The organism is Pseudomonas sp. BJP69, assembly GCF_007633355.1.
Taxonomy (GTDB): domain Bacteria; phylum Pseudomonadota; class Gammaproteobacteria; order Pseudomonadales; family Pseudomonadaceae; genus Aquipseudomonas; species Aquipseudomonas juntendi.
In genome coordinates this window covers 2286412-2342832 of the sequence record NZ_CP041933.1, presented here as the reverse complement: position 1 = coordinate 2342832, position 56421 = coordinate 2286412, and the positions used below count along the sequence as shown (strand labels likewise).

Annotated in this window: 52 protein-coding genes and 1 pseudogene (2 of these 53 cut by a window edge); 33 read left to right on the top strand and 20 right to left on the bottom strand. The window is 64.4% G+C overall.

Annotated elements, in window-relative coordinates; translation table 11 throughout:
* From sodC to pobA, 4 genes are all read right to left on the bottom strand, one after another.
* Positions 1-62, bottom strand: partial view of a superoxide dismutase family protein gene (gene sodC, locus FPB55_RS10795; protein ID WP_009686686.1) — the beginning only. It extends 454 nt beyond the left edge of the window; 62 of the gene's 516 nt are visible here — the first part of the coding sequence; it begins with the start codon at positions 60-62; its stop codon lies off the left edge, out of view.
* 113 nt (positions 63-175) lie between these two features.
* Positions 176-1057 (bottom strand): LysR substrate-binding domain-containing protein, encoded by an 882-nt coding sequence (locus FPB55_RS10790; RefSeq protein WP_009686685.1) that lies wholly within the window; start codon positions 1055-1057, stop codon positions 176-178.
* A gap of 69 nt (positions 1058-1126) precedes the next feature.
* A complete protein-coding gene (gene ggt / locus FPB55_RS10785; protein WP_144188136.1) occupies positions 1127-2917 on the bottom strand; it encodes a gamma-glutamyltransferase in 1791 nt (596 codons plus the stop codon).
* A gap of 115 nt (positions 2918-3032) precedes the next feature.
* On the bottom strand, positions 3033-4220 hold the full coding sequence (gene pobA, locus FPB55_RS10780) for a 4-hydroxybenzoate 3-monooxygenase (RefSeq protein WP_054912693.1): 1188 nt from the start codon (positions 4218-4220) through the stop codon (positions 3033-3035).
* A 172-nt stretch (positions 4221-4392) separates the two neighbouring features.
* On the opposite strand from pobA, the gene FPB55_RS10775 reads away from it, so the two are divergent.
* From FPB55_RS10775 to FPB55_RS10765, 3 genes are all read left to right on the top strand, one after another.
* Positions 4393-5271, top strand: a complete 879-nt coding sequence (locus tag FPB55_RS10775; RefSeq protein ID WP_029886491.1) for a helix-turn-helix domain-containing protein — start codon at positions 4393-4395, stop codon at positions 5269-5271.
* 108 nt (positions 5272-5379) lie between these two features.
* On the top strand, positions 5380-5778 hold the full coding sequence (locus FPB55_RS10770; protein ID WP_009686680.1) for a MerR family DNA-binding transcriptional regulator: 399 nt from the start codon (positions 5380-5382) through the stop codon (positions 5776-5778).
* A gap of 19 nt (positions 5779-5797) precedes the next feature.
* On the top strand, positions 5798-6697 hold the full coding sequence (locus FPB55_RS10765; RefSeq protein WP_029886492.1) for a hydroxymethylglutaryl-CoA lyase: 900 nt from the start codon (positions 5798-5800) through the stop codon (positions 6695-6697).
* A gap of 530 nt (positions 6698-7227) precedes the next feature.
* On the opposite strand, the gene FPB55_RS10760 is transcribed toward FPB55_RS10765, so the two are convergent.
* Positions 7228-7746: an MgtC/SapB family protein gene (locus FPB55_RS10760; protein ID WP_009686678.1), complete on the bottom strand. Its 519-nt coding sequence runs from the start codon at positions 7744-7746 to the stop codon at positions 7228-7230.
* 187 nt (positions 7747-7933) lie between these two features.
* Here FPB55_RS10760 and FPB55_RS10755 point away from each other — a divergent pair, with 187 nt between their 5' ends.
* The 4 genes from FPB55_RS10755 to FPB55_RS10740 all read left to right on the top strand — a co-directional run bounded on the left by FPB55_RS10755 (position 7934) and on the right by FPB55_RS10740 (position 13267).
* Positions 7934-8173 carry a DUF3203 family protein gene (locus FPB55_RS10755; RefSeq protein ID WP_009686677.1) on the top strand — a complete coding sequence of 80 codons (240 nt, stop codon included), beginning with the start codon at positions 7934-7936 and terminating at the stop codon, positions 8171-8173.
* 120 nt (positions 8174-8293) lie between these two features.
* Positions 8294-9697: a cytochrome c oxidase accessory protein CcoG gene (ccoG, locus tag FPB55_RS10750; RefSeq protein WP_144188134.1), complete on the top strand. Its 1404-nt coding sequence runs from the start codon at positions 8294-8296 to the stop codon at positions 9695-9697.
* Positions 9698-9747: 50 nt separating this feature from the next.
* The gene (gene mapR / locus FPB55_RS10745) at positions 9748-11157 is read left to right on the top strand and encodes a GntR family transcriptional regulator MpaR (RefSeq protein ID WP_009686675.1); all 1410 of its coding nucleotides are present in this window, start codon (positions 9748-9750) and stop codon (positions 11155-11157) included.
* 58 nt (positions 11158-11215) lie between these two features.
* Positions 11216-13267, top strand: a complete 2052-nt coding sequence (locus FPB55_RS10740; RefSeq protein WP_115294022.1) for a PAS domain-containing sensor histidine kinase — start codon at positions 11216-11218, stop codon at positions 13265-13267.
* Positions 13268-13371: 104 nt separating this feature from the next.
* Here FPB55_RS10740 and FPB55_RS10735 read toward each other — a convergent pair whose 3' ends face one another.
* From FPB55_RS10735 to FPB55_RS10715, 5 genes are all read right to left on the bottom strand, one after another.
* Entirely contained in the window at positions 13372-14907 is a 1536-nt protein-coding gene (locus FPB55_RS10735) for a DHA2 family efflux MFS transporter permease subunit (RefSeq protein WP_009686671.1), read from the bottom strand.
* A complete protein-coding gene (locus FPB55_RS10730) occupies positions 14904-16097 on the bottom strand; it encodes an HlyD family efflux transporter periplasmic adaptor subunit (protein ID WP_009686670.1) in 1194 nt (397 codons plus the stop codon). Before FPB55_RS10730 ends, FPB55_RS10735 begins: the two co-directional genes overlap by 4 nt.
* Before the next feature lie 29 nt (positions 16098-16126).
* Positions 16127-16600 carry a MarR family transcriptional regulator gene (locus FPB55_RS10725; RefSeq protein WP_009686669.1) on the bottom strand — a complete coding sequence of 158 codons (474 nt, stop codon included), beginning with the start codon at positions 16598-16600 and terminating at the stop codon, positions 16127-16129.
* Between the two features lie 161 nt (positions 16601-16761).
* Positions 16762-17394, bottom strand: a complete 633-nt coding sequence (locus FPB55_RS10720) for a response regulator (protein WP_009686668.1) — start codon at positions 17392-17394, stop codon at positions 16762-16764.
* Between the two features lie 11 nt (positions 17395-17405).
* Complete coding sequence (locus tag FPB55_RS10715) at positions 17406-18782, bottom strand: PAS domain S-box protein (RefSeq protein ID WP_115295280.1); 1377 nt, start codon at positions 18780-18782, stop codon at positions 17406-17408.
* Positions 18783-19007: 225 nt separating this feature from the next.
* Here FPB55_RS10715 and FPB55_RS10710 point away from each other — a divergent pair, with 225 nt between their 5' ends.
* The 3 genes from FPB55_RS10710 to FPB55_RS10700 all read left to right on the top strand — a co-directional run bounded on the left by FPB55_RS10710 (position 19008) and on the right by FPB55_RS10700 (position 23654).
* Positions 19008-20630: an acyl-CoA synthetase gene (locus FPB55_RS10710; protein ID WP_144188133.1), complete on the top strand. Its 1623-nt coding sequence runs from the start codon at positions 19008-19010 to the stop codon at positions 20628-20630.
* A 105-nt stretch (positions 20631-20735) separates the two neighbouring features.
* Entirely contained in the window at positions 20736-22505 is a 1770-nt protein-coding gene (locus tag FPB55_RS10705) for an acyl-CoA dehydrogenase C-terminal domain-containing protein (protein ID WP_125854689.1), read from the top strand.
* A 141-nt stretch (positions 22506-22646) separates the two neighbouring features.
* Positions 22647-23654, top strand: a complete 1008-nt coding sequence (locus FPB55_RS10700; RefSeq protein WP_125854690.1) for a FecR family protein — start codon at positions 22647-22649, stop codon at positions 23652-23654.
* Positions 23655-23667: 13 nt separating this feature from the next.
* Here the strand turns inward: FPB55_RS10700 and FPB55_RS10695 are convergent, their stop codons facing one another.
* A complete protein-coding gene (locus FPB55_RS10695; RefSeq protein WP_054904446.1) occupies positions 23668-24987 on the bottom strand; it encodes a Na+/H+ antiporter NhaC family protein in 1320 nt (439 codons plus the stop codon).
* A gap of 237 nt (positions 24988-25224) precedes the next feature.
* Here FPB55_RS10695 and FPB55_RS10690 point away from each other — a divergent pair, with 237 nt between their 5' ends.
* The 3 genes from FPB55_RS10690 to FPB55_RS10680 all read left to right on the top strand — a co-directional run bounded on the left by FPB55_RS10690 (position 25225) and on the right by FPB55_RS10680 (position 29311).
* On the top strand, positions 25225-27369 hold the full coding sequence (locus FPB55_RS10690; protein WP_115294018.1) for a methyl-accepting chemotaxis protein: 2145 nt from the start codon (positions 25225-25227) through the stop codon (positions 27367-27369).
* A gap of 80 nt (positions 27370-27449) precedes the next feature.
* Complete coding sequence (locus tag FPB55_RS10685) at positions 27450-28466, top strand: ABC transporter substrate-binding protein (protein ID WP_115294017.1); 1017 nt, start codon at positions 27450-27452, stop codon at positions 28464-28466.
* Complete coding sequence (locus tag FPB55_RS10680; protein WP_110679824.1) at positions 28463-29311, top strand: proline/glycine betaine ABC transporter permease; 849 nt, start codon at positions 28463-28465, stop codon at positions 29309-29311. The genes FPB55_RS10685 and FPB55_RS10680 overlap by 4 nt, the downstream gene beginning before the upstream one ends.
* Before the next feature lie 44 nt (positions 29312-29355).
* Here FPB55_RS10680 and ilvA read toward each other — a convergent pair whose 3' ends face one another.
* The 4 genes from ilvA to FPB55_RS10660 form a co-directional block, all read right to left on the bottom strand.
* Entirely contained in the window at positions 29356-30915 is a 1560-nt protein-coding gene (ilvA, locus tag FPB55_RS10675) for a threonine ammonia-lyase, biosynthetic (protein WP_115294016.1), read from the bottom strand.
* A 180-nt stretch (positions 30916-31095) separates the two neighbouring features.
* Positions 31096-31527 carry a PACE efflux transporter gene (locus FPB55_RS10670; RefSeq protein WP_009686655.1) on the bottom strand — a complete coding sequence of 144 codons (432 nt, stop codon included), beginning with the start codon at positions 31525-31527 and terminating at the stop codon, positions 31096-31098.
* 79 nt (positions 31528-31606) lie between these two features.
* Positions 31607-32905 carry an ATP-binding protein gene (locus FPB55_RS10665; RefSeq protein WP_125854691.1) on the bottom strand — a complete coding sequence of 433 codons (1299 nt, stop codon included), beginning with the start codon at positions 32903-32905 and terminating at the stop codon, positions 31607-31609.
* Between the two features lie 6 nt (positions 32906-32911).
* Positions 32912-33613: a response regulator transcription factor gene (locus FPB55_RS10660; RefSeq protein WP_009686653.1), complete on the bottom strand. Its 702-nt coding sequence runs from the start codon at positions 33611-33613 to the stop codon at positions 32912-32914.
* A 271-nt stretch (positions 33614-33884) separates the two neighbouring features.
* On the opposite strand from FPB55_RS10660, the gene FPB55_RS10655 reads away from it, so the two are divergent.
* Together FPB55_RS10655 and FPB55_RS10650 are read left to right on the top strand one after the other, a co-directional pair.
* Entirely contained in the window at positions 33885-35060 is a 1176-nt protein-coding gene (locus FPB55_RS10655; RefSeq protein ID WP_125854692.1) for an efflux RND transporter periplasmic adaptor subunit, read from the top strand.
* Positions 35061-35071: 11 nt separating this feature from the next.
* Entirely contained in the window at positions 35072-38197 is a 3126-nt protein-coding gene (locus FPB55_RS10650) for an efflux RND transporter permease subunit (RefSeq protein ID WP_144188131.1), read from the top strand.
* A gap of 27 nt (positions 38198-38224) precedes the next feature.
* Here FPB55_RS10650 and FPB55_RS10645 read toward each other — a convergent pair whose 3' ends face one another.
* Complete coding sequence (locus FPB55_RS10645) at positions 38225-38536, bottom strand: HU family DNA-binding protein (protein WP_115294013.1); 312 nt, start codon at positions 38534-38536, stop codon at positions 38225-38227.
* Positions 38537-38722: 186 nt separating this feature from the next.
* Between FPB55_RS10645 and mobA the strand changes: the two genes are divergently transcribed.
* The 12 genes and pseudogenes from mobA to FPB55_RS10585 all read left to right on the top strand — a co-directional run.
* Positions 38723-39313 (top strand): molybdenum cofactor guanylyltransferase MobA, encoded by a 591-nt coding sequence (gene mobA, locus FPB55_RS10640; protein WP_054912370.1) that lies wholly within the window; start codon positions 38723-38725, stop codon positions 39311-39313.
* 122 nt (positions 39314-39435) lie between these two features.
* A complete protein-coding gene (locus FPB55_RS10635) occupies positions 39436-39744 on the top strand; it encodes a hypothetical protein (protein WP_029884859.1) in 309 nt (102 codons plus the stop codon).
* 569 nt (positions 39745-40313) lie between these two features.
* Positions 40314-41375, top strand: coding sequence for a 3-deoxy-7-phosphoheptulonate synthase (locus FPB55_RS10630; RefSeq protein WP_009686646.1), 1062 nt, complete (start codon positions 40314-40316; stop codon positions 41373-41375).
* An 80-nt stretch (positions 41376-41455) separates the two neighbouring features.
* A complete protein-coding gene (locus FPB55_RS10625; RefSeq protein WP_009686645.1) occupies positions 41456-41737 on the top strand; it encodes a peptidylprolyl isomerase in 282 nt (93 codons plus the stop codon).
* 17 nt (positions 41738-41754) lie between these two features.
* Positions 41755-43677: an extracellular solute-binding protein gene (locus FPB55_RS10620; RefSeq protein ID WP_238706630.1), complete on the top strand. Its 1923-nt coding sequence runs from the start codon at positions 41755-41757 to the stop codon at positions 43675-43677.
* Positions 43674-44732, top strand: a complete 1059-nt coding sequence (gene yejB / locus FPB55_RS10615) for a microcin C ABC transporter permease YejB (protein ID WP_125854695.1) — start codon at positions 43674-43676, stop codon at positions 44730-44732. The genes FPB55_RS10620 and yejB overlap by 4 nt, the downstream gene beginning before the upstream one ends.
* A complete protein-coding gene (locus FPB55_RS10610; RefSeq protein WP_009686642.1) occupies positions 44732-45748 on the top strand; it encodes an ABC transporter permease in 1017 nt (338 codons plus the stop codon). The genes yejB and FPB55_RS10610 overlap by 1 nt, the downstream gene beginning before the upstream one ends.
* 52 nt (positions 45749-45800) lie before the next feature.
* Entirely contained in the window at positions 45801-47183 is a 1383-nt protein-coding gene (locus FPB55_RS10605) for a sigma 54-interacting transcriptional regulator (RefSeq protein WP_110678397.1), read from the top strand.
* A 232-nt stretch (positions 47184-47415) separates the two neighbouring features.
* Positions 47416-48807, top strand: coding sequence for a GntP family permease (locus FPB55_RS10600; RefSeq protein WP_009686639.1), 1392 nt, complete (start codon positions 47416-47418; stop codon positions 48805-48807).
* A gap of 10 nt (positions 48808-48817) precedes the next feature.
* Positions 48818-49588, top strand: a complete 771-nt coding sequence (gene hbdH, locus FPB55_RS10595) for a 3-hydroxybutyrate dehydrogenase (protein ID WP_009686638.1) — start codon at positions 48818-48820, stop codon at positions 49586-49588.
* A 177-nt stretch (positions 49589-49765) separates the two neighbouring features.
* Entirely contained in the window at positions 49766-50041 is a 276-nt protein-coding gene (locus FPB55_RS10590; protein WP_009686637.1) for a peptidylprolyl isomerase, read from the top strand.
* A gap of 113 nt (positions 50042-50154) precedes the next feature.
* Positions 50155-50397: pseudogene (locus FPB55_RS10585) on the top strand (hypothetical protein); the annotation flags it as partial.
* A 91-nt stretch (positions 50398-50488) separates the two neighbouring features.
* Here FPB55_RS10585 and FPB55_RS10580 read toward each other — a convergent pair.
* A complete protein-coding gene (locus FPB55_RS10580; RefSeq protein ID WP_125854696.1) occupies positions 50489-51112 on the bottom strand; it encodes a LysE family translocator in 624 nt (207 codons plus the stop codon).
* 131 nt (positions 51113-51243) lie between these two features.
* On the opposite strand from FPB55_RS10580, the gene FPB55_RS10575 reads away from it, so the two are divergent.
* Positions 51244-52053, top strand: a complete 810-nt coding sequence (locus FPB55_RS10575) for an AraC family transcriptional regulator (RefSeq protein ID WP_125854697.1) — start codon at positions 51244-51246, stop codon at positions 52051-52053.
* 106 nt (positions 52054-52159) lie between these two features.
* Positions 52160-52774 carry a LysE family translocator gene (locus FPB55_RS10570; RefSeq protein ID WP_125854698.1) on the top strand — a complete coding sequence of 205 codons (615 nt, stop codon included), beginning with the start codon at positions 52160-52162 and terminating at the stop codon, positions 52772-52774.
* Here the strand turns inward: FPB55_RS10570 and FPB55_RS10565 are convergent.
* Positions 52722-53447, bottom strand: coding sequence for a metallophosphoesterase (locus tag FPB55_RS10565; protein WP_115294006.1), 726 nt, complete (start codon positions 53445-53447; stop codon positions 52722-52724). The genes FPB55_RS10570 and FPB55_RS10565 overlap by 53 nt on opposite strands.
* A gap of 224 nt (positions 53448-53671) precedes the next feature.
* Between FPB55_RS10565 and FPB55_RS10560 the strand changes: the two genes are divergently transcribed.
* Positions 53672-54409 (top strand): carbon-nitrogen hydrolase family protein, encoded by a 738-nt coding sequence (locus tag FPB55_RS10560; protein ID WP_144188127.1) that lies wholly within the window; start codon positions 53672-53674, stop codon positions 54407-54409.
* A complete protein-coding gene (locus tag FPB55_RS10555) occupies positions 54406-54648 on the top strand; it encodes a hypothetical protein (RefSeq protein ID WP_009686629.1) in 243 nt (80 codons plus the stop codon). Before FPB55_RS10560 ends, FPB55_RS10555 begins: the two co-directional genes overlap by 4 nt.
* 4 nt (positions 54649-54652) lie before the next feature.
* On the opposite strand, the gene FPB55_RS10550 is transcribed toward FPB55_RS10555, so the two are convergent.
* A complete protein-coding gene (locus FPB55_RS10550) occupies positions 54653-55153 on the bottom strand; it encodes a methylated-DNA--[protein]-cysteine S-methyltransferase (protein WP_029885219.1) in 501 nt (166 codons plus the stop codon).
* A 222-nt stretch (positions 55154-55375) separates the two neighbouring features.
* Between FPB55_RS10550 and FPB55_RS26240 the strand changes: the two genes are divergently transcribed.
* A complete protein-coding gene (locus tag FPB55_RS26240) occupies positions 55376-55546 on the top strand; it encodes a hypothetical protein (protein WP_009686627.1) in 171 nt (56 codons plus the stop codon).
* 54 nt (positions 55547-55600) lie between these two features.
* On the opposite strand, the gene FPB55_RS10545 is transcribed toward FPB55_RS26240, so the two are convergent.
* The gene (locus FPB55_RS10545; protein WP_029885220.1) at positions 55601-55960 is read right to left on the bottom strand and encodes a hypothetical protein; all 360 of its coding nucleotides are present in this window, start codon (positions 55958-55960) and stop codon (positions 55601-55603) included.
* Between the two features lie 210 nt (positions 55961-56170).
* On the opposite strand from FPB55_RS10545, the gene FPB55_RS10540 reads away from it, so the two are divergent.
* Positions 56171-56421: the 5' portion of a hypothetical protein gene (locus tag FPB55_RS10540; RefSeq protein WP_125854700.1), read on the top strand. The gene runs 64 nt beyond the window's last position; 251 of the gene's 315 nt are visible here — the first part of the coding sequence; it begins with the start codon at positions 56171-56173; the stop codon falls past the right edge of the window.

The following is a 56421-nucleotide window of genomic DNA, read 5'->3' as shown; positions in this document are numbered from 1 at the left end:
GTTTCGGCCGCCTGGGCCAACCCGGCGCTGGCCAGTAAAGCGACAAATGCAGCTGTTTTCATAGTGCGTCTCCATGGCTTGGGTTGCTGGGCGTACTGCCCACGTTAACGGTGGGACTGCACGGCCCTGCCAGACATTCCATCGCGCCACAGCCTGAAACACTTTTCTCGTTGGGCTAGATGCCACCCCCGGCCAGCAATTGAGTCATCACCTCGGCCAAGGCCTTGACCATGATGTCAGCGGTCGGCCGGTGCACAATGACGATTTCATAGCTATCGATCTCCGGCAGCCCCTGCCCCTCGCCCAGCACCCGGTGCTCGCCTGTCGCCGCGCGCGGCGGGAGCAAACTGACGCCCATGCCATCGGCCACGGCCGCCTGGATGCCACTGAGGCTGGAACTGGTGAAGCTGATACGCCAGCGCCGGCCCATGCCCTCGATGGCATTGATCATGTCTTCGCGGTACAGGCCGCGTGGCGGAAAGGTCACAAGCGGAATCGGGTCCAGCTCGAACGCCGGCGCGCGGGCACTGTCGATCCACTGCAGGCGCTCTGGCCAGCATGCCACGCCCTCGCGGGTGTTGCGCCGCTGCTTGAGCAGCACCAGGTCGAGCTCACCGTTGTCGTAGGCCTGGCTGAGGTCGCGGCACAGGCCGCTGGTCACCTCCAGCTTTACCTGCGGGTGAAGGCGGCTGAACGCCGCCAGCGCATTGGTGGTCCGCCCGCCGACGAAGTCTTCCGGCACACCCAGGCGCACGGTGGTGCCGACCATGGCCCCGGCCAAGGCTTCGAGCATCTGGTCGTTCAGCGCCAGCATATGCCGGGCATAGCCCAGCAGGGTCTGCCCGGCGTCGGTTGGCAGCACGTCGCGGTTGCCGCGTACCAGTAACCGGTGGCCAACCATGTCCTCCAGGCGGCGAACCTTCTGGCTGATGGTCGACTGGGTGGAATGCAGGCGCGCGGCCGCGGTGGTGAAACTGCCGCAGTCGGCCACCACCACCGTGGCGCGCAACAGGTCAAGGTCGAACAGGGCCCTATTCGATTTCGCGCTATTGGACATCTTGGTATTCAACTAATGAATGACAAGACAGACTTCTATCACGCAATCCCAGGCCCTGCAACGCCCCGATCAGTCGCCGAGGGCGACCCCTTCGCGCCGCGGATCGGCCCCTCCGGCCCAGCCGTCAGCCGTGCGCTGGATGATCTGCATGCCGCTGGTCATGGTCATCGGCGTGACCTCGTGGCCCCAGGCCGCCAACTGGCGGACCAGTGCCGGGCTGGCCAGCCCTGCCTCCACTTCCGTGCCGGCATTGCGGCTGCCGAAATTGGGCAGGCCGGCAGCCTGCTGCGGGTCCAGTTGCCAATCCAGCAGTCCGAGCAGTGCCTTGTTCACGTAACCGATGATCTGTGAGCCCCCCGGCGAACCCAGGCTGGCCACCAGCTCCCCGCTAGCGCGGGAAAATACCAGGGTCGGCGCCATGGCCGACAGCGGCCGCTTGCCAGGTTGTACCCGGTTGGCCACAGGCCGGCCACGCTCCTGCGCGATGAACGAAAAGTCGGTCAGGGTGTTGTTGAGCAGGAAGCCCCTGACCATCACGTGCGCGCCGAACGCGGCCTCGACCGAGGTGGTCATGGCCAGGGCATGACCGCTGTCATCTACTGCGCTCAGGTGCGAGGTAGAAATGCGCAGGGGCGAGCGGTCTGGTGCCAGGGCCAGGTCGACACCAGGCGGCTGGCCTGGGCGCGCACGCCTCATGCTGTGTGCCCCGATCAAGGCGGCGCGGCTGGCCAGGTAGGCCGGGTGGGTGAGGGCCTTGACCGGCACGGGCACATAATCGCTGTCTGCCAGGTACTGGGCGCGGTCGGCATAGGCCAGGCGCTCGGCCTCAGCGACCAGGTGCACGGCCATTGGCGCTGCTTCAATACCCGCTGGGGATGAAGTGGGCTGCGGCCGCAACCCAGCCAGGTCATGCGCAGGCACGGCCCGTTGAGCGGCTTCAAGGATGCCCAGGGTCTGCAACACCGTTACCCCGCCGGAAGACGGCGGCGGCACGCCGCAAATTTGCCAGGCCTTGTAGGGGCCGCATACCGGCTCGCGCTCCCTGGCCTGGTACAGCTGCAAGTCCTGCAGCGACAGGTAACCGGGATTGGCATGGCTGCGCACCTGGGTCACGATGGCCTGGGCAATCTCACCGCTATAGAACACATCGGCGCCGTGCGCAGCGATCAGCTCCAGGGTTTGGGCAAGCGCCGGGTTGCGCAGGGTAGCCCCCACTGGCAAGGGCCTGCCCTGTTCATCCAGAAAATAACGCGCCATGGCCGGTGACTGGGCAATGAACGGGTCACCGGCTATCAACGTGTGCAAGCGCGGGGAAACCGCAAAGCCGCTGCGGGCCAACGCGATGGCCGGCGCAAACAGGTCGCGCCAGGGCAGCTTGCCATAGCGCTGGTGGGCCACCTGCAACGCCCGCAGCACACCCGGCACCCCCACCGAGCGGCCACCGATCTGCGCCTGGCGGAACGGCATCGGCTCACCATCGGCCTGCAGGAACAGTTGTTCCGTGACCCCCGCCGGGGCTGCCTCGCGGCCGTCGAATGCCTGCACGCGCTCGCCATCCCAATACAGGATGAAAGCCCCACCGCCAATGCCACTGGACTGCGGCTCGACCAGGGTCAGCACCATTTGCATGGCGATGGCAGCGTCGATGGCGCTGCCACCGGCCCGCAGTATCGCCCGCCCCGCTTCGCTGGCCAGCGGGTTGGCAGCGGCCACCATGTGCCGGCTGGCGTGCACCGGCTGCAGGCCGGTGCGGTACCCGGAAGCCAGTTCCGGTGCAACTGGCAGCGCCTGGTCGGCCTTCGTCGCCCCGCTGGCAGCCAGCAGCCACAGGGCCACGAGCAGTGGCTTGGAAAATGTCATCGCGTGCTTCCTGCTTCACCCATTCAGCCCGCCACTGTGGTTCATGGCTAAACCCGAGTTCAAGCTTTTGCGCGATTTTCCTGGCTCCCGGCCTCGTCAGCGGGAGGCGGCAGCCTCAAACCACCTCTTCGAACGGCAGGCCCACATAGTTTTCGGCAATGTTCAGCAAACCTGCCGGCGAGGTCAGGAAGTACTCGCGATCAGCCTCTTGCATCTTCTGGTCCCAGGCGTCCTTGTGGCTGCCGAAGTCGTGCAGCAGTTGGGTCATGAACCAGCTGAAACGCTCGCCCTTCCATACCCGGCGCAGGGCCAGGGGCGAATACTGCTGCAACAGCTCGGTACGCCCCTCGCGGTACACCTTGAGCAGAATCCGGTACAGGTAGTTGACGTCCGAGGCTGCCAGGTTCAACCCCTTGGCCCCGGTGGGCGGCACGATATGCGCGGCATCGCCGACCAGGAACAGGTGGCCATACTGCATCGGTTCCACCACCAGGCTGCGCAGCGGCGCGATGCTCTTCTCCAGGGCCGGGCCTGTGACCAGGTCCGCTGCCACCTCGGCAGGCAAACGCGCTTTCAGTTCGGCCCAGAAGCGCTCGTCGGGCCACTCCTCGACACGGTCTTGCAGCGGCACTTGCAGGTAGTAGCGACTGCGGGTTTGCGAACGTTGGCTACACAGCGCGAAACCGCGGGCGTGGTGGGCATAGATCAGTTCATGGTTGACCGGCGGTGTATCCGCCAGCAGGCCCAGCCAGCCGAAGGGGTATACCCGTTCGTATTGTTTGAGCACACCCTCGGGAATGCTCTGCCGGGAAACCCCATGGAAGCCGTCACACCCAGCAATGTAATCGCAATCCAGGCGCTGGACCTGACCGTCTTTTTCAAAGGTCAGGTAGGGCTTCTCGCCCTTGAGCTCATGCGGCTGAACATTGCTGGCCGAATAGAAGATGGGGGCCCCGCTGGCTTCACGGGCCTGCATCAGGTCACGGGTAACTTCGGTCTGGCCATAGACCATCACCGTCTTGCCGCCGGTCAGGGCCTTGAGATCCAGGCGCTGGCGGCGCCCGCCAACCAGCAGCTCGACACCTTCGTGCACCAGGCCTTCGCGGTCCATACGTTCGGCCACACCGGCCTCGCGCAGCAGGTCGACCGTGCCCTGCTCCAGCACCCCGGCGCGGATGCGGCCCAGCACGTACTCGGCGGTCTGGCGCTCGACGATCACCGTGTCGATACCGGCGTTATGCAGCAGTTGACCCAGCAGCAGGCCCGACGGGCCCGCGCCAATGATTGCAACCTGAGTTTTCATTGTTGTTGTCTCTGTTGGAACGATACCGGCCCTGCACTGGCGGTGGCGCGGCATCTGCTGTTAGGGTTTGCCTTTGCATTTTTACGGGCAAAACCCGCAACTGAGCTGTGCTATTCCATGCAAAACCTGCACTTTTACAAAAAACGTTCGATTAACGGACAGGCCAAAGCTGATGAAATCCACCCTCCCCGGCGTTCCGCTGTTCAAGTTGTATGGGGAAAACCAGGCCTGGCCTGGTACCGACCTGCTGCACTGTGAGCCGATCCCCGCACGCAGCCGCCTGCACCACTGGGAGATCAAGCCCCACCAACATGCCGAGCTGTTTCAATTGCTGTACGTGCAACGCGGACAGGCCCAGGTGGAAATCGAGGGCACCCGCACTGCCCTAAGCGAAGCCGCGATCCAGGTGGTGCCACCCCTGACCGTGCATGGCTTTCGCTTCAGTGCCGACATCCAGGGCCACGTGCTCACTTTTGGCGCCGCGCTGGTGGCCAACCTTGAGCAGCGCCTGGGCGCACCGCTGGCGGTGTTGTCCAAGCCGGTAAGCTACCCGCTGGGCCGGGATCGCGCGCACCTGCGCAGCCTGATCGAGACCTTGCAGCAGGAATACCAGGGCAACGCCCCATCGCGGGCCGCCATGCTGGAGGCGTTGGTGACCGCCCTGATGGTGTGGATCAGCCGCCGTCAGCAACTTGGGCAGGCCCCGCGCACGCGTGATGAACGCGACCGCCAGTTGCTGGGGCAGTATTTGCGCCTGGTCGAAGCGCACTACCGCGAGCACTTGTCGATAGAGGCATTCGCCGCACGGCTGAATGTGCAGAGCCTGCAGTTGAACCAGCTGTGCCGGGCGCTGAGCGGGCAGACGGCGTTGCAAGTGGTGCACCAGCGCCTGTTGCTCGAGGCGCGGCGCAGCCTGGTTTACACACGCATGAGCATCGGCCAGTTGTCCGACAGCCTGGGGTTCAGCGACCCCACCTACTTTGCCCGCTGGTTCAAGCGCCTGAGTGGGCAAACGCCCAATGCGTATCGACGGGCAGTGCAGCCTGAATGATCGGCCTGCCTGGCCCCAGGTCCGCAGGCCATGCCCACGCTCGCGCTTGCTTGACGTTTACGTCAAGCTGGCCTCAGGATACCCGGATACTTCCGCCCGAGCCCCAGCATGAGCACGCAGACCTACAGCATCTCCGACCTGTCCCGCGAACTGGACATCACCACCCGCGCCATCCGCTTCTACGAGGAACAGGGCCTGTTGAGCCCAGAGCGCCGGGGCCTGGAACGTATCTATTCGGCGCGCGACAAGGTCAGCCTGAAGCTCATATTGCGTGGCAAGCGTATCGGCTTTTCCCTGGCCGAGTGCCGCGAGCTGATCGAGCTGTACGACCCCACCAGCGGCAACCTCAAACAGCTCAACAGCATGCTGGCGAAAATCGCCGAACGCCGCGCGCAGCTGGAGCAGCAACTGCTCGACATTCACCAGATGCAACTGGAGCTGGACACGGCCCAGGAACGCTGCGAGCAAGCACTGGCCGCCACCCTCAACAACACAGACAACCGCTGAACGTCACAGGAAAACCACCATGTCCCTGCCCAACCACGTGCGCCTGGTCGAAGTCGGCCCCCGCGACGGCCTGCAGAACGAAGCCCAACCCATCAGCGTCAGCGCCAAGGTGCGCCTGGTAGACGACCTCACCGAAGCGGGCCTGGCCTACATTGAAGTGGGCAGTTTCGTGTCGCCCAAGTGGGTCCCGCAGATGGCCGGCTCGGCCGAGGTGTTTGCCGGTATCCAGCAGCGCCCAGGCGTTACCTATGCAGCGCTGGCACCGAACCTGCGCGGTTTTGAAGACGCATTGGCCGCGGGGGTAAAGGAAGTGGCGGTGTTCGCCGCGGCCACCGAAGCGTTCTCGCAGCGCAACATCAACTGCTCGGTCAGCGACAGCCTCAAGCGCTTCGAACCGATCATGGCAGCTGCCCGCAGCCACGGTGTGCGGGTGCGTGGCTATGTGTCGTGCGTGCTGGGCTGCCCCTACGAGGGCAAGGTCAGCGCCGAGCAGGTGGCACCGATTGCCCGCGAGCTGCGCGACATGGGCTGCTACGAGGTATCGCTGGGCGACACCATCGGCACTGGCACCGCCGGCGACACCCGGCGCCTGTTCGAGGTGGTGTCGGCGCAGGTGCCACGCGAGCAACTGGCCGGGCACTTCCATGACACGTATGGCCAGGCCCTGGCCAATGTCTACGCCAGCCTGCTCGAAGGCATCAATGTGTTCGACAGCTCGGTCGCCGGCCTGGGCGGTTGCCCGTATGCCAAGGGCGCCACCGGCAATATCGCCAGCGAGGATGTGCTTTACCTGTTGCAGGGGCTGGGCATCGAAACCGGCATCGACCTGGACCGGCTGATTGCCGCTGGGCAGCGCATCAGCCAGGTACTGGGCCGCAGCAACGGTTCACGGGTGGCGCGGGCGCGCATGGCGCAGTAGGTCATGAAGGTGTCACAGAGGTGTGGGTGAGTGTTACCGCCCCCCATTCCACAGCGAAAAATCGGGTAACAGGGAAACAAATCGACAAAAATTCGGGCCCTGCATTTTTTTCAAAATCCGCTAACTGCTTGATTTTAAACGATATTCAAAAGTTGGCACGCTGCCTGCTATATCTTTCGTACAACAACAAAAAAAATGCGACACCCAATAAAAACAACAGATAACGGCTCTGACATAACAAGAACAACACGGCAGAGGCGCAGCAAGCAGATTTTTTTGGAGTAGGCAGTCTTTTCAGGGGCCCGCCCCGCGGTCTGGCACAAAATAACAAAACTACCTCGAGGTAGCAGCAGCCAGGTTCGGATCAGCAATGATGAAAGCAGGTCAGCGCTCAAAAAAATACGTTTGCTCTTGACCCCGCATGGGGGTCGCCCGCAACACCCGGACACGCCGACAAAAACAACAACAGGCCAGTCCCAATAATAAAAAAAGAGCAGGCAACAACGCTTTGAGGGGAGCTTCGGCTCCCCTCAGTGCTTCCTGCCCTCTTCCTCCTTCTGTTTATCCTCGTTTTCCCCCTCGAACTTGTCCACCAGCACCGGCATCGTGGCCAGCACCAGCAGGGCCAGCACCGTGCTGATCAGCGCTGTGGCTTCGCGGCCCATGCCAGCGGCCGTACCAATGGCAGCGGTCATCCACAAACCTGCGGCCGTGGTCAGCCCCTTCACATGGCTGGTGTCCTTGCCGTTGCCTTTGAGGATGGTGCCCGCACCCAGAAAGCCGATACCGGCGACGATACCTTGTATCACCCGGCTCAGGGCTTGTGCATCGGCCCCGGCCATGCTCGGTGCCAGCACGAACAGCGCGGCCCCCAGCGACACCAGCATGTGCGTGCGTACGCCCGCCGACTTGCCCCTGTGTTCGCGCTCGAACCCCAGTACTGCACCAAGCACCGCTGCCATCAACAGCCGTAAAAGAATGCGCGTGACCTCACTCGCGTCGGTCACATCGGCGAACTCTGCCTGTATTACCTGCCAGATCAGCTCCATTGCCTGGTTCCCATGCTGAGCATTGTGCTACCTGCCCGGCAGTGCGCAGGGTGTGTCTGTAAGCAGCCGGGCCTGCTGTGTATAGACACTGACCGCCAGCCGCCGTGCAAAGTGCCACTCAGCCCGTTGATGCAACGACCCGGCCCCCCTCGCGGTCCACCCTGTAACCCACCCAGGAGGCCTGACCATGCCCGTTGAAATCGATGAAGCCACCCGCCGTTGCACCTTGACGGGTGAAAACCTGCGTATCGAGTGTGCTGGCCCGGATATCGAAATCATTACCGACGAACAGTTGCGCATGTCGGTGGCGCTGCACGACGACAAACGCGTGCCCATCACCGAAGCCGAGGCCGACGCCTTGACGGTAGCAGGTGCGGTGGATAGCCGCAGGCACCTCAAGGCCAGCGCTCCAGGCTCGGTCATCTAGGGGCCGGCGACGCCTGCGCGGTATCTGATATGGTTTTTGGCGCAAAATCTGAACCTGTGCTGCTAACAGTTTCGGCGCCATAGTGCTCATGCCTGATCGAGGCCTGATGAGCACCTGCCCATGACTGACAGAATTCTTTGCACAGAGATCGACACCCCCGCAACCAGCGTCAAAACGCGCCGCACCGACAGCGGCATTTACACCCGCAGCTTCACCGGGCTGTACCGTAACCTGCGCGTGGGTTTCGCTGGCGCGCTTATCTTGCTGTTCTTCGGCACCGCCTGGCTCGACTGGAACGGCCGCCAGGCCGTGCTGTGGGACCTGGCCAACAGCAAGTTCCACATCTTTGGCGCGACCTTCTGGCCCCAGGATTTCATTCTGCTGTCGGCGCTGCTGATCATCTGTGCCTTCGGCCTGTTCGCCGCGACCGTTTACGCCGGCCGGGTGTGGTGTGGCTACAGCTGCCCGCAAAGTACCTGGACGTGGCTGTTCATGTGGTGCGAAAAAGTCACCGAGGGCGACCGCAATAAGCGCATCAGGCTGGCCGCCGCCCCCTGGGGCCTGAACAAACTGGCCCGGCGCACGGCCAAGCACTGCCTGTGGCTGGCCATTGGTGTGGCCACAGGGCTGACCTTCGTCGGCTATTTCACCCCGATCCGCCCGCTGGCTGCAGAACTGCTGACCTTGCAATTGGGCGGCGTAGCGTTGTTCTGGGTACTGTTCTTCACCGCGGCCACCTACATCAATGCCGGCCTGCTGCGCGAGGCAGTGTGCCTGCACATGTGCCCGTATGCGCGGTTCCAGAGCGTGATGTTCGACAAGGACACCCTGGCAGTTGCCTACGACCCACGCCGTGGCGAGGCCCGTGGCCCGCGCAGAAAAGGCAGCGATGCTCGCGCCCAAGGTTTGGGCGATTGCATCGACTGTACCCTGTGTGTGCAGGTCTGCCCCACCGGTATCGATATCCGCGACGGTTTGCAGATGGCCTGCATCGGTTGCGCGGCGTGCATCGATGCCTGCGACGGGGTCATGGACAAAATGGGCTATGCCCGCGGGCTGATTGGCTACAAGTCCGAACATAGCCTGCAAGGCGGCTCCACCCACTGGCTGCGGCCACGCCTGCTGGGCTATGCCACTGCGCTGGTGGTCATGCTGGCAGCGCTGGTGCTGGCCTTGCAGCTGCGCCCGATGGTGTCGCTGGATGTGATCAAGGACCGCGGCCTGTTCCGCGAAAACGCCCAGGGCCAGATCGAGAACATCTACCTGCTCAAGGTCATCAACAAGACCGAGCGCACCCAACACTACGTGCTGCGCCTGCTGGATGCCGACGGCTTCACCTTGCAGGGCGACACCGCGCTGGTCATCCCCGCAGGCGAAATGAGCGAACTGCCGGTGTCGGTGGCAATGCTCGCCGAGCGGCCGACCAGCAGTTCGCAGACACTCAGTTTTGTCATCAGCGAACGTGACGACCCCGCCATACGCAGCGTGGCCCACAGCCGCTTCGTCGCACCCATGAACCGCTGATCCCTTACACTGCAACCACCTTGCCTGCCAGGCTTCGACAGAAGGCCAGAATGAAACGCTACGAACGCTTCGCCGACGATATTGCCGAACTGATCCGCTCCGGGGTGCTCGGCCCCGGCCAGCGGGTGCCCTCGGTGCGCTACGCCAGCCAGACCCACGGGGTCAGCCCGTCCACGGTGTTCCAGGCCTATTACCTGCTGGAACGGCGCGGGCTGATCCGCGCCAGGCCACGCTCGGGCTACTTCGTCAACGCCCACGCGCCACGCCAATTCTGCGAGCCGCAGCCGCTGCAGCCGGCCAGCGAGTCCACCGATGTCGACGTCAGTGCCCTGGTGTTCTCCATCCTCGACTCGATCAAGGACCCCAACACCGTGGCGTTCGGCTCCGCCTTCCCCAGCCCCGAGCTGTTCCCGCTGCAACGCCTGTCACGCTCGCTGGCCAGCGCCAGCCGCAGCATGGACCCGCGCATGGTGGTGACCGACCTGTCACCCGGCAACCCGCAGCTGCGTCGCCAGATCGCGCTGCGCTACATGGTTGGCGGGCTGATGCTGCCCATGGAGGAACTGCTGATCACCAACGGCGCCCTGGAGGCGTTGAACCTGTGCCTGCAGGCGGTCACCCAGCCGGGCGACCTGGTCGCCATCGAAGCGCCCGCGTTCTATGCCTGCCTGCAGGTGCTGGAGCGGCTCAAGCTCAAGGCAGTGGAAATCCCGGTGCACCCGCGCCAGGGCATGGACCTGGAGGTGCTTGCGCAAACCCTGGACAAGCACCCGGTCAAAGCCGTGTGGTGCATGACCAACTTCCAGAACCCGGTCGGCGCCAGCATGCCAGAGGCGAACAAGCAGGCGCTGGTACAACTGCTGGCACGGCACCAGGTGCCCCTGATCGAGGACGACGTTTACGCCGAGCTGTACTACGCGCAGCAGGCACCCAAGCCGGCCAAGGCGTTCGACACCCAGGGGCTGGTGATGCACTGCGGTTCGTTCGCCAAGAGCCTGGCCCCTGGCTACCGCATTGGCTGGGTCGCGGCCGGGCGTTACGCGCAGAAAATCGAGCGGCTGAAGTTGATGACGTCCCTGTGTGCCTCGATGCCTGCCCAGGCCGCCATCGCCGACTACCTGCAGCACGGCGGCTACGACCGCCACCTGCGCAAACTGCGCTACGCACTGGAAGGCCAACAGGCCGACATGCTCGCCGCTATCGCCCGGTACTTCCCAGCCCAGACGCGGGTCAGCCAGCCCTCCGGGGGTTACTTTCTGTGGCTGGAGCTGCCCGAGCAAATGGACGCACTCAAACTGTTCCACATGGCCCTGGCTCAAGGCATCAGCATCGCCCCCGGCCCGATCTTTTCGCCCACCCGACGTTTCGGCAACTGCATTCGCCTGAACTACGGCAGCCCCTGGAACGCCGCCGCCGAACAAGCCATGGAAACCCTGGGGCGGATCATTCGGTCATTTTGAAGGCAAATGGCAATCATGGTAACTATAGTAGTGCGATCCATTACCGAGGGAGCTCAGCATGGTTCAGGACGATGCCGCTTCTCGCACACAGGCACTTCACGACAAGGTGCTCGAACTGGAGGCCCAGGTTGCTGAGCTGCAGCTGAAAGCGGCCTGCCAGGATGTTTTGCTCCAGCACATGGAAGAGGGGTTTTGTGTACTGGAGCTGCTGGAGGACGATAACGGGCAGGTCCATGACTACCGCTACATTCTCAGCAATGAGGCCTGCCTTCGTCACACTGCCCATGCCAAGCAGATGGGTCAGACGGCCCGTGAACTGATCCCGAACGAAGTCGATACTTGGCTACCCCGCTTCGCCGAAGTGGCGCGCAGCGGCCGTGCGTTGCAGTTCGAAGAACGGCTGGCCGCGACCGATCGCTGGTTGAGCCTGTCGGTGCACCGGCTGGAGCCTGCCAGCGATAAACGCGTAGCCGTGATCTTTACCGGTATGCCAACCGCGCAAGTCAGCGTGCACCGGCTGCAGGCAATCAATCAGCAACTGGCCGAGCGTGTAGACCAGGCAGACGCAAACAACAAACTGCTGGGGGAATTGGTCGACCACAGCCTGGCCAATGTATTTGCTGCCGACTGCAACCTCAGGCTGCTGGCCATCAATCGCACAGCACAGGAAACGTTCCTGCGCCTGCGCGGGTTCGTCCCCCAGGTCGGCGACCACATTCCGCAGTTGCTGGCGCGCCAGCCCGATATCATGAGCCAGCTGGCACCGGTCTGGCCGCGCATAGTGGCGGGCGAGGCCTTCGTCGACAACATTGCCCTAGGGCCGCCTGAAGCACTGCGGCACTACGAAATCCGCTACAACCCGTTGCGTGATAACCGCTTGATGGTTCAGGGTGGCTACCTGTTCGCCTACGACATCACCGAGCGCATCAACGAACAGCAGCGCCTGCGCAAGATTGAAACTGCCCTGGTCCAGTCGCAGAAGATGGAAGCGGTCGGTCAGTTGACCGGGGGTATTGCCCACGACTTCAACAATTTCCTGGGCAGCATCCTGGCTGCCCTGGAAAGCGCCATTCAACGCCAGGATGAAAAGCGCTACCCCGAAGCCGCGCGGTTGCTTGGCGCGGCCCGCCACGACGCCCAACGGGCCGCGGCGGTGGTACAGCGGCTATTGGCATTTGCCCGCCAACAGGTACTGACGCCCCAGGCGGTGGATGTGCATCAGCTGCTGGCCGGCATGCGCGAACTGATCATCAACTCGCTGCATGCGGGCATTGATTTCAACGACCAGACCCAGCCGGGTGCGTGGCCGGTACGCGTCGACCTCTCGCAGCTGGAGAGCTCCTTGCTCAACCTGTGCATCAATGCCCGCGATGCCATGCCCTCAGGCGGCACGCTGTGCATTGGCAGTGCCAACCAGACACTGACCCAGGAGCATGCCCTCAGCCTTGACCTGCCGTGTGGCGACTATGTACGGATCAGCGTCAGCGACTCGGGCATCGGCATGCCAGCCAACGTGATGCAGCGAGCATCGGAACCGTTTTTCACCACCAAGCCGCTTGGCCAGGGTTCTGGGCTGGGGCTGTCAATTGTCTACGGCTTCATCCGGCAATCCAGGGGCCAGCTGCAAATCGACAGTGTGCCGGGTAAAGGAACCTGCATCGATATCTACCTGCCCAGGGACGACACCCAGGTGGCGGTCCCGCCGGCGTTGCCCCAACCCCCACCGCCCATGCCTGCCAGAACGGCCAACCTGATCATGCTGGTGGAGAACCAGGAAACCATGCGTCTGGTCATCAGCGAAATTCTGCAGGAGCAAGGCCACGACGTGCATGCATTCGGCGATGGTCAACACGCCGTGGCCGCACTGCAGGGCGGCCTGCAGCCGGACTTGTTGATCACCGATTCCGGCCTGCCTGGAGGGCTGGTTGGTCAGCCACTGGGCAACAGTCTGCCGGAAACCACGCCGGTGGTGTTCATCACCGGCTATACCAGCGAGCAACCGGAGCTGCCCACAGCACGTCGTTTCGCGGTCCTGCACAAGCCCTTCGAGCTGGCACAGCTCAGCGACCTGGTGGCGCGGATGCTGGCCGGCACGCCGTTGTCACGCTGAGCGGCACGGCTCAGCGCCCGCCGCCCAGGTCGGTGAACCTGCCGGTGGCATAAGAGGGAGGCGCAAGCGACAGCCGCCACCCCGTGCCAACCTGCACAACGGCGTCAATGCCCCGCCGACGCCGGCCCCGCCTTGGCGGTGAACGGTGGCTTGGCAAACCACACCAACAGGATCAACCCGGCGAACACCCAGGTCATCAGGGTGAAGTAGTCCACCGTGGACATCATGTAGGCCTGCCCGTTGAGTATCTGCTCAAGCTGCGCATAACTCTGCGGGTTGGCCCCGCCCAGCTGTTCGAGGGTATGCCGCGTGGTCGGGTCGAACTGGCTGATGTTCTCGCTCAGGTAAGCATGATGCTGGTCCGCCCGGCGAATCCAGATCCAGGTGGTCAACGACGCCGCAAAGCTGCCGCCCAAAGTCCGCAGGAAGGTGGCCAGCCCCGAGCCGTCGGCGATCTGCTGCGGCGGCAGGTCGGACAGCAGGATGCTCAAGGTCGGCATGAAGAACAACGCGACCCCGATCCCCATGAACAACTGCACCAGTGCCACATGCTGGAAATCCACCTCGCTGGTGAACCCGGCGCGCATGTAGCAGCTGCCCCCGATTGCCAGGAACGCCAGCCCCGCCAGCACGCGCAGGTCGAAGCGGTGCGCGTACTTGCCCACGAACGGTGACATGATCACCGGCAGCAAGCCGATCGGCGCCACCGCCAGGCCCGCCCAGGTGGCGGTGTAGCCCATTTGCGTCTGCAACCACTGCGGCAGGATCAGGTTGATACCGAAGAACCCGGCATACCCCCCGACCAGCACCAGCGTGCCTACGCGAAAATTGCGGTGCACGAACAGCCGCAGGTTCACCACCGGGTGGCGGTCGGTCAGCTCCCAGATCACGAACACCGCCAGGAACACCACCGATATCAGGCTACCGGCGATGATGAACGACGACTCGAACCAGTCCAGGTCGTTACCCTTGTCCAGCACCACCTGCAACGCACCCACGCCAATGATCAGTGTCAGCAGGCCGATGTAGTCCATCGGCTGGCGGCTGGTCACCACCGGCCGGGTGCGCATTTGCTGGCGCACTACTGCAGCAGCGAACAGGCCGATCGGCACGTTGATGAAGAAGATCCATGGCCAGCTGTAGCTGTCGGTGATCCAGCCACCCAAAATCGGCCCGGCAATCGGCGCCACCACCGTGACCATCGCCAGCAGCGCCAGGGCCATCCCCCGTTTCGCCGGCGGGTAGACGGCAATCAGCAGGGTCTGGGTCATGGGATACAGCGGCCCGGCCACCACGCCCTGCAGCACGCGGAAGCCGACCAGCTCCGGCATGGACTGGGCGATACCACACAGGAACGAGGCCAGCACGAACAGCAACGTGGCCCAGATGAACAGCTTCACCTCACCAAAACGCCGGCTCAGCCAGCCGGTGAGCGGCAAGGCAATGGCATTGCTCACCGCGAACGACGTGATGACCCAGGTGCCCTGCTCGTAGCTGACGCCCAGGTTGCCGGAAATGGTCGGCAAGGCCACGTTGGCAATGGTGGTGTCGAGCACCTGCATGAACGTGGCCAGCGACAGGCCGATGGTGGTCAGCAGCAGGCTCGGCGGGGTGAACTGCGCTGCGGCGTTATCGCTCATCGCTGCGCCGTCTTGCCAGGGGCGCTGTTTTCGTGGATCAGCTTGGCAATCAGGGTATCGGCTTCGCCCAGCTGGCGGTCATAAACCTCAGTGGTATAGCTGGCCTTCTGCGGCGGTTGCTGGGCAAGGGTCGGGCCGCTCTGGTCGTGCAGGTTGACCTCGACCACGGTGGACAGGCCGATACGCAGCGGGTGGTCCTTGAGTTGCTCGGGGTTCAGGTGAATACGCACGGGCACCCGCTGCACGATCTTGATCCAGTTGCCCGTGGCGTTCTGCGCCGGTAGCAGGGCGAAGGCGCTGCCGGTGCCTGCGCCGAGGCTGTCGACGGTACCGCTGTACGTCACTGCGCTGCCGTAAAGGTCAGCACTGATCTCTACCGGCTGGCCAATCCGCATGTCGCGCAACTGGGTTTCCTTGAAGTTGGCGTCGATCCATACCTGGTCCAGCGGGATCACCGCCATGGTCGCGGTGCCCGGCTGCAGGCGCTGGCCCAGCTGCACGGTCCGCTTGGCAACATACCCGGTGACCGGCGCCACCAAGGTAGTGCGCGCGTGGTCGAGGTAAGCCTGGCGCAGGTCGGCCGCAGCCGCCATGACCTCGGGGTGCGACGACACCACGGTGTCGTCGACCAGGGCACTGCTGGTGCTCAGTTGCTGGCGGGCGCTATTGACCGCGGCCTGGGCCACGCTCAGGTCATCGCGGGCGTGGGACAGCTCCTCGGCAGCGATGGCACCGCTGTCGGCCAGCACCTTGCGCCGGTTGAAGTCCTGCTGCGCCTTGCGCAGTTCGGCCTGGCGGGTCGCCAGCTGGGCCTTGAGCGAGTCGACATTGCTGTACAGCCCGCGCACCTGGCGCACGGTGCGCGCCAGGTTGGCTTCGGCCGACTGCAGGGCCACCTGGCTGTCGGCCGGGTCGAACTGCAGCAGCACCTGGCCGGCATGCACCAGGTCGCCGTCATCGGCGCCAATGCTGGTCACAGTGCCGGTGATCAAGGGGGTGATTTCCACCACGTTGCCATTGACGTAGGCGTCGTCGGTGCTTTCATACCAGCGGCCGACCAGGCTGTACCAGGCCCAGGTGCCGATGCCGGCAAGCACCAGCAGCAACAGCAGGCCAAGCAGCCAGGCCTTGCGCTTGCGCGACGGCTCGGGCGCTGCGGAGGGTGTCGGGGTGTCTGTGGAAGTGGCCATGACAATACCTTGAAAATTCGTGACAGGGTTCAACGGTCGCCGAAGCGGCGCACCGTCAAGGGGTCGCCGGCATTGAGCAGGACCTTGGCCAACAGGCCTTCCAGGGTCTGCAACTCTTCTGGGGCCAGCACGCCGCACAGTTCGTTCATGGCGGCAGCGCCGATTTCCGGCAGGCGGTCGGCCAGGCGCTGGCCATCGGCCGTCAGCGCCAGGCGCACCTGGCGCCGGTCGTCGGCGCAGCGGTTACGCACGATCAGCTCCTTCTGCTCGAGGCGGTCGAGCATGCGGGTCATCGAACCGCTGTCCAGCCCGAGGTAGCGACACAGTTCGGCCGGCGTATCCACCTGGTACTGGGTGACGATGATCAACACCTTGAACTGGGCGGCGGTCACGCCCTCCGACTCCAGGTGCCAGTCGAGGATGCGGTCCTTGAGGATCGCCGCGCGCCCCAGCAGCATGCCAATGGCGCAGCTCTGGAAGTTTTCGGGGGAAAAATGGGCCATCGATAACCGCTCGGGGAGTTGTGTGAAAATATTACTGCCTAGGCAGTGAATGTCAAAGCCTTGATTAGCTTGCTATGCAAAATTTCATCATTCAGCCCGTTCGGTACCCACGGTCGTGGCTTGCGCAAGCCCCGCCCTTGGCCATGGCGCCACCCGCGTTGCTACTGCCGAGCCCGCAGCCCCAACGCTTCGACCGCCCCGCAGGCTATGGCCATGCCCACCAGCTCTGCCAGGCTGGCCGCCTGGAGCCGCTTCATTACCCGGCCGCGGTAAAGGTCGACGGTTTTCACACTGATGCCCAGGCGCTCGGCGATTTCACGGTTGCTCAGCCCTTGGGCCAACGGCACGAACACGTCACGCTCTCGCGGTGTGAGGCTGTCGATACGCGCCTGCACCTGCGCCAGCGCCTGATCGCCCTGGCGTACCCGCCCCGCGCGCTCCAGTGCGGCCTGCACACTGTCGAGCAGCAACTGATCGTTGTAGGGCTTTTCGATGAAGTCACAGGCGCCCGCCTTGAACGCCCGTACCACGATGGGCACATCGGCATGCCCGCTGACGAACACCACCGGCAGGGCCAGCCCACGCGCGTGCATGGCCTGCTGCACGGCAAGGCCACCGAGCCCCGGCATGCGCACATCCAGGAGCACGCAGGCAGGCCCGTCGTCGACGCACGCCTCCAGAAACGCCTGCCCGGTGGCAAATGGCAACGCCTGCAGGCCTACCGACTGCAGCAACCAGACGGTCGAATCACGCATCCCCTGGTCGTCATCGACCACATAGACTTTTGCTTGCACCGCAGCTCCCCTTAGCGCCTGCTGACCACCAGCCGGCAGCACAATACCAGACCACCGTTGTCTCCCACCCGCGCCCACAGGCTGCCGCCGAAGCCTTCGATCAGGCTGCGGCTCATGCTCAACCCCAGGCCCAGGCCATCCGCCTTGCTGGTGGTGAACGGCGTAAAAATCGCGTCCAGGCGTTCAGGCGCGACCCCTGTGCCCTGGTCGGCGACTTCGACCAGCACGCCGTCGCCATCCCGCGTTGCGCCAAGCAGGATATGCGATGGCCGCTCGCCGTGGTGTTCACGGTTGGCCTCTATGGCATTGCGCAGCAAGTTGAGCAGCACCTGCTCCAACAGCACCCGGTCGGCGTACACCGAAGGCAGTTGCGCGCTGACGCGTAGCTCGATCTGCACCTGGTCACGGGCGGCCTCCCAGGCGCACAGGCGCATGGCTTCGCCAGCCACTTCAGCCACGTCCAGCGCCTGCAGGCGCCGCGGCCCCTTGCGCAGGAACGCGCGCAGGCGGCGGATCACTTCGGCGGCATGGGTAGCCTGCTCGCTGATACGCTGCAGGCCCTGCCCCACCCGCTCCAGGGCTTGCGGGTCACGCCCCAGGCTGTGCAGGTAGCGCTGACTGGCGTTGGCATAGTTGACCACGGCAGCCAGCGGCTGGTTGAGCTCATGGGCAATGCCCGAAGCCAGTTCACCCAGGGTGGCCAGCCGCGCGCTGTGCGCCAGGTTCTCCTGGGCTTCGATTCGCAAGGTGATGTCGCGAGACACGCTGACCACCTCCACCACCGCGCCCGTGTAGGTTTCGCGGATCGCCCGGCTGGCGATCTCGAACCAACGGTAGCCCCCGCTGGCCTGGCGCACCCGGCAGGTCATGGTGTGGTAGCCGTCCTGGTCCAGTGCAGCGGCGGCCTGGCGCAGCACCTGGCGGCGCTCCCGCGGGTGCAGCAGGCCATGCACCAGCCTGCCACGCAGTTGCTCAGGCCAAAGGCCCAACAGACGGTGGGCGGCCGGTGAGGCATCGAGAAAACGGCCATCGGGGCTGTGCCGCGAAATCAGGTCGGTGGTGTTCTCGATGATCAACCGGTACAGGCGCCTGGCGCGGCTGGCTTCGCGTGCCCCCTGGCGCTCTTCGCTGGCGTCACGGCAGCGGCCCAGCACCTGTTGGCCCTGGTCGTCCGGCATGAAGGTCCAGAGCACGGTGCGCGCGCCGACCTGTACCTCCACGTCGCTGATTGCGCGGTGCTGGCGCAGGCAGGCGCGGACCAGCGCCGTACAGTTGGCCGGTAGCCAAGCACGCAACGTAGGCCCCTCGGCAACCCAGGCCTGCAAGGCCGGGTTCAGCGCCACCACGCTGGCATCGGCGGCCAGCAGCAGGCTCGGTTGTGGGTCCATGGCCAGCAGGCAGGCGGCAGGTTGATCCACGTTGAAGGGCTCCTATATAGTATTTCTACTATATTGCTATGGTCGATATTCCTATTACCATAGCCATTCGCGTAAAAATGCGACAGAGGGAGCGCCCCACCGTGCGCCTCCCTGTGCACCCTGAACAGAGCTAACAATCAGCCACCGGGGGCCAGGCAGCAGCCGCTGCGCCTGCCTCCCTTACAGGACTACCGCATGTCGATCTATGCCCAGGGCCTGCAGCCCGCTGCCGTCAACCATGTCGCCCTCACCCCGCTGAGTTTCATCGAGCGCACCGCCGCCGTGTACGGCGACTACCCCGCGGTCATTCACGGTGCCATCCGCCGTAACTGGCAGGAAACCTACCAACGCTGTCGACGCCTGGCCAGCGCCCTGGTCGGCCGCGGCATTGGCCGTGGCGACACGGTAGCGGTCATGCTGCCGAATATCCCGGCCATGCTCGAAGCGCATTTCGGCGTGCCGATGACCGGTGCCGTACTCAATACCCTGAATGTGCGCCTGGACGCCGAGGCCATTGCCTTCATGCTGCAGCATGGCGAAGCCAAGGTGCTGATCACCGACCGCGAATTCCACACGGTCATCGCAGCCGCCCTGGCCCTGCTCGAGCACCCGCCACTGGTGGTGGATGTGGATGACCCGGAATACGGTGAGGGCCGCGCAGTCAGCACGTTGGACTATGAAGCCCTGCTTGCCGAGGGCGACCCGGCATTTGCCTGGGACTGGCCGAATGACGAGTGGCAGGCCATTTCGCTGAATTACACCTCCGGCACTACCGGCAACCCCAAGGGCGTGGTCTATCACCACCGTGGCGCGTACCTGAACGCCATTGGCAACCAGATGACCTGGGCCATGGGCCATCGCCCGGTGTACCTGTGGACCTTGCCGATGTTCCACTGCAACGGCTGGTGCTACCCCTGGACCATCACCGCCCTGGCCGGCACCCACGTGTTCCTGCGCCGGGTCGACCCGCAAAAGGTCCTGAACCTGATCCGCGAACACCGGGTCAGCCACCTGTGCGGTGCGCCGATCGTACTCAACGCCCTGGTCAACATGCCCGAGGCAGCCAAGGCTGCCATCGAGCACCCGGTGCAGGCGATGGTGGCCGGCGCAGCGCCCCCGGCCAAGGTCATTGGCGCCGTCGAGCAAATGGGCATCAAGGTGACCCACACCTATGGGCTGACCGAGGTCTACGGCCCGGTGACCGTGTGCGCCTGGCACGAGGAATGGGATGCGCTGACGCTGGAAGAGCGTGCGCAAATCAAGGCCCGCCAGGGGGTCCGCTACCCCACCCTCGACGGGCTGATGGTCGCGGACCCGCAAAGCCTCGAACCTGTGCCGCGCGATGGCAACACCCTGGGCGAGATCTTCATGCGCGGCAATACCGTGATGAAGGGCTACCTGAAAAACCCGGAAGCTACCGCTGAAGCCTTCCGTGGGGGCTGGTTCCATACCGGCGACCTGGCCGTGTGGCACGCCGATGGCTATGTGGAGATCAAGGACCGGCTCAAGGACATCATCATTTCCGGCGGCGAGAACATCTCCACCATCGAAGTCGAGGACGCACTGTACAAGCACCCGGCAGTGCTGGAGGCCGCCGTGGTGGCCCGCCCGGACGAAAAGTGGGGCGAAACCCCGTGCGCCTTCGTCGCCCTCAAGCCCGGCCGCGAAGACACGCGCGAAGCCGACATCAGCAGCTGGTGCCGCGAGCACCTGGCCGGGTTCAAGGTGCCGAAGACGGTGGTGTTCGGTGAGCTGCCCAAGACCTCCACCGGCAAGATCCAGAAGTACTTGCTGCGCGACCGCGCCAGAACCCTCTGACCCCATGGGGCCTGTTCGCGGCTTGACCCACATGCGCCCGCTGTTGCGCGAGCGGGATCAGCCGCGAAGGGCCAACCCTGATGTGCCATTTTTCAAGAGCCGCCAATGACCACCTACACTGCCCCCCTGCGCGACATGCGCTTCGTACTGCACGATGTATTCAACGCCCCGGCCCTGTGGGCGCGCCTGCCGGCCCTGGCCGAGCACATAGACGCCGACACCGCCGACGCCATTCTGGAAGAAGCGGCCAAGGTCAGCAGCCAGCTGGTCGCCCCGCTCAGCCGCCAGGGTGACGAGCAAGGCGTGCGTTTCGACGCCGGCAGCGTCACGACGCCCGATGGCTTCCGCGAAGCGTGGAACACCTACCGCGAGGGCGGCTGGGTCGGCCTGGGCGGCAACCCGGCCTATGGCGGCATGGGCATGCCGAAGATGCTGGGGGTGCTGTTCGAAGAGATGCTCTACGCGGCCGACTGCAGCTTCAGCTTGTATTCGGCGCTGAGCGCTGGCAGTTGCCTGGCGATCGATGCGCACGCCAGCGAGGCGCTCAAGGCCACTTACCTGCCGCCCCTCTACCAAGGGCGCTGGGCCGGCACCATGTGCCTGACCGAGCCGCATGCCGGCACCGACCTGGGGTTGATCCGCAGCCGCGCCGAAGCCCAGGCCGACGGCAGCTACCGCATCACCGGCAGCAAGATCTTCATCACCGGCGGCGAGCAGGACCTGACCGAGAACATCATCCACCTGGTGCTGGCCAAGCTGCCCGATGCGCCCGCCGGTGCCAAGGGCATCTCGTTGTTCCTGGTGCCCAAGTTCCTGGTTGACGCCAATGGCCGGCTGGGCGAGCGCAATGCTGCCCACTGCGGCTCGATCGAACACAAGATGGGCATCAAGGCCTCGGCCACCTGCGTGATGAATTTCGATGCAGCCACGGGTTATCTGGTGGGCGCCCCGAACAAGGGCCTGGCGGCCATGTTCACCATGATGAACTATGAACGCCTGTCGATCGGCATCCAGGGCATCGGCTGTGCCGAGGCGTCGTACCAGGCGGCTGCCCGCTACGCCAACGAGCGCCTGCAGAGCCGCGCCGCCGTGGGCCCGCAGCTGCGGGACAAAGCCGCCGACCCGATCATCCACCACGGCGATGTGCGGCGAATGTTGTTGACCATGCGCACCCTCACCGAAGGGGGCCGGGCGTTTGCCGCCTATGTGGGCCAGCAGCTCGACGTGGCGCGCTATGCCGAAGCTGGCAGTGAACGCGAGCAGGCCCAGCGCATGGTGGCGCTGTTGACCCCGGTGGCCAAGGCGTTCTTCACCGACAACGGCCTGGAAAGCTGCGTGCTCGGCCAGCAGGTGTACGGTGGCCACGGCTACATTCGCGAATGGGGCCAGGAGCAACGGGTACGTGATGTGCGCATCGCGCAGATCTACGAAGGCACCAATGGCATCCAGGCCCTCGACTTGCTGGGGCGCAAGGTGCTGGCGGACGGCGGCCAGGCACTGGCCAGCTTCGCCGCCGAGGTACGGGCGTTCAGCCTGGACGCCCCACTGCACCGGGCAGCCTTGCAGGCAAGCCTGACACGGCTGGAGGCCACCAGCGCGTGGCTGCAGGCACGCGCCGCTGAAGACGCGAACCTGGTCAGTGCGGTGGCGGTGGAGTACCTGCAGCTGTTCGGGCTTACCGCGTATGCCTATATGTGGGCACGCATGGCGGCGGTGGCGTTGGCCAAGCAGCCTGAAGACAGCGGGTTTTACGGCGCCAAGCTGGCCTGTGCGGACTTTTTCTTCGAGCGCGTGTTGCCACGCGAGTTGGCACTGGAAGCAAGCATTCGCGCAGGCAGTGCGAGCCTGTACGGGCTGGCAGCAGCGCAGTTCTGACGGCGCGGGCGCGAAAGGTTCTCAAACGCTCAAAACCGTTACAATTGCAGCGAAAAACCGGCACAACTGATAGTCATTCGCCATTACCCAGGTGCTCCGGGCCCATGCGCAAGGGTAGAATGCGCAAAACCCGGAGCCGCAATGAACCAAGACCGCCTCAAGCCCACCCCTGACGATGCGATCACCGACGCCGCCGCGCATTGGTGCATGCGCTTGCATGCAGACGATTGCACGGCGGCCGAGCGCGAGGCATTCCTGCGTTGGCAGGCGGCCGACCCCAGGCATGCCGATGAATACCAGGCCATGCTGGAAATCTGGCAAACCGCCGACCTGCTGCCGCGCACCGCCACGATCATGGACGTCAACCCAGCGGCCATCGCCGTCAGGCGCCGGCGTAACTGGCGGCCGCTGGCTTCTGCCGCCGCCATCGCCCTGGCCGTGCTGCCACTGGCGGGCTGGTTCGGCTGGGAACAGGGTTGGTTGCCCAATCGCTACCAGCACTTCGAAGCGACTGACCACATGCAGAGCGTGGTCCTGAGCGACGGCAGCCAGGTGCAACTCAACCTGCACAGCGAGCTGACCTTCCTCAATTACAAGGACCAGCGCCAGGTCACACTCAAGCGTGGCGAAGCGTTCTTCAAGGTCTGGCACGACAGCAGCCACCCGTTCATCGTGCGCGCCGGCCGCGGGCAGACGCGCGTGACCGGCACCCAGTTCAACGTGTGGAAGTATCGTGATCAGGTCAAGGTCACGTTGCTGGAAGGTTCGGTGCTGGTCTCCAGCGACGGCAGCGCCGGCGGCTATCGCCTTGGCCCTGGCATGCAGGCCAGCTACCACAAGGGCGACTTCGAACCGCAACTGGAACAGAGCGGCGACGTTGGCAATAGCCTGGCCTGGCGCAGCGGCAAACTGGTGCTCGACAACCTCAGCCTGGAACAGGCACTACCGGTGATCAACCGCTACCTCGACGCGCCGTTGCGGCTGGCCGATGCCAGCACCGGGCGCATCCGCATCAGCGGTGTCTACAATACCCGTGAGGTGGAACGCCTGGTCAACAACCTGCCCAAGGTGCTGCCGGTCTACCTGACCCGCAGCAAGGACGGCAGCACCGTGCTCAACCGCATTTCGCCGCCGCCTGGCAAAGGCTGACGCCCGCCCCGCCTTACAAGGTCATGGCCGCCAGCCAGCCGAACGCCAGCAACGGCAGGTTGTAATGGATGAAGGTCGGGATCACGGTGTCCCAGATGTGGTGGTGCTGGCCATCCACGTTAAGCCCGGAGGTCGGGCCCAAGGTGGAGTCCGACGCCGGCGAGCCGGCGTCACCCAGGGCACCGGCAGTGCCGACGATGCATACCGTGGCCAGCGGGTCGAAGCCCAGTTGGACGCACAGTGGTACGAAGATCGCAGCCAGGATCGGCACGGTGGAAAACGACGAACCGATGCCCATGGTCACCAGCAGCCCCACCAGCAGCATCAGCAAGGCACCTACGCCCTTGCTGTGGTCGATCCACTGCGCCGAAGCCTGCACCAGGCTGTTCACCTCGCCCGTGGCCTTCATCACCTCGGCAAAGCCCGAGGCGGCGATCATGATGAAGCCGATCATGGCCATCATCTTCATGCCCTCGGTGAACAGGTCGTCGGTGTCGCGCCACTTGACGATGCCCGACAACGAGAAGATCAGAAAGCCGACCATGGCGCCGATGATCATCGAATCGAGCAGCAGTTGCACGATGAACGCCGCCGCAATCGCCAGCCCGGCCACCAGCAGCGTCACCGGGTTGTACTGCACGCTCACCTGCTCCACCTGGGCAATGCGTGCCAGGTCGTAGTCGCGTTTCTTGCGGTAGCTGACGAACACGGCCAGCAACAGGCCGACAAGCATGCCGGCAGCCGGGATCGCCATGGCGTGGGTGACGTTGACGCCGCTCACGTCGACACCGGCGCGGGCCACGTTGGCCAACAGGATTTCGTTGAGGAAAATGTTGCCAAAGCCCACCGGCAGGAACATGTAGGGGGTAATCAGGCCGAAGGTGATCACGCAGGCGATGAGCCGCCGGTCGATGCGCAGGCGGGTCAGCACATACAGCAGCGGCGGCACCAGCAGCGGGATGAAGGCGATGTGAATGGGCAGGATGTTCTGCGACGACACCGCCACCGCCAGCATCAGGCCGATCATCAGCCACTTGAGCTTGCCAGCATTGGCATGGCCCTGGCGGTCGATCATGGCCAGGGCGCGGTCGGCCAGGGCATGGGCCAGGCCGGACTTGGCGATCGCCACGGCAAAGGCGCCCAGCAATGCATAGGACAAGGCCACCGTGGCCCCACCACCGAGGCCGCCGTTGAAGGCCTTGAGTGTGCCTTCCATTCCCAGGCCACCGGTCAGGCCGCCGACGAGGGCGCCAATGATCAGGGCGATGACCACGTGCACGCGGGACAGGCTGAGTATCAGCATGATGCCGACCGCGGCGATCACTGCATTCATGGTGGGCTTACCTCTTTACGACAGAAAAAAGCGCGAACTCTGAAGCAGTGGGCGGCAGATGTCAAAATTGCCAGGTTGCGGCGGATTTCACCGGCGAGGAATTTAAATTGAATGTTTGAATAAAGAAAAATCCTACAGCGCCGATACGGTGATGTTGGGGCCACTTGCCTGCCCCCACGACCTGCCCACCCTGCCCAAAGCCATAACCCTTACTGCATTGAAAAAGGGAAACGCCCCATGCCTTTGCGACAACTCTCCATCCAGTGGAAGATCACCCTGCTCGCCGGCCTTTGCCTGGCCAGCATCGTCACCCTGCTCGTCGGCCTGTCGCTGTACCGCATGGACCACAGCTCGGACCTGGTCAAGGCCAGCAGCATGCAGATGTTGACCGAGGCGGCGCAGTCGCGCATCGAGTCGCAAGGTGAAGTACAGGCGTTGAACATTCGCCGCCAGTTCATGGACGCCTACCAGTACGGTGCCGGTTTCGCCCGCCAGGTGCTGTTCCTGCGCGAACAGGCCGAAAAGCGCTTTCTCGATGCTTTCGACCTGCGCGAGGACATGACGCGCCAGGTACGCGCCGCCTTGCAGGCCAACCCCGACCTGCTTGGCCTGTCGCTGGTGTTCGAGCCCAATGCACTGGACAACAAGGACAACCTGTTCGCCGACAAACCGGAACTGGGCAGCAACGAGACCGGGCGCTTCGCCCTGTACTGGTCGCAGCCGCGTGCCGGCCATCTGACGGCCATGGCACTGCCTGAACATGACATGGCCAACACCGAGATCGGCCCCAGTGGCCAGCCGGCCAACACCTGGTGGGTATGCCCGCGCACTACCGGCAAGGTGTGCGTGGTGGAGCCGTACTTCTATGCCATCGACGGCCAGCAAGTGCTGATGACCAGTATCGTTTTCCCGCTGACGGTCAATGGCAAGATCATCGCCACGCTGTCCATCGACATCAACCTCAACAGCCTGCAGGCACTCAGCGAAGAGGCCAGCCGCAACCTGTACGAGGGCCGCACACGGGTCGGCATTCTCAGCCCGGTCGGCTTGCTGGCCGGCTACAGCGCCGACGCCAGCAAGCTGGCCCAGCGCGTCGACCAGGTCGACCCGGCCCATGGCGCCGAACTGGTGCGCAGGCTGGCCGCTGGCAAGCTGAGCATTCTGCATGACCAGCAGCGCCTGAAAGTGCTTGCCGCGTTCCGGCCAATCCCTGATGCCCAGCCCTGGGGCGTGTTGCTGGATGTGCCGGAAAATGCCCTGACCGGCCCCGCTGAAGCACTGAAGCAGGAACTGGACACACTGAACACCAGCGGAACCTTGCTGGAACTCGGCCTGGGCCTGGCTGCCGCGATCGCCGGCCTGCTGCTGGTATGGCTGATGGCGCGCGGGGTCACCCGGCCGATTCTTGGCGTGGCCGCCATGCTCAAGGATATCGCCAGCGGCGAAGGTGACCTCACTCGGCGCCTGGCTTACCAGAAGCAGGACGAACTCGGTGAACTGGCCGGCTGGTTCAACCGTTTTCTCGACAAGCTGCAACCGACCATCGCCGAGGTGAAACGCTCGGTGCAGGCCGCCCGGGGTACCGCCGACCAGTCTTCGGCGATCGCGACTGAAACCAGCGCCGGCATGGAGCAGCAGTACCGCCAGGTCGACCAGGTAGCCACCGCTTCGCATGAAATGAGCGCCACCGCCCAGGATGTGGCACGCAGCGCCGCCCAGGCCGCCCAGGCGGCACGCGATGCCGACCAGGCCACCCGGGAAGGCCTGGCGGTGATCGATCGGACCACCAGCAGCATCGACGCCCTGGCCGCCAACATGAGCGATGCCATGGCCGAGGTCGAGGGCCTGGCACAGAACAGCGAGAAGATCGGCTCGGTGCTGGAAGTGATCCGCTCGATTGCCGAACAGACCAACCTGCTGGCGCTCAACGCCGCTATCGAGGCAGCGCGCGCCGGCGAGGCCGGCCGGGGCTTTGCCGTGGTCGCGGACGAGGTGCGCAACCTCGCCCAACGCACCCAGGAGTCGGTGGAAGAAACCCGCCAGGTGATCGAGGCGCTGCAGAACGGCACCCGCGAAGTGGTCGGCGCCATGGACCAGAGCCACCGCCAGGCGCAGGGCGGTGTCGAGCAGGTCGGCCAGGCGGTGACCGCGCTGCAGCGCATCGGCCAGGCGGTGACGGTGATCACCGACATGAACCTGCAGATTGCCTCGGCCGCCGAGGAACAAAGCGCGGTGGCCGAGGAAATCAACAGCAACGTGGCCACCATTCGTGACGTGACCGAATCGCTGTCCGGCCAGGCCAATGAGTCAGCCCGGGTCAGCCAGTCGCTGAACAGCCTGGCCAACCAGCAGCAGGCGCTGATGGACCAGTTCCGCGTCTGAAGCATTGGGGGCGCCAGTGGACCCCAGGGCAGCCCAACCTCGTCGTCTACACTTGCCGCACTGTCGACGACGAGGTGCACATGAAAACAATCCCCGCGCTCCTGGCCGGGCTGCTGCTGACGGTTGGCCTGGCCAGCACCGATAGCGCAGCAGCGGCCGACCAGCCCGCCCCCATTCATTTCGGCGCCATCAGCTGGGAAAGCGGCGCACTCACCACCGAGATATTGCGGCTGATTGTCGAGCGCGGCTACGGCTACCCCACCGACACCCTGCCCGGCAGCACGGTCAGCATGGAGGTGGCGCTGGCACGTAACGACCTTCAGGTCATCGCCGAGGAGTGGGCCGGGCGCAGCCCCGCCTGGGTCAAGGCCGAGCAGGCCGGCCAGGTGTTCGCCCTGGGTGACACGGTAAAAAATGCCGAAGAAGGCTGGTGGGTGCCGGCCTATGTGATCGAGGGCGATCGTGACCGGGGTATCGAGCCCAGTGCCCCCGAGCTGCGCCAAGTCCAGGACCTCAAGCGCTACCCGCAGGTGTTTCGCGACCCCGAGTCGCCCGACAAAGGCCGCTTCCTCAACAGCCCCAGCGGCTGGACCTCCGAAACCGTGAACAGCCAGAAGCTCAAGGCCTACGGTTTGAATGAGCTGTACACCAACTTCCGCAGTGGCTCCGGTGCCGCCATGGATGCCGAAATCACCTCGGCCATCCGCCGTGGCCAGCCCGTGCTGTTCTACTACTGGAACCCTACCCCACTCATGGGCCGTTACAAGCTCGTACGCCTGCAAGAACCCCCGTTCGATGCCAATGCCTGGGCCACCCTCACCGATGCAAGCAACCCCAACCCCCAAGGCAGCCAGTCACTTCCGGCGAAATTGTCGATCGGGGTGTCCAAGGCGTTTCGCGATGGCTACCCGGACCTTGTGCGTGTCTTCGAGCAGGTCGACTTGCCAATCCAGCGCCTGAACCAGGCGCTGGCGAACATGAGTGAAAAGCGCACGCCACCGCGCGATGCCGCGCTGGCCTTCCTGCGCGATAACCGCGAGGTATGGAAGGCCTGGCTGCCCGCCGATATCGCCGCCAAGGTCGAGGCCAGCCTGTGAGCGGCGGTTTCCCTCAAGCCTTGCAGTTTTCCATCGCTGACAGCGTCAACCGCGTGGTCGACTGGCTGGTGTTGCACTACGGCGACCACTTGCGCAACGTGTCGGACCAGTTGCTGCAGGTGCTGGTCGGGCTGGAGAACCTGCTGCGCCTGGTGCCTTGGTGGCTGCTGCTGGCGATGGTCGGCCTGCTGGCCTGGCACGCCAGCCGCAGCCTGCTGCGCAGCGTGGTGCTGGTGGCCCTGCTGGCACTGATCGGCATGCTCGGGCTGTGGGACAAACTGCTGCAGACCCTGGCCTTGGTGCTGGTGAGTACGGGTTTGTGCGTACTGGTTGGCGTACCGCTGGGCATCCTGCTGGCCGCCCGGCCACTGGCCAGGCGGTTGTTGCTGCCGGTTCTGGATGTGATGCAGACACTGCCGGCGTTCGTGTACCTGATCCCGGTGCTGATGCTGTTTGGGCTGGGCAAGGTGCCGGCTGTATTCGCCACCCTGATCTACGCCCTGCCACCCTTGGTGCGCCTGACCCAGCTGGGCCTGAGCCAGATCGACCCGTCGTTGCTGAAGGCCGCCCACGGGCTGGGCGCCAGCCGCTGGCAGCGGTTGCGGCGCATAGCCCTGCCGCTGGCGCTGCCCAGCATCATGGCCGGGCTGAACCAGTCGGTGATGATGGCCTTGTCGATGGTGGTGGTGGCGTCGATGATCGGCGCGCGCGGCTTGGGTGAGGATGTGCTGGCCGGTATCCAGACCTTGAACGTAGGCCAGGGTGTGGAAGCCGGGCTGGCGATCGTCGCCCTGGCCATGGTCATCGACCGCATCAGCCAGGCCTACGGGCGCGGTGCACGCTGAACGGCGCGGCGGGTCCGCTTGACCGCGGACCCGCCAACCCCGGCTCAGCCCAGGAACAGTGTGTAGGCCGGGTTGTCGGTCTCATCCCAGTACTGGTAGCCCATGGCATCCAGCGCCATTGGCAAGCCCGCCAGCTCTTGCGCTGGCACTTCCAGGGCGGCGAGCACCCGGGCCTGGGCCGCGCCATGGTTGCGGTAATGGAACAGGCTGATGTTCCAGTGCTTGCCCAAGCGCTCCAGAAAACCCAGCAACGCCCCTGGCCGTTCCGGGAACTCGAAGCGCAGCACCCGCTCAGTAGCCCCCGGGGCGGCATGACCGCCCACGGTATGGCGCACATGCAACTTGGCCAACTCGTTGTCGGTCAGGTCCTGTACGGCGTAACCCTGCCCAGCCAGGCTGGCCAGCAGTTGCTTGCGCGGGTCGTGCACCGGGTGGGTCTGCACCCCGACGAACAGGCGCGCCTGCTGGCCGGGGTAGTAGCGGTAGTTGAACTCGGTGATCTGGCGTTTGCCCAGTGCCTGGCAGAACGCCCGGAAGCTGCCGGGTTGCTCCGGGATGGTCACTGCAATGATTGCCTCGCGCTGCTCGCCCAGTTCGGCGCGCTCGGCCACATGGCGCAAACGGTCGAAGTTGACGTTGGCGCCGGAATCGATCGCCACCAGGGTCTGCCCTTGTGCGCCGTGCTGCGCCACATACTGCTTGATCCCGGCCACCGCCAATGCGCCGGAAGGCTCGGTGATGGAACGGGTGTCATCGTAGATATCCTTGATCGCTGCGCACAGTTCGTCACTGCTCACCGTCAGCACCTCGTCGACGAAATGCCGGCACAACTCGAAACAATGCGCGCCGACCTGCGCCACCGCCACCCCATCGGCAAAGCTGCCCACCTGCGGCAGGACCACCCGCTCCCCCGCAGCCATAGCCGCTTGCAGGCAATTGGAGTCGTCCGGCTCGACGCCAATCACCTTCACTTCGGGGCGCAGGTACTTCACGTAGGCGGCGATACCGGCGATCAGGCCACCGCCGCCCACCGGCACGAAGATGGCGTCCAGCGCACCCGGGTGCTGGCGCAGTATTTCCATGGCCACCGTACCCTGGCCAGCGATGACATCGGGGTCATCGAACGGCGGCACGAAGGTGGCGCCGGCCTGGTCGGCTAGTTTCAAGGCATGGGCCAGGGCATGCGGGAAGCTCTCGCCGTGCAACACCACATGGCCACCGCGTGAGCGCACCCCCTCCACCTTCAACGACGGTGTGGTGGTGGGCATGACAATGGTGGCCTTCATGCCCAGGTGCGCAGCTGCCAGGGCCACGCCCTGGGCATGGTTGCCCGCCGACGCCGTGATGACCCCGCGCTCGCGTTGCGCGGTGCCAAGCCGCGACAGGCGGGTGTAGGCACCGCGGATCTTGAACGAGAAAGTCGGCTGCAGGTCTTCACGCTTGAGCAACACCTGGTTACCCAGGCGGGCAGACAAGGCCGGGGCAGCTTGCAGCGGCGTTTCGATAGCCAGGTCGTACACCGGCGCGGCAAGAATGCGCCGCACATGCTCCGACAGCAGTTGCTGGGGGGTTGCTGGGGTACGGGGTGTGCTGAAGCTGGTCATCGATGACTCCTTGGCGTTTTTACGTTGCCCAGGAGTCAGAGAGAAAAAACCCGCCTCCAGGGCGGGTTCGGTGCACGTACGCGCTAGCCCGCCAAGCTGATAATGGCGGTAATAATAATGGCGTTCACGTGCGGGTAAGTGTTCATAGACCAGGAACTTAGCTTGCCGCGCAGGCCCACGTCAACACTTGGCTTGCTGCGCCGACAGCGGCACATCGAACACTTTGTCGAAGCCCCACTGGAACACGAAGGCGTACACGAAGAAGAACACGAACAATGCCAGGTTGGTGAGCAGCGCCGCCCACAGACTGACGTTCAGCCAGTAGGCCACCAGCGGCAGCAGGATCAGCACCAACCCACCCTCGAAGCCCAGGGCGTGCAGCAGGCGCCGGGTGAACGTACGTTCACGCCGCTGCTGGCGCGCCTCCCAGCGCTCGAACACCCAGTTGTAACCCATGTTCCAGCTCATGGCGATGCCTGACATCAGCACCGACAGCACTGTGGATTGCGCCATGCCGGCGCCGAACGCCAACGCCAGTGCCGGGGCCACGCAGGCGACGGCGATGGCCTCGTAAAGAATGGCCTGAACGATCTTGCGTGCCTTGCCTTGCATGTTCAGCTCCCTGGCTTGAAGAACTGTAAACCTACAAGAACTGGCCGAGAAGAAAAAGCCTGTACGCCCCTGCCGCCTGCTAACGGGCAGGCAAGCGGATGCGGAACTGCGCCCCGCCCAGCGCCGACTGTGCGACAGTCAACGTACCGCCCTGGCCCTCGACCGCACGCCGGCTGATCGCCAAGCCCAGGCCAAAACCACCGGTGTTCCGGTCACGGCTGCGGTCCAGCCGGTAGAACGGCTGGAAGATCCGCTCCCGCTCCGCTACCGGAATGCCGATACCGTCGTCTTCCACCGTCAACAGGCACGCGCCGTCCTGGTCCAGGCACAAGCGCAGCAACAGGCTCTGGTCACAGTAACGCATGGCATTGCGCACCAGGTTCTGCACGGCCCTGGCGGTGAGCCGCGGGTCCAGCACAAAGCGGGGTAGCTCGCCTTCGGCGCGAACTTCCCACTGGATGCCACGGCCATCGAGCTCCTCGGCGAACCCCCCCAGCACGCTGTCGACCAGTTCCAGCAACGACACCTCGACCCGCTCGCGGGCCTGGTCGGCGTTGTACAGCCGGCTGTAAGACAACAATTCCAGCACCAGCTCATCCAGCTCGCGCACATGGCCAACCAGTTCCAGCAAGCGCTTGCGGCTGGCTGGCGGCACTTCGTCGAACAACAGCACCAGGCCGAAGTCGAGCCGGGTCAACGGCGTACGCAGCTCGTGCGACACCGCATTGAGCAGCTCGCGTTGCTGGTTGACGTGCCGCTCAAGGTCGCTGGCCATGGTATCGAACACCCCGGCCAGTTCACCGATGTTGGAGTGCGGCGAGATGTGCGTACGCTCGGCCATGTGCCCCTGGCCCAGGCGCCGTGCGGTTTCCTTCAGGCGCTCCAGGTCCCGCCAGTGCGGCCACACCCACAGCAGCAGGCAGCCGAGCATGGCGGCACCGATCAAGACGGTCACCCCCCAGGACAATACGTTGATGTCGAACGGGTCGGGCGGCGAATGCAGCTCTACCAGCCACTGTTTGTCCAAGGGGGCCAGCACGGTTTCGTAATAGCCCCACTCGCCAATGCGTACCGCGTGCAGCCCCTGCGCCAGGCGCGCCTGCTCCTGGTCGCTCAGGCCCGCCTGGTCCATGGGCAACAGCCGCAGTTGCAGCGGTGCGAAATCACCCGCCAGCTCCTGCGCTACCGCTGGCCACTGCTCGCGCGGCGCCTGGCGGAACTGGCGCACGACCATCGACTGCACACCCTTGGCCTGGTCCAGGTTGTAGGCCATGAACCGATCATGGAACAGGCCGACGATACTGTCGGGGATAAGCAGCAGCGCACCGGCATAGGCAATGATGATCACCAGGTACAGCCGCACCAGGATCTTGAGCATGGCCGGTCAGCACTCCCACTCGACGCGGCTGAACAGATAGCCCTTGCCCCATACGGTCTTGATCTTGCGCGCTTCACCGGCGTTGTCGTCGAACTTGCGCCGCAGCTTGGAAATGGCCACGTCCACCGAGCGGTCGGTGCCATTGAATTCGATGCCCCGCAGTTGCTGCAGGATGCGGTCGCGGTTCAGCACTTCGCCGGCGTTGCGCGCCAGCACCACCAACAGGTTGTACTCGCCGCTGGACAACTCCACTTCGTCGCCGCGCCAGCTGACCGTGCGTTCGGCCAGGTCGATGCGCAGGCCGCCGATCACGATCAGGTCGTGGTCCAGCCGTGGCTCGTTGACACTGCTGCGGCGCAGCAAGGTACGCACCCGCGCCAGCAGCACACGGGGCTCGCAGGGTTTGCTCACATAGTCGTCGGCACCCATTTCCAGGCCCAGTACCTGGTCGTGGCTGTCGTCACGGGCGGTCAGCATCAGGATCGGCAAGCCTTGCGATTCCTGGCGCAACAGGCGGCAGACCTGCAGGCCATCGAGGCCCGGCAGCATCAGGTCGAGAATGACCAGATCGGGCTTTTGCCGGCGGTACTCGTCCAGAACATGATCGCCGCGGGCGATCACCTGGACGTGGAAGTCGTTGCGTTGCAGGTAGCTGGCGATCAACTCGGACAGGGCGCTGTCGTCTTCGACCAGGAGAATATTCGGCATAGGTGCTTGGGAATCTAGGTTGTGTTGGGCCTTGCCGGCCTCTTCGCGGGCTTGCCCGCTCCCACAGGTACAGCACAGATTTCAGATACTGTGCGGTCCTTGTGGGAGCGGGCAAGCCCGCGAAAAAGCCGGCACAGGAATACTCAGGATATAGAACACTGCAACACCACAGGCTTGTTCTTTACATTTTTTCACACTCGCCCTACAGGTATTAACAGCCGCCCAGCAATGCCTGCCGTAGCATATACCCCGTCATCATCGGAAGATCCGTATGCCTACTACCCTCTCCCTTCGCCTGCGCCCAGTGGCGCTTCTGGCGTTTCTGAGCCTGTCCCTGGCCGGCTGCGGCAACAGCGCCGAGCAAGACGAACAGGCGCCCACCCCGCAAGTACGGGTGGAAACCCTGCAACTGCAGCCCTTGGCCATCAGCAGCGAACTCAGTGGCCGCATCCTGGCCCCGCGTACCGCAGAAGTGCGCGCGCGGGTCGCCGGCGTTGTGCTCAAGCGGGTGTACCGCGAAGGCAGTGACGTCAGGCAAGGCGATGTGCTGTTCCTGATCGACCCGGCGCCGTTCAAAGCCGACCACGACAGTGCCCGCGCAACCTTGGCCAAGGCCGAAGCCACTCGCTACCAGGCCCGCCTGCAAGAGCAGCGCTACCGCCAGCTGGTCGACGACAAGGCGGTCAGCCGCCAGGAATACGACAATGCCAAGGCCAGCCTGCTGCAGGCCGATGCCGCCGTAGCCGAAGCCAAGGCGGCACTGGCGCGCGCACGCCTCAACCTCGGCTATGCCACGGTCACCGCGCCCATCTCCGGGCGAATTGGCCGTGCCCAGGTCACAGAAGGCGCGCTGGTCGGGCAAAACGAGAGCACCCCGCTGGCGACCATTCAGCAACTGGACCCGATCCACGCCGATGTCACCCAATCCACCCGCGAGCTCAATGCCCTGCGCCGCGCCTTGCGCGCGGGCGAGCTGCAGCAGGTGGGCGACGGTCAGGCCCGGGCGACGCTGATCCAGGACGACGGCAGCGCCTACCCACTGCCGGGCAAATTGCTGTTCTCCGACATCAGCGTCGACCCCAGCACCAACCAGATCACCCTGCGCAGCGAGTTCCCCAACCCGGACCTGGACCTGTTGCCCGGCAGCTACGTGCGCGTGCGCCTCGAGCAGGCCGTGCAACCCCACGGCCTGAGTGTGCCGCAGCGCGCCATTCTGCGTGACAGCGCCGGGGAGCCCAAGGTACTGGTGGTCGACCCGCAGGCGCGGGTGAGCGAGCGCGAGGTGGTGCTGGGCAATACCCTGGGCGACCGCTGGATCGTCAGCGCCGGCCTGGCCGCTGGTGAGCGCGTGGTCATCGAGGGCCTGCAGCACGTCAAGGCCGGCGACCAGGTGCAGGTCGACCCCAGCCCACAAACGCCGCCCATCGCACAGCACAACGGCCAGTGAGGGCCTGACCCATGCCGCAATTCTTCATCGACCGCCCGGTATTCGCCTGGGTGGTCGCGCTGTTCATACTGCTGGCCGGCGCGCTGGCCATCCCGCAACTGCCGGTGGCCCAATACCCTAACGTGGCACCGCCGCAGGTCGAGATCTACGCCGTATACCCCGGCGCCTCGGCAGCCACCATGGACGAAAGCGTGGTCAGCCTGATCGAACAGGAACTCAACGGCGCCGACAACCTGCTGTACTTCGAATCCCAGAGCAGCCTGGGCAGCGCCACCATTACCGCCACCTTCGCCCCGGGTACCCACCCGGACCTGGCCCAGGTCGACGTGCAGAACCGCCTGAAGGTGGTCGAGTCCCGCCTGCCGCGGCCGGTCACCCAGCAGGGCCTGCAGGTCGAGAAGGTGTCCACCGGCTTTCTGCTGCTGGCCACCCTCACCTCCACAGACGGCAAACTCGACGAAACCGCCCTGTCGGACATTCTGGCGCGTAACGTGATGGATGAAATACGCCGCCTCAAAGGCGTCGGCAAGGCCCAGCTGTATGGCTCGGAACGGGCCATGCGCATCTGGATCGACCCGCGCAAACTGGTCGGTTTCAACCTCACGCCCAACGACGTGGCCGACGCCATCGCCGGCCAGAACGCCCAGGTAGCCCCTGGAAGCATTGGCGACCTGCCCAGCCGCAGCACTCAGGAAATCACGGCCAACGTGGTGGTCAAAGGCCAGCTGAGCACGCCGGAAGCGTTCGCCGCCATTGTGCTGCGCGCCAACCCCGACGGCTCCGTGGTCACCCTTGGCGATGTCGCCAGGGTGGAAGTCGGCGCACAGGAATACCAGTACGGCACCCGCTTGAACGGCAAGCCGGCAACGGCCTTCAGCGTGCAACTGGCACCGGGCGCCAATGCCATGCAGACCGCCACCCTGGTACGGGCGAAACTGCAGGACCTGGCGCGCTACTTCCCCGAGGGGGTCAGGTACGACATCCCCTACGACACCTCGCCGTTCGTCAAGGTGTCGATCGAGCAGGTCATCAGTACCCTGTTCGAAGCCATGCTGCTGGTGTTCGCGGTGATGTTCCTGTTCCTGCAGAACCTGCGCTACACGCTGATCCCGACCCTGGTGGTACCGGTGGCACTGATGGGCACCTTCGCCGTAATGCTGGCGCTGGGTTTCTCGATCAACGTGCTGACCCTGTTCGGCATGGTGCTGGCCATCGGCATCCTGGTCGATGACGCCATCGTGGTGGTGGAAAACGTCGAACGCATCATGGCCGAAGAAGGCTTGCCGCCCCGGCAAGCCACGCGCAAGGCCATGAGCCAAATCAGCGGCGCGATCATCGGCATCACCCTGGTACTGGTGGCGGTGTTCCTGCCCATGGCCTTCATGCAAGGGTCGGTGGGTGTGATCTACCAACAGTTTTCGGTCGCCATGGCGGTATCGATCCTGTTCTCGGCATTCCTCGCCCTCAGCCTGACCCCGGCACTGTGCGCCACGCTGCTCAAGCCTGTGGCCAAGGGCGAACAGCATCCACGCAAGGGTTTCTTCGGCTGGTTCAACCGCCGTTTCGAGGGCATGAGCGATGGCTACCAGCGCTGGGTCATGCAAGCGCTGCAACGCAGCGGGCGCTACCTGTCGCTGTATGCGCTGCTGCTGGGGGTATTGGGCTATGGCTTGAGCCAGCTGCCCACGGCGTTCCTGCCCACCGAAGACCAGGGCTACACCATTACGGACATCCAGCTGCCGCCGGGCGCCAGCCGCATGCGCACCGAACAGGTGGCCGCCCAGATCGAGGCGCACAACAGTGAAGAACCGGGGGTCGGCAACACCACACTGATCCTGGGTTTCAGCTTCTCGGGCAGCGGGCAGAACGCCGCGCTGGCCTTCACCACCCTCAAGGACTGGTCCGAGCGCGGTGCCGAACACACTGCCCAGTCGATTGCCGAGCGCGCCAACCAGGCCTTCACGCAACTCAAGGATGCGGTGGCCTACGCCGTGCTGCCGCCGCCCATCGACGGGCTTGGCGAGTCGACCGGCTTCGAGTTCCGCCTGCAGGACCGGGGTGGCATGGGCCACCGCGCGCTGATGGCGGCGCGTGACCAGCTGCTCGAGCAGGCCGGCAAGAGCAAGGTACTGAGCAACGTGCGCGAAGCCTCGCTGGCGGAAAGCCCGCAGGTGCAGCTGGAGATCGACCGCCGCCAGGCCAATGCCCTGGGCGTGACGTTTGCCGATATTGGCTCGGTACTCGACGTGGCAGTGGGCTCCAGCTACGTCAACGACTTCCCGAACCAGGGCCGCATGCAGCGCGTGGTGGTGCAGGCCGAAGGCGACCAGCGCAGCCAGGTGCAAGACCTGCTGAACATGCATGTGCGCAACAGCAGCGGCAAGATGGTGCCGTTGGCCGCGTTCGTCCAGGCCAAATGGGTCAGCGGCCCGGTGCAATTGACGCGTTATAACGGCTACCCGGCGGTGTCGATTTCCGGCGAACCGGCCGCCGGCTACAGCTCGGGCGAAGCCATGGCCGAAATCGAGCGCCTGGTGGCGCAACTGCCCGCCGGTGCCGGCCTGGAATGGACCGGCCTGTCACTGCAAGAACGCCTGTCCGGCAGCCAGGCGCCGATGTTGATGGCGCTGTCGCTGCTGGTGGTGTTCCTGTGCCTGGCTGCGCTGTACGAGAGCTGGTCGATACCCACCGCAGTGCTGCTGGTAGTGCCGCTCGGCGTGCTGGGTGCGGTCCTGGCGGTAACCCTGCGGGGCATGCCCAACGACGTGTTCTTCAAGGTCGGCCTGATCACCTTGATTGGCCTGTCGGCGAAGAACGCCATTCTGATCATTGAGTTCGCCAAGCACCTGGTCGACCAAGGCGTGGACGCCGCCGATGCCGCCGTACAGGCCGCCCGCCTGCGCCTGCGGCCGATCGTGATGACATCGCTGGCGTTCATCCTCGGCGTGGTGCCCTTGGCGATCGCCAGCGGTGCCAGCTCGGCCAGCCAACAGGCGATCGGCACCGGGGTTATCGGCGGCATGCTGAGCGCAACGTTGGCGGTGGTATTCGTGCCGGTGTTCTTCGTCAGCGTGATGCGGCTGGCTGGCACGCGCAAAACCGTAACGGCCGGCGAGGCGCTGCACGACAGCCCCTGAATGAGGGTCCCCAGTGACCTTCTGCGTTCACTTGCGGGGTTTGGTCTTGGCGTCGGCCTCCCCGTTGAATCTGACGGCGTCCTTGGGGGCTTTGCCAGCTCGAAACTTGACCGTCATCGCCGCCGGAATGTTCAGCGGTTTGCCAGACCGCGGGTCCCTGCCGACCCGCGCTGGCCTTCGGGCAGTCTCGAACCTGCCGAAACCGACCAAAGCGACAGGCGTGTGTGTGCTCAGCGACGCCTTGATCCCGTCGATGAAGGCATCGACTGCCTTTTTGGCCATCGCCTGGCTGAGTTCGGCGCGCGCTGCTACCTGTTCAATAAGTTGCGCTTTGTTCAATTGCCTTCTCCTGGGAATCTGGCTTGCCCTCATTGCGCGGGCAAGGCTGCAGCCCTATTCAAGGGAGAAGCAGCGGCGGGCACAACTGGCAAAAATGTCAGTGCCCTGGCCCCGCGCTCACGTCCACTGGACAACCGCTGTCGTGCGTGTGAGGGTTGCCTTCGTGCCTGCCTCGGACTTTAGCCAATGACTGAACAATTGCTCACCTGCTCTGCCCTGATCCTCGCGGGGGGCCGCGGGCAACGCATGGGCGGCCGGGACAAGGGCTTGATCAGCTGGCAGGGCGAGCCACTGGTGGCCGCAATCCATCGCGTGCTGCGGCCCCTGACTGACGACCTGGTGATTTCCTGCAACCGCAACCAGCAGGCCTACCGGGTGTATGCCGACCAGTTGGTGGGCGATGCCGACAACGACTTCCCCGGGCCGCTGGCGGGGGTGATTGCCGGGCTCAAGGTGGCGCGGCATGCATGGGTGGTGGTGCTGGCCTGCGATGCACCGCTGGTCGACCGCGCACTGATCGAAGACCTGCTGCGGGTTGCTGCGGCCAATGACAGTGCCGCGATGGCGCACCAGGGCGGCTACTGGCAGCCGATGTTCAGCGTGCTGCCGCGCCAGTTGTTGCCGGTGCTGGAGCAAGCCTGGGCCGAGGGTGAGCGGAGCTTGCAGAAGGCCCTGTTGCGCGCCAAGGTGCAAGCACTTGAGTTCAGCGCAGACGATCGCCGCTTGAGCAACTTCAACAGCCCCGAGCTGCTGCAGGAATACGCGCAACCTCGCTGATCGCCGGCCCGGCGCAGCGGCCCCCATCGCTTGTTGCGCTTACCGCTCGTCGCCCGAACGGCACCCAGCCCGGCTCACCAGGCCAAACGAATGACAGATCATCCCCACGATGGAGATATCCCATGATCCGCATTCGCCCGCTCTCCCTGTGCCTGGCACTGGCGCTGACCCCACTCGCTGGCACCAGCTTCGCCGCCACGGCCACCAACACCGACAGCCACCCACAAACCGACCAATCTGGCGGCAAGACTGCCGGTGAGGGCAGCAGCGTCAACACCCCTGGCAGCGGCAAAAGCAATGACAGCAGCGACACCGGCAGCAGCACCGATGCCGCCGATGGCGCCACGGGCGGCTCCAACAGCACCGGCGAGGCTACGGGCTCGGGTGCCGGCGCCAGCGGTGGTACCGCTGAAGATCAGGACAGCCGTTGACAGGGCCGTTTAACCATTCAGTACACAAATAAATGATTGGACACATAGTATTTATCCATTGAATGGCCCAGCCGAACTGCAGTAAGCTCGGGCTCATTCACTGGAGCGCAACATGCCAACACACATCCGCCACCTCGCCAACCACACCGGTCGCCAACCGCGCCCTGTGCTGGCCGTTGCCGGCTGCGTAGCTCCAGCAAGCTATTACTTCGGGTATTGGTTTAGCCACTAGGCGCCGATACCTGCACGGCGCCCACCTTCGAGGGGCCGCCGAACATGAGAATACTCAAACCCCCGGTCGGCTCCCCGACCGGGGGTTTTGGGTTTCAGGCCTTTGAAAAAAACCATTGATTCACATTGAGGACCGCTTCATGAACTACGCCACTTATTACTGCGCCGACACCTACACCTGGCGATTTAGCCAATCCCGCTCGGGCCAGCCAGCCGCCTCCGATCGGTCTTGCACAGGTGGCAATGCAGCAGCCAACAGTAATTCAACGATCTGTCGAACACCTCGATAGGGCCGACCGCGCGGGCCAGCCCCCGCCGTCCGCCCAGGGAAAAATGCCATGCACGCCTCCAGCCTCGCCCTGCCCCTGACCCAGCCGCAAGCGGCCAACACCGCAGTCAGCAAACGCCTCCCCAGTGCGCACCTGCTTAAACAGCAAATGCCGCTCGCCACAGACCTGGCCCAGCAAGTACATGCCCACCGCCAGGCTATACGCAACATCCTCGAAGGCCACGATCAGCGCCTGCTGGTGATCGTCGGCCCGTGCTCGATCCACGACCCGCGCGCCGCGCTGGAATACGCCGACCGCCTGGCCGCCCTCAGCCGCGACGTCGACGACAAGCTGCTGTTGGTGATGCGCGCCTACGTCGAAAAACCGCGTACCACGGTGGGCTGGAAAGGCCTGGCGTATGACCCGCACCTGGATGGCAGCGACGACATGCATGCCGGCATCGCCCTGTCTCGCGGGCTGATGCTGAGCATGATCGAGCGCGGCCTGCCCATCGCCACCGAGTTGCTGCAACCGCTGGCCGCGGGCTACTTCGACGACCTGCTGGCCTGGGCTGCGGTAGGCGCGCGTACCACCGAATCGCAGATCCACCGCGAAATGGTCAGCGGCCTGGCGCTGCCAGTGGGCTTCAAGAACGGCACCGACGGTGGTATTGCCGTAGCCAGCGACGCCATGCGCAGCGCTGCACACCCGCACCGCCACTTCGGCCTGGACGCGCAAGGCCACCCGGCGATCATCGAAACCCTGGGCAACCCCGACACCCACCTGGTACTGCGCGGCGGCCACAAAGGGCCCAACTACGATGCCCCTAGCATTGCCCTCGCCCGCCAGGCGCTGGCCAAGGCTGGCTTGCAGCCACGGATCATGGTCGATTGCAGCCATGCCAACAGCGGCAAGGACCCAGCGCGCCAGCCTGCGGTGTTCAATGAGGTGCTGGCGCAACGCCTGAGCGGCGACCGCTCGCTGGTGGGCGTGATGATCGAAGGCCACCTGTTCGACGGTTGCCAGGCGCTGGGCAAGGGCGCCCTGAAGTACGGCGTGTCGATCACCGACGGCTGCCTGGGTTGGGCCTCGACCGAAACGCTGTTGCGCGAAGCCGCACAACAACTGTGAGCCGATGGTTGCAAGCCTGGCGAGACATACCCCGGACAAGTGCGCTAGGCTTGCACTTTTTACCCCAAGGAGCAGTACCCATGGCCCGTGCAACCGCCCGTCACATCCTCGTTGCCAGCGAAGACAAGTGCAACGAACTGAAAGCCCAGATCGAAGCCGGTGCCGATTTCGCTGAAATCGCCAAAGCCAACTCCACCTGCCCGTCCAGCCGCCAGGGCGGTGACCTGGGTTCGTTCGGCCCAGGCCAGATGGTCAAGGAATTCGACACCGTGGTATTCAGCGCACCTGTGAATACCGTGCAAGGCCCGGTAAAGACCCAGTTCGGCTACCACCTGCTGGAAGTCACCAGCCGTCAGGACTAAGCAGCCAACAGCTGTTCATGCCCCCGGTGGCAGCGGGTTCACACGCGAATACGTCAGCTCAGGCAACGAGGCTGCATGCTCGGGCGTATTCGCGGGGTAACCCGCTTCTGCATGGGTTGTGGTGCCTGTTGCTGCTTTGTTTCGCCCTCGATACCCTGGCCGCCCCCACCCATGCCCTCACGGTGTACGGCGAAGCCCCCCGCTACGGCGCCAGTTTCCAGCATTTCGACTATGTGAACCCCAGCGCCCCCAAGGGCGGCATGCTGCGCCGCTCGGCCATCGAGATTGGCCAGTTCGACCATATCCTGCCGTACATCGACAAAGGTATTGGTGTCAGCCAGGTCGATGGCCTGTTGTTCGCACCCCTGGCCGTGCGCTCATTCGACGAACCCTACACCGTCTATGGGCTGATCGCCCGGCGCATGGAGCGTGGCCCGGATGACGCCTGGCTGCGTTTCGATATCGACCCACGGGCGACCTTTGCCGACGGCAAGCCGGTGCGCGCCGAAGACGTGCGCTTCACCTACGACCTGCTGATGAGCAAAGGCAGCCTGACCTACCGCACCCAGTTCGCCGACGTCAGCGCGGTGACCGTGGAAGGCCCGCGCAGCATCCGCTTCGACTTCAAGCCCGGGCACGGCCGTACCCTGGCGCTGGACCTGGCCAGCTTGCCCGTGCTGCCCGAGCACGACTGGCAGCAACGCGATTTCGCCAACGGGGCCGGCTTCGACAAACCGGTCGGCAGTGGGCCCTACCGCATCGGCCAGATCGACAATGGCCGCAGCATCACCTTCGAGCGTGACCCCACCTGGTGGGCCCGTGACCTGCCGGCCAGCCGTGGCCGCTACAATTTCGCCAAACTGCGCATCGAGTACTTCGGCGACACCGAGGTGGCGCGCCAGGTGCTCAAGGGCGGGGGCTACGATTACAACCGCGAGTTCTCCGCAACCGCCTACATCCTGGGTTACAACGGGGCCACACTGGACGACGGTCGCCTGCAGCGGGCCCACCTGGGCCCAGCCAAACCGCAGGTAGCCCAGGGCTTCGTGTTCAACCTGGACCGGCCGCAGTTCAAGGACCGCCGTGTGCGTCAGGCACTGGGCATGCTCTGGGACTTCGAGTGGAGCAACCGGCAGATGATGCGCAACCTGTACATCCGCCAGCAGAGCATGTTTTCCAATACACCGCTGGCCGCCCGCCAGCTACCCGATGCCGGCGAGCTGAGACTGCTCGAACCGCTGCGTGGCCAGGTGCCGCAGGAAGTCTTCGACCACGTGTTCACGGCACCGGTCACTGATGGCTCGGGAATCATCCGCGCCCAGCAGTTGCAAGCCCTGGCCCTGCTGCAGCAGGCCGGCTGGCATGCCGATGGCGACCGCCTGGTCAACCGCGAAGGTGAGCCACTGGCGTTCACCTTCCTCAACGGCCAGGCCGGCATGGAGCGCCTGTTGTTGCCCTGGAAGCGCAACCTGGCACAGATCGGCGTTACCCTGAACATCCGTAACGTCGACTCGGCGCAGTACGTCAACCGGCTGATGGCCCGTGACTACGACATGGTCGTGACCGGCTACCCGGTGACGCTTTCACCGGGTGCCGAGCTGTACAACTACTTCGGCTCGGCCGCTGCCCACGACCCCGGTTCGAACAACCTGATGGTGCTGCAGGACCCGGCCGTCGACCACCTGATCGACGGCCTGGTACGCGCTGCCAGCGAGGCCGACATGCTGCGCCACGCTCACGCCCTGGACCGGGTGCTGCAGTGGAATTACTACTGGATCCCCAACTACTACCCGCCAGGCAGCTCTACCGTCTGGTGGAACCGCTTCGGCTTGCCCAAGGTTCCGGCCACCTACGATGAAGGCCTGGACACCTGGTGGGAGATCAACCCAACGGCGCTGACCAATGAACAGATGGCCATACGCCGGAACGCCGCCCCATGACCCGCTACCTGTTGCGCCGCCTGCTGCTGATCATCCCGACCTTGCTGGCGATTCTGCTGGTCAACTTCGTCATCGTGCAGGCCGCGCCAGGCGGCCCGGTGGAACAAGCCGTGGCGCGCCTGCAAGGCATCGGCGGTGGCGCCCCCGGTGCGCGCTCGGAGGTTGTGCACGGTGAATCACGCGCCACCCGCGGGCTCGACCCCAAACTGATCGAAGAGATCAAGCGCCAGTACGGCTTCGACAAGTCAGCGCCCGAGCGCCTTTGGCTGATGCTGGGCCAGTATGCCCGGCTGGACTTCGGCAACAGTTTTTTCCGGGGTGCCAAGGTCACCGACCTGATCCTCGACAAACTGCCGGTCACCCTGTCGCTGGGCTTTTGGGCCACGCTGATCACCTACCTGGTGTCCATCCCCCTGGGCATTCGCAAGGCGGTGCGCCACGGCAGCCACTTCGATGCCTGGAGCAGCGCACTGATCGTGGTCGGCTACGCCCTGCCCTCGTTCCTGTTCGCCCTGTTGCTGATCGTGGTGTTTGCCGGCGGCACTTCGCTGAACTGGTTTCCGGTGCGTGGCCTGGTTTCCGACAACTTCGACGAGCTGAGCCTGCTCGGCAAGGTGGCCGACTACTTCTGGCACCTGGTACTGCCCGTCGGCGCCCTGGTGATCGGCGGGTTCGCCACCCTCACCTTGCTGACCAAAAATGCCTTCCTCGACGAAATTTCGCGCCAGTACGTGGTCACCGCCCGCGCCAAGGGCCTGAGTGAGCGGCGGGTGCTCTACGGCCATGTATTGCGCAACGCCATGCTGCTGGTGGTGGCCGGGCTACCACAGGCACTGATCAGCGTGTTCTTTGCCGGCTCGCTGCTGATCGAGGTGATTTTCTCACTGGATGGCCTGGGCCGCATGAGCTACGACGCCGCCGTGTCGCGCGACTACCCTATCGTCTTCGGCACATTGTTCATCTTCACCTTGGCAGGGCTGCTGATCCGCCTGATCGGCGACGTGGCCTACACCTTGCTGGACCCACGCATCGACTTCGACACGAGGGCGCACTGATGCTGTCGCCTGTGGCGCGCCGGCGCCTGCAACGCTTTCGCCGCAACCGCCTGGGCTGGGTCTCGCTGTGGGTATTCGCCGCCCTGCTGTCGCTGAGCCTGGGCGCCGAGCTGGTGGCCAACGACAAGCCGTTGCTGCTGGGCTACCAGGGCGAACTGTACGTACCGGCGCTCAAGCGTTATACCGAGCAGCAATTTGGCGGCCAGTTGCCGTTCCAGCCCGACTACCGCAGCGCCTACGTGCGCAAGCTGATCGAGGACCAGGGCGGCTGGATGCTGTTCGCACCGATCCCGTTCAGCGCCGACACCCCGAACTACGACTTGCAGGTCCCAACGCCCAGCCCACCGAGCAGCAGCAACTGGCTGGGTACCGATGACCAGGGCCGTGATGTGCTGGCCCGGGTGTTGTATGGCACGCGGGTGTCTTTGCTGTTTGCCTTTGCCCTGACCGTGATCAGCGTGGTCATCGGGGTGACGGCAGGCGCCCTGCAGGGCTACCACGGCGGCTGGGTCGACCTGTTCGGCCAGCGCCTGCTGGAGGTATGGTCCGGGCTGCCGGTGTTGTACCTGCTGATCATCCTCAGCGGGTTCGTCGAGCCGGATTTCTGGTGGCTGCTGGGGATCATGGCGCTGTTTTCATGGCTGACCCTGGTCGACGTGGTGCGGGCCGAGTTCCTGCGGGGGCGAAACCTGGAATACGTCAAGGCAGCCCGGGCGCTGGGTTTGCCAGACAGCCAGGTCATGCTTCGGCATATCTTGCCCAATGCCTTGAATGCCACACTGACCTACGTGCCGTTCATGCTCACCGGGGCCATCACCACGCTGACCGCGCTGGACTTCCTCGGTTTCGGCATGCCCGCGGGCAGCGCCTCGCTGGGGGAGTTGGTGACCCAGGGCAAGCAACACCTGGAGGCACCGTGGCTGGGCTTTACCGCGTTCTTTGCCTTGGCGCTGATCTTGTCGCTGCTGGTGTTCATCGGCGATGCCTTGCGGCAGGCGTTTGACCCGAAGGGCTGACGTTTCAGGCAAGGTGCCGGCGCGGGCAAACAACGTATTCAGGACTTTTTCCATGCACGACAGCGACAGCCTCAAGGACTACCCCCACGTTCGGCAACTGGCGATCCGTTCGTTGTTCGAGATCATCGAACAGTCCAGCGAGGGTACGGTGATCGTCGACCGCCAGGCGCGTATCGCCTGGATGAACGAACGCTATGCCCGGCGCTTTGGCCTGGCCGACGCGGCCAGTGCGATTGGCCAGCCCTGCGAAGCAGTGATCCCCGGTAGCCTGATGCGCGAGGTGGTGAGCAATGGCCGGCCTATCCTGCTGGACATGCTGGACACGCCGAACGAGCCGTTGGTGGTCATGCGCCTGCCTATCCACGACGACCAAGGCGCGCTGATCGGCGCCATCGGTTTTGCCCTGTTCGATCAGTTGCGCAGCCTGTCGCCGCTGCTCAAGCGTTATTCGAGCATGCAGCAGGAGCTTGCCTCGACCCGCTCGCAACTGCGCGCCCGCCAGGCCAAGTACAGCTTTGCGCAGTTCGTTGGCAGCAGCGCTGCCAGCCTGGAAGCCAAGCGCCGTGCGCGGCGCGGTGCAGGCAGTGACTCGCCGGTGCTGTTGCTGGGCGAGACGGGCACGGGCAAGGAGTTGCTGGCGCACGCCATCCACGCCGCCTCGGCCCGGGCCCACAAAGCGTTCGTCAGCATCAACAGCGCCGCCATCCCGGAAACACTGCTGGAGGCCGAGTTCTTCGGCACCGCGCCCGGTGCCTTTACCGGGGCGGACCGCAAAGGCCGCAGCGGCAAGCTGCAACTGGCCGAAGGCGGCACATTGTTCCTCGATGAAATCGGCGACATGCCGCTGGCCTTGCAAAGCAAGCTGCTGCGGGTGCTGCAGGAAAAGGAATACGAGCCGGTGGGGTCGAACCAGATGCTGCGCAGCGACGTGCGCATCATTGCGGCCACGTCCATCGACCTGCAGGCGGCCATGGCCCGCGGCGCATTCCGCGCCGACCTGTACTACCGGCTGAACGTGTTACCGATCGAAGTACCCCCGCTGCGGCAGCGGCTGGAGGACCTGCCGGCGTTATGCGAGGCCGTGCTGGCAGAGCTGGGCAGCCAATACGAGCTGGAAACCGAGGCGCAGCAACTGCTGGCACGCCATGCCTGGCCGGGGAATATCCGTGAACTGCGCAACGTGCTGGAGCGGGCGACCTTGCTGGCCGATCAACCACGCCTGGGGGTGGCAGACTTGCGTGCGGCGCTGGGGCCGTTGAGTCCGCTGTCGGCGGCACCGGTGCGCCAGACCTACCGCGAGGCGTGCGAGGCATTCGAGCGCTCACTGATCGCCGGGGCGTTGGCGGACCATGCGGGCAACGTGCCGCAGGCGGCAAAGGCGCTGGGGCTGGGGCGCTCTACCCTGTACAAGAAGATGGTGGCGCTTGGTCTCTGAGCAGAGACTTTTGTCTCTTTTTAGAGATAGCTGAACAAGCTCGATTGTGCAGGCAGGCAGCGTGCAAATCTGGGAGGAGATGGTGCGTGCGCTTGAACAACAAAATCTCAAAACAGAGACTGAAACACTGCAAAAAATAAAAACTCTATGTAAATCAATAAGTTAAAAATTGGCACGATATCCGCTTTCTCCTGCAAACCGATAACAACAAGACTCACCCAGGAGAAACACGATGACCGTGCTCATCGCCCTTGCCGCGCTGGCCCTGCTGATGCTGGCCGCCTACCGCGGCTACAGCGTCATACTGTTCGCCCCTATCGCGGCCCTCGGCGCCGTTCTGCTCACTGACCCGTCCGCCGTTGCCCCCGCCTTCACCGGGGTTTTCATGGAAAAAATGGTGGGCTTCATCAAGCTGTATTTCCCGGTGTTCCTGCTGGGTGCGGTGTTCGGCAAACTGATCGAGCTGTCCGGCTTTTCCCGCTCGATCGTGGCCGCTGCCATCCGCCTGCTCGGCACCCGCCAGGCCATGCTGGTGATCGTGCTGGTCTGTGCGTTGCTGACCTACGGCGGCGTCTCGCTGTTCGTGGTGGTGTTTGCGGTATACCCGTTTGCGGCCGAGATGTTCCGCCAGAGCAATATCCCCAAACGGCTGATCCCGGCCACCATTGCCTTGGGGGCCTTTTCATTCACCATGGATGCCCTGCCCGGTACCCCGCAGATCCAGAACATCATCCCCAGCACCTTTTTCAACACCACCGCCTGGGCCGCACCCTGGCTGGGCCTGATCGGCACACTGTTCGTGTTCTGCACCGGCATGGCCTACCTGCAGCGCCAGCGCAACAAAGCCCAGCGTGCCGGTGAAGGGTATGGCACCGACTTGCGCAACGAACCGGAAACCGCTGCCGACCTGAGGTTGCCCAACCCCTGGCTGGCGATATCCCCATTGATGCTGGTGGGGGTGATGAACCTGCTGTTCACCCACTGGATCCCGCAGTGGTACGGCGCCAGCCACAGCTTGCAACTGCCCGGCATGAGTGCCCCAGTGAACAGCGACGTGGCCAAGCTGACCGCCATCTGGGCGGTACAGGCAGCATTGCTGGTCGGCATCCTGATGGTGCTGGCATGTGCCTTCGGCGCCATCCGCAGCCGTTTGGCCGAAGGCACCAAAAGTGCTGTCGGCGGCGCCTTGCTGGCAGCCATGAACACGGCCTCGGAGTATGGCTTTGGCGCAGTGATCGCCTCGCTGCCAGGCTTCCTGGTGCTGGCCGATGCCCTGCGCGGCATCCCCAACCCCCTGGTCAATGAAGCCATCACCGTCACCCTGTTGGCCGGTATCACCGGCTCTGCCTCGGGCGGCATGAGTATTGCGCTGGCCGCCATGGGTGACACCTTCATCGCCGCCGCCCATGCCGCCAACATTCCGCTCGAGGTGCTGCACCGGGTAGCGGCCATGGCCAGCGGCGGCATGGACACCCTGCCGCACAACGGCGCGGTGATCACCCTGCTGGCAGTCACCGGCCTGACCCACCGGGAAGCCTACAAGGATATTTTCGGTATTACCCTGATCAAGACCCTGGCAGTGTTCGTGGTAATTGCCACGTTCTACGCCACTGGCATTGTCTAAGGAGCACTGCATGACCCTCAACGGCAAGACTGCACTCGTGACCGGCTCGACCAGCGGCATCGGCCTGGGTATCGCCCAGGTACTGGCCCGGGCCGGTGCCAACATCGTCCTCAACGGCTTTGGCGACCCGGCACCCGCCCTGGCGGAAATTGCCCGGCATGGGGTAAAAGCCATCCATCACCCGGCCGACCTGGCCGAGGTCGCCCAGATCGAGGCATTGTTCGCCGCGGCCGAGCGCGAGTTCGGCGGCGTCGACATCCTGGTCAACAACGCTGGTATCCAGCATGTGGCCCCGGTCGAACGGTTTCCGGTGCAAAGCTGGGACAAGATCATCGCGCTCAACCTGTCGGCGGTCTTCCATGGCACACGCCTGGCGCTGCCGGGCATGCGCGCGCGCAACTGGGGGCGCATCATCAACATTGCCTCCGTGCATGGCCTGGTCGGTTCGACCGGCAAGGCGGCGTACGTGGCCGCCAAGCATGGCGTGGTGGGCCTGACCAAGGTCGTGGGCCTGGAAACCGCCACCAGCCCTGTCACCTGCAACGCCATTTGCCCGGGCTGGGTGCTGACCCCGCTGGTGCAGCAACAGATCGATGACCGTGCCGCCAACGGTGGCGATGCGCTGCAGGCGCAACATGACCTGCTGGCGGAAAAGCAACCTTCGCTGGCCTTCGTTACCCCGCAGCACCTGGGCGAGCTTGTGCTTTTCCTGTGCAGCGAAGCGGGTAGCCAGGTGCGTGGTGCCGCCTGGAACGTTGACGGGGGCTGGTTGGCCCAGTGACGCAGGCTCCCGCGGTGGTTGGCACCGGTTTTTGCCGGTGTTCGCCGCTGACGCGGCTGCTAGTTCATGCGCTATCAGCGGTGCGAGAGCACCGCCCACGGGGCTGGGTGAATGGCCACAAACACGCAGCAATCAGGCATAATGCGCGCTTTTCACCCCCCGAAGCACAGGTAATCCATGAAAGCTCAAGCCCGCCATATTCTGGTCAAGACCGCTGACGAAGCCGAAAAGCTCAAGCAGCGTATCGCCAATGGCGAGGCGTTCGACGTGCTGGCGAAAAAGTTCTCGACTTGCCCGTCCGGCAAACGGGGCGGCGACTTGGGTGAAGTCCGCCCAGGGCAAATGGTCGGCGCCATCGACCAGGTCATCTTCAAGAAGCCCCTGCGCGTGGTACACGGCCCGATCAAGAGCAAGTTCGGCTATCACCTGGTGCAAACCTTCTACCGCGACTAACACACTGGCCCTGTGCCACCTGACATTTTTGCCAGTTGTGCCCAGCACGCACACCTCTATAAAAACCGCGGTAACCCTGCACGCCATGCGTGACCTGCAGGGCCCCCTGGTCAATGGAGGCTTCCCTGATGCGTCTGCGCCTGATGCTGGCTCTTGGCTCACTGCCGTTATTGAGCATTGCCCTGCCCGCTGCACATGCCGCGTGCACCTTCACGCCCACTGCCGGTAACGACAGTTACAGCTGCGACAGTGGCAGCGCCCCCTCGCTGGTTGATACCAGCGGCGACAACCGCCTGGTACTGCCAGCATCGGGCAGTGGCACGATCACCGGCGACGTGACGTTCGGCGCTGGCCAGCAGGAAGCCAGCGGGGTGAACCTGGGCATACGCTGGGCGTTCTAATGCCCTGTCTCGGCAAAAGTGAACAGCTTACTACCCGAGTTGAACCCTAGCGACGCGCCACCAGTAGGCCGAGGCCAGCGCAACCCAACAGCGAGGCGCTGACCCGGTTGAACAGGCGCCGCGGGCCTGGCTGGCTGAACCAGCGCTGCAGGTAGGCGCCAAGGCCTGCATAGAGGGCGATCGCGGCCCATTCCAGCACCAGGAACAGCGCTCCCAGCCAGAGGAACTGCTCACTGACCGGCATACGACTGTCGACGGTTACGAACTGCGGCAGGAACGCAGTGAAAATCAGGATCGCCTTCGGGTTGCCGGCCGCTACGAAGCATTCCTGCCGCGCCAGGTGCCACATGCCCCGCAGCTCACCGCCGGTGCTCGCAGCCACGCCCACCGGAGCCCGCCACAGTTGCCAGGCAATGTAGAACAGGTAACCCGCGCCCACCACTTTGATGGCCAGAAACAGGTATTCACTGGTATGCAGCACCACCGCCAGGCCCATGGCCGCCAGCGCGATCATGCCACTGAACGCCAGAATGCGCCCGGCACCGGCCACACAGGCGGTGCGCAGCCCGTAGCGGCTGGCGTTGTGCAGCGACAGCAGGTTGTTCGGCCCCGGGGCCATGTTCAGGGCGAAGCAGGCGGGGATGAAGAGCAGCACGCTCGATAAGTCCATTCTTGTTTTCCTTTGGCAGCAGGCGCCTATTTCGGCGGGCCCGGGGCCATTCGGTCAAGTGACAGCCAGCGATAAAAACTGTACAGGTGCCTTGCAGCTGTTACCCTGCCGACAACCCCGAGGAGCGCATAATGCCCCGTACCCACGCCGCACTGTGGCGCGACCCGAACCTGCCACATGTGGAAAGCCGGCGCGCCTGCCATAGCCGCGCCTGCTACAAAGCCCACAGCCACCCGACATTCTCCATCGGCGCAGTGGATGCTGGCCTCAGCCTGTTCAGCGGCGCTGGCGGCGGGCAGGCGCGGTTGACACCTGGAACCCTGGTGCTGGTACCGCCCCAGCGCGTGCATGCCTGCAACCCCGCACCCGGTTATGCCTGGAGCTACCAGATGCTGCATGTGGATGCCCACTGGCTGTCGCAACTGCGCCTGGAGTCGGAACTGGGTGACGGCGGGGCTGGCGCCCCTGCGCGTATCTGCCGGGAGGCACTGCTGTACCAACAATTCTGCGAGCTGAACGGCCTGCTGTTCTCCACCGCCAGCAATGCAGAGAAAGACGCGGCGCTGGTCGCCTTTCTCGGGGACCTGGACTTTGCCGCGCAGCTGCCGCTGGCACCGGCACCGGCATTGGCGGCTACGGCCCTGAGCGGCTTGATCGCAAGGATCGAAGCCCAGGATCCGGCACAGTTGAGCCTGGCGGTACTGGCGCGGGAGGCCGGGCTTGGGCGCTATCAGTTGATTCGGGCGTTTCGTGCAGCCACCGGTTTCACCCCCCATGCTTACCTGCTCAACGCCAGGGTCAACCTTGGGCGGCAGCTGCTGGGCAAAGGGCAGGCACTGGCAGAGGTGGCCTACCGGTTGGGGTTTGCCGACCAGAGCCATTTCCAGCGGGTGTTCAAGGCTCATGTGGGGGTGACACCGGGGCAGTATCGCGGCGCTTGAAGGTGCACAGCCGCGAGGCTGACCCATGAGGCCCCTGCAATATTCTTCAATACGCCATGCCAGCCCGGCAGCAGACTGCGGCCTTTAACGCAGAGCAGCCCGGCCCATGCAAATATTCCTGATCGTCGCCCTCGTCCATTTCCTTGCACTGCTATCGCCAGGCCCAGACTTCTTCCTGGTCGCACGCACGTCGGTCAGCAGCGGCTGGCGTAGCGCCAGCGGCGTGTGCCTGGGTATCGCCCTGGCCAATGGTGCGTTCATCACCGTGGCCTTCACCGGCTTGTCGATGCTCCAGGAAGGCAGCCCATTGTTTGCCAGCCTGCAATTGGTCGGTGCCGTCTACCTGGTGTACATCGGTATGCTGTTCCTGCGCCATGCAGGGCATACCCGCCTGACTGCGGCCGTTGGCAAGCACACTGGGCCAGGGTGGTGGCAGGGGCTGGGCATGGGTTTGCTGTCTGCCCTTCTCAACCCCAAGAACGCACTGTTCTACGCGAGCCTGGCCAGTATGTTGGGCAGCGCCAGTGCCGGCTGGAAAGCCGCTTGCGCGCTGTGGATGTTCGGTGTGGTGCTGCTGTGGGACCTGCTGATCGCCGTGGCCATCGGCAACCAGCGGGTACTGCGGCGCTTCGCGCGCTGGCTGCCGTGGCTGGAACGCAGCTCCGGGATCATGCTGGTGCTCTTGGGCGCGGCTGTGCTGTTACACCTGGCCTGGGGCTGACCAGCTTCAGGCTGCGCATGTCCACCAAGGTGAAGTGGCCGCTGGCCCAGCCGCCGGTGTCCAGGTGCCAGACATTGCCCAGCAGCGTGGCCTGCGGCACCGGCGTGTGGCCCACCAGCAAGGCGCGCAGGCCTTGCACCGGCTCGGTATCGCCAGCCCTGAGTCGCCGCCGCGACCACTGGCATACTTGCCTGACTTTGGGGTCATCCAGCAGCTCCAGCCACGTTCTCAATTGCAGCCAATCGGCAGTCGGGCTGTCGGCATGCAGCAGGCCGACCAGACCTGCCGCACTTTCAACCTCGATCGCAATCGGCAGTTGCTCGAAACGTTCGACGAAGCGCAGTTGCTCAGCCCGCGGCAGGTCGATGAACCAACCGCCGCCAGCTTCGCGGTACATGGCCAGGTCCAGTTTCCCACCCCGCACGCGGGTAATGGCCAAGGCCTCATGATTGCCTTGCACGGCATGAAACCAAGGCTTGGCCAGCCACTCCAGGGCCGCCTCGTTGTCTGGCCCGCGGTCGACCAGGTCGCCCACGCTGAACAGGCGGTCCACGGCGGGGTCGAAATCCACCGCATCCAGGCATTGCTGCAGTCGCTGGAAATGGCCGTGAATATCGCCCACTGCCAGGTCGCGGCCCCGCAGGTTGGCGATCATGCGCCGTAACCGTCCCATCTCACTGTTCCTCTGCTGGCGCTGCCCAGGCAGGGAAGGCTGACGGACCCGGCCTCCCCCCGCACGCATCGCGCCCTTGATGAACAGCATGGCACAACCTGCTCCAAGCGCGCAGGTCGCGGGCCACTTTCGCCCCTTGTGCTCGCTGAACGCCCCTTCACTGGTACAGGCGTCGTGGCCGATAGTATGCTGGCGGCTTCAACCTTTACCAGGGAAGGGTTTACATGAAGCTGTGCGCCGTACAACTGGCATCGCTCAAAGGCGAGGTCTCAGCCAACCTGCAGCGCCATCTGGCCTGCATCGAACAGGCTGCAGCGCTTGGCGCCGAACTGGTGGTGTTTCCCGAGTTGTCGCTGACCGGCTATGAGCCCAGTGTGGCACGCCAGGCGGCCATGCCGGTCAGCGCCAGGCAGCTGGACCCGCTGCAGGCCGCCAGTGACCGCCTGGGCATCACCGTTGCCGTCGGCCTGCCGCTGCCAGCCCCTGACGGCATACGCATCGGCATGCCTGTGTTCAGCCCCAATGCACAGCGCCAGGTCTATGCCAAACGGCGCTTGCATGCCGATGAGTTGCCCTGGTTCAGCGCCGGTGACCAAGCCTTGTTGCTGACATTGGGTGAACACTGCATCGCCCCGGCGATCTGCTACGAGTCGATGTTCATGGGGCATGCCGCTGCGGCCCGTGAACATGGCGCCGACCTGTACATGGTCAGCGTGGCGAAAACCGCCAAAGGGATCAGCGAGGGACACCCGCACTACATGCGGGTCGCCCGCGAGCTGGCCATGCCGGTGCTGCTGGCAAACTGCGTGGGGCCAGCCGACACCTTCATTGGCGCCGGCGGCTCGGCTGCGTGGGACAGCAAGGGCCACTTGCTGGCCATCCTGGACGACCGCAGCGAAGGCCTCATCGTGCTTGATACCCGCCAGGCCAATGCCATTGCACTGCCACTGGACCCGGTATGACCTATTTCGTACTGGCCCTGCTCAGCTATGCCTGTGCCTACTACCTGACCGGCCTGATCATCCGGGGCCAAATGGCCGACGTGGCCGAGCATTTGCGTCACCGGCCCGACGCGCCGACACCCGGCGCCTACCTGCGTGAAGTGCAACAGGCTGCGCGGCGGGCCCACCGGCACTACACCTTGATGGCAGGTTCGGTACTGGCGGTGCTGGCCTGCCTGATCGCCAGCTGGTTCGGCTGAACAGCTAAAGGTCCAGCGCCAGGCTCTGCCGCCCTTCCAGCGCCAGCAGGTATTGCTTGGCCGCCAGCCCGCCGGCAAACCCGGTCAAGTTGCCCGATGCACCGATGACCCGGTGGCAAGGCGCGATGATCGAGATGGGGTTGCGGCCATTGGCCGCGCCCACTGCACGCACCGCACCGGGGTTGCCGAGCTGCCGGGCAATCTCGGCGTAGCTGCGGGTTTCACCGAAGGGTATGGCCAGCAACGCGGCCCACACCTGGCGCTGGAACCCGGTACCGGCAAAATCCAGCGGCAGCTCGAACTGTCGGCGCTTGCCGCTGAAGTACTCACCCAGTTGGCGAGCGGTTTCCAGCAGCACCGGGCACTGATCGTCACGGTGCAGTGCGCCCAGGCGCACGCGGTTTTCGCGCTCGTTCTCCCACAGCACGGCTGCCAGGCGATCGCCGCGCGCTACCAGGGTAAGCGTGCCCACAGGCGATTGCATCATGGTGAATGCGCTGGACATCAGCGGGCTCCTGCAGATTGCGATGTCGCCACTGTAAAGATCCACCGTCTGTGGCGCATCCGCTTTCTTGCTCGGGTAACTGCACAGCAGGCACTGATCCGCACCGGACGGGCGGACTGAGGCGTCCACACTATCACTTTGTGATTAACCCTAATCGAACTGAGTCACGGGTTCTTTTGATGGGTCGAGAATTATGAATGAAGTCAATTCATGAGGTGAACCATGACCATCGTGGCAGAAACGCTCGCCCAGCTCGCCCAGGCACTCAAGGCTCAGGGGGCGCGGCGCATCGCGGACCTTACCTTCATCCGTGCGCCCTATCGCTGCGGCAAGCGCTGGATATGCAGTGTGGTACGCCGAGGGGCCGGGCGCAAACTGATCAAGCAGTCGTAAGCCCGGTTGAAACCTGGCGCGGTCTGAAAGGACCCAGCCGCGCTCGGCGCTGTTTCAGTCCAGGCATTCCTTGGCCGCCTGGCGCAACTTGTCCCCGGACAAGAAACTGCCTTTGTAGAACGTAGCACGGCTGCCTTCGCCTGAATCGATCACCTCCAGTACATCGTCACTGGCCACGGCACTGGATGCCGTCAGTCGATAGCCATGGGCAATCGATTTCTGCGTGGCTTGCGGGGCCACAGCCTGCCATTTCGGCAACACGCAGGCCGCATATTCCTGGGGCGTTTTCGAACTGAGCTTGCTGGCCGTCGGCTTGCCAGGCGTCGCACAACCGGCGAGGCCGGCGATTAACAATGAACTGATAAAAATACGAAAAGTATGCATTTGCAATTGACTCGTATGGATATGCTGCATTCTAACGAGACCGATACCGACTGACCAATCAACCAAAGTCTGGCCATGAGAGGCCTGTGGTTCAACGGCAGCGCGTTACAGCGACTATTTGCTTATAACGACGGAACGAATTGAATCCGCTCCGCTTCTGATGAGCAACAGGCAGCGCAGATTCGGGCTGGCCCTGTTCACTTACCTTGACTCAGTGCTCGCTTCGTTCAGGAGATTGCCATGCTCTGGTGGCTGGAACTATTCACCCAATATGCAACCGCCACTGGCTTGGCTGTCCTCTGCATCCTAGTGTTCTGGGCTTTTGGGCTGGCGTTCGGACGCGCCTATCTGAAGTTGCTTTCTGCCTTGTTAGCCACCATGCTGCTGATGATCGCCGCGTTCCCGCACGGCGTGGACTTCGCCCTGAGGAACCACCTCACCCCGGGCGACGCCAGCGCCCTGCTATTGTTCATTGCCGACGCATCGGGCGT

Excerpts from the sequence above, each read along its gene's own strand:
- FPB55_RS10790 (WP_009686685.1), bottom strand. The coding sequence starts at position 1,057 with ATGTCCAATAGCGCGAAATCGAATAGGGCCCTGTTCGACCTTGACCTG.
- ggt (WP_144188136.1), bottom strand. The coding sequence starts at position 2,917 with ATGACATTTTCCAAGCCACTGCTCGTGGCCCTGTGGCTGCTGGCTGCC.
- pobA (WP_054912693.1), bottom strand. The coding sequence starts at position 4,220 with ATGAAAACTCAGGTTGCAATCATTGGCGCGGGCCCGTCGGGCCTGCTG.
- FPB55_RS10775 (WP_029886491.1), top strand. The coding sequence starts at position 4,393 with ATGAAATCCACCCTCCCCGGCGTTCCGCTGTTCAAGTTGTATGGGGAA.
- FPB55_RS10770 (WP_009686680.1), top strand. The coding sequence starts at position 5,380 with ATGAGCACGCAGACCTACAGCATCTCCGACCTGTCCCGCGAACTGGAC.
- FPB55_RS10765 (WP_029886492.1), top strand. The coding sequence starts at position 5,798 with ATGTCCCTGCCCAACCACGTGCGCCTGGTCGAAGTCGGCCCCCGCGAC.
- FPB55_RS10760 (WP_009686678.1), bottom strand. The coding sequence starts at position 7,746 with ATGGAGCTGATCTGGCAGGTAATACAGGCAGAGTTCGCCGATGTGACC.
- FPB55_RS10755 (WP_009686677.1), top strand. The coding sequence starts at position 7,934 with ATGCCCGTTGAAATCGATGAAGCCACCCGCCGTTGCACCTTGACGGGT.
- ccoG (WP_144188134.1), top strand. The coding sequence starts at position 8,294 with ATGACTGACAGAATTCTTTGCACAGAGATCGACACCCCCGCAACCAGC.
- mapR (WP_009686675.1), top strand. The coding sequence starts at position 9,748 with ATGAAACGCTACGAACGCTTCGCCGACGATATTGCCGAACTGATCCGC.
- FPB55_RS10740 (WP_115294022.1), top strand. The coding sequence starts at position 11,216 with ATGGTTCAGGACGATGCCGCTTCTCGCACACAGGCACTTCACGACAAG.
- FPB55_RS10735 (WP_009686671.1), bottom strand. The coding sequence starts at position 14,907 with ATGAGCGATAACGCCGCAGCGCAGTTCACCCCGCCGAGCCTGCTGCTG.
- FPB55_RS10730 (WP_009686670.1), bottom strand. The coding sequence starts at position 16,097 with ATGGCCACTTCCACAGACACCCCGACACCCTCCGCAGCGCCCGAGCCG.
- FPB55_RS10725 (WP_009686669.1), bottom strand. The coding sequence starts at position 16,600 with ATGGCCCATTTTTCCCCCGAAAACTTCCAGAGCTGCGCCATTGGCATG.
- FPB55_RS10715 (WP_115295280.1), bottom strand. The coding sequence starts at position 18,782 with ATGGACCCACAACCGAGCCTGCTGCTGGCCGCCGATGCCAGCGTGGTG.
- FPB55_RS10710 (WP_144188133.1), top strand. The coding sequence starts at position 19,008 with ATGTCGATCTATGCCCAGGGCCTGCAGCCCGCTGCCGTCAACCATGTC.
- FPB55_RS10705 (WP_125854689.1), top strand. The coding sequence starts at position 20,736 with ATGACCACCTACACTGCCCCCCTGCGCGACATGCGCTTCGTACTGCAC.
- FPB55_RS10700 (WP_125854690.1), top strand. The coding sequence starts at position 22,647 with ATGAACCAAGACCGCCTCAAGCCCACCCCTGACGATGCGATCACCGAC.
- FPB55_RS10695 (WP_054904446.1), bottom strand. The coding sequence starts at position 24,987 with ATGAATGCAGTGATCGCCGCGGTCGGCATCATGCTGATACTCAGCCTG.
- FPB55_RS10690 (WP_115294018.1), top strand. The coding sequence starts at position 25,225 with ATGCCTTTGCGACAACTCTCCATCCAGTGGAAGATCACCCTGCTCGCC.
- FPB55_RS10685 (WP_115294017.1), top strand. The coding sequence starts at position 27,450 with ATGAAAACAATCCCCGCGCTCCTGGCCGGGCTGCTGCTGACGGTTGGC.
- ilvA (WP_115294016.1), bottom strand. The coding sequence starts at position 30,915 with ATGACCAGCTTCAGCACACCCCGTACCCCAGCAACCCCCCAGCAACTG.
- FPB55_RS10670 (WP_009686655.1), bottom strand. The coding sequence starts at position 31,527 with ATGCAAGGCAAGGCACGCAAGATCGTTCAGGCCATTCTTTACGAGGCC.
- FPB55_RS10665 (WP_125854691.1), bottom strand. The coding sequence starts at position 32,905 with ATGCTCAAGATCCTGGTGCGGCTGTACCTGGTGATCATCATTGCCTAT.
- FPB55_RS10660 (WP_009686653.1), bottom strand. The coding sequence starts at position 33,613 with ATGCCGAATATTCTCCTGGTCGAAGACGACAGCGCCCTGTCCGAGTTG.
- FPB55_RS10655 (WP_125854692.1), top strand. The coding sequence starts at position 33,885 with ATGCCTACTACCCTCTCCCTTCGCCTGCGCCCAGTGGCGCTTCTGGCG.
- FPB55_RS10650 (WP_144188131.1), top strand. The coding sequence starts at position 35,072 with ATGCCGCAATTCTTCATCGACCGCCCGGTATTCGCCTGGGTGGTCGCG.
- mobA (WP_054912370.1), top strand. The coding sequence starts at position 38,723 with ATGACTGAACAATTGCTCACCTGCTCTGCCCTGATCCTCGCGGGGGGC.
- FPB55_RS10635 (WP_029884859.1), top strand. The coding sequence starts at position 39,436 with ATGATCCGCATTCGCCCGCTCTCCCTGTGCCTGGCACTGGCGCTGACC.
- FPB55_RS10630 (WP_009686646.1), top strand. The coding sequence starts at position 40,314 with ATGCACGCCTCCAGCCTCGCCCTGCCCCTGACCCAGCCGCAAGCGGCC.
- FPB55_RS10625 (WP_009686645.1), top strand. The coding sequence starts at position 41,456 with ATGGCCCGTGCAACCGCCCGTCACATCCTCGTTGCCAGCGAAGACAAG.
- FPB55_RS10620 (WP_238706630.1), top strand. The coding sequence starts at position 41,755 with ATGCCCCCGGTGGCAGCGGGTTCACACGCGAATACGTCAGCTCAGGCA.
- yejB (WP_125854695.1), top strand. The coding sequence starts at position 43,674 with ATGACCCGCTACCTGTTGCGCCGCCTGCTGCTGATCATCCCGACCTTG.
- FPB55_RS10610 (WP_009686642.1), top strand. The coding sequence starts at position 44,732 with ATGCTGTCGCCTGTGGCGCGCCGGCGCCTGCAACGCTTTCGCCGCAAC.
- FPB55_RS10605 (WP_110678397.1), top strand. The coding sequence starts at position 45,801 with ATGCACGACAGCGACAGCCTCAAGGACTACCCCCACGTTCGGCAACTG.
- FPB55_RS10600 (WP_009686639.1), top strand. The coding sequence starts at position 47,416 with ATGACCGTGCTCATCGCCCTTGCCGCGCTGGCCCTGCTGATGCTGGCC.
- hbdH (WP_009686638.1), top strand. The coding sequence starts at position 48,818 with ATGACCCTCAACGGCAAGACTGCACTCGTGACCGGCTCGACCAGCGGC.
- FPB55_RS10590 (WP_009686637.1), top strand. The coding sequence starts at position 49,766 with ATGAAAGCTCAAGCCCGCCATATTCTGGTCAAGACCGCTGACGAAGCC.
- FPB55_RS10580 (WP_125854696.1), bottom strand. The coding sequence starts at position 51,112 with ATGGACTTATCGAGCGTGCTGCTCTTCATCCCCGCCTGCTTCGCCCTG.
- FPB55_RS10575 (WP_125854697.1), top strand. The coding sequence starts at position 51,244 with ATGCCCCGTACCCACGCCGCACTGTGGCGCGACCCGAACCTGCCACAT.
- FPB55_RS10570 (WP_125854698.1), top strand. The coding sequence starts at position 52,160 with ATGCAAATATTCCTGATCGTCGCCCTCGTCCATTTCCTTGCACTGCTA.
- FPB55_RS10565 (WP_115294006.1), bottom strand. The coding sequence starts at position 53,447 with ATGGGACGGTTACGGCGCATGATCGCCAACCTGCGGGGCCGCGACCTG.
- FPB55_RS10560 (WP_144188127.1), top strand. The coding sequence starts at position 53,672 with ATGAAGCTGTGCGCCGTACAACTGGCATCGCTCAAAGGCGAGGTCTCA.
- FPB55_RS10555 (WP_009686629.1), top strand. The coding sequence starts at position 54,406 with ATGACCTATTTCGTACTGGCCCTGCTCAGCTATGCCTGTGCCTACTAC.
- FPB55_RS10550 (WP_029885219.1), bottom strand. The coding sequence starts at position 55,153 with ATGTCCAGCGCATTCACCATGATGCAATCGCCTGTGGGCACGCTTACC.
- FPB55_RS26240 (WP_009686627.1), top strand. The coding sequence starts at position 55,376 with ATGACCATCGTGGCAGAAACGCTCGCCCAGCTCGCCCAGGCACTCAAG.
- FPB55_RS10545 (WP_029885220.1), bottom strand. The coding sequence starts at position 55,960 with ATGCAGCATATCCATACGAGTCAATTGCAAATGCATACTTTTCGTATT.